Origin of the sequence: Bradyrhizobium sp. CCBAU 45384, from assembly GCF_028128665.1 — a bacterium.
GTDB classification, from domain to species: domain Bacteria; phylum Pseudomonadota; class Alphaproteobacteria; order Rhizobiales; family Xanthobacteraceae; genus Bradyrhizobium; species Bradyrhizobium manausense.
Window position 1 is genome coordinate 507,159 of record NZ_LBIZ01000120.1, and the last position, 57,671, is coordinate 564,829.

45 protein-coding genes and 1 pseudogene (2 of these 46 cut by a window edge) are annotated in these 57,671 nt (G+C 64.0%); 25 read left to right on the top strand and 21 right to left on the bottom strand.

Annotated features, from left to right (window positions below):
- The 5 genes and pseudogenes from XH80_RS42180 to XH80_RS42200 all read left to right on the top strand — a co-directional run.
- Window positions 1-208: the 3' end of a respiratory chain complex I subunit 1 family protein gene (locus tag XH80_RS42180; protein WP_271603721.1), read on the top strand. Its footprint begins 749 nt before the window's first position; 208 of the gene's 957 nt are visible here — the last part of the coding sequence; its start codon lies beyond the left edge, outside the window; the stop codon is at window positions 206-208.
- Window positions 209-211: 3 nt separating this feature from the next.
- Window positions 212-873, top strand: a pseudogene (locus XH80_RS42185) (hydrogenase-4 component E).
- Window positions 870-2,309: a hydrogenase 4 subunit F gene (locus tag XH80_RS42190; RefSeq protein ID WP_057759531.1), complete on the top strand. Its 1,440-nt coding sequence runs from the start codon at window positions 870-872 to the stop codon at window positions 2,307-2,309. The pseudogene XH80_RS42185 and the gene XH80_RS42190 overlap by 4 nt, the downstream one beginning before the upstream one ends.
- Window positions 2,310-2,311: 2 nt before the next feature.
- Window positions 2,312-3,832: a hydrogenase large subunit gene (locus tag XH80_RS42195; protein WP_271603722.1), complete on the top strand. Its 1,521-nt coding sequence runs from the start codon at window positions 2,312-2,314 to the stop codon at window positions 3,830-3,832.
- Between the two features lie 3 nt (window positions 3,833-3,835).
- Window positions 3,836-4,360 carry an NADH-quinone oxidoreductase subunit B family protein gene (locus XH80_RS42200; RefSeq protein ID WP_271603723.1) on the top strand — a complete coding sequence of 175 codons (525 nt, stop codon included), beginning with the start codon at window positions 3,836-3,838 and terminating at the stop codon, window positions 4,358-4,360.
- 24 nt (window positions 4,361-4,384) lie between these two features.
- Here the strand turns inward: XH80_RS42200 and XH80_RS42205 are convergent, their stop codons facing one another.
- The 11 genes from XH80_RS42205 to XH80_RS42255 all read right to left on the bottom strand — a co-directional run bounded on the left by XH80_RS42205 (window position 4,385) and on the right by XH80_RS42255 (window position 18,035).
- The gene (locus tag XH80_RS42205) at window positions 4,385-6,481 is read right to left on the bottom strand and encodes a sensor domain-containing protein (protein WP_271603724.1); all 2,097 of its coding nucleotides are present in this window, start codon (window positions 6,479-6,481) and stop codon (window positions 4,385-4,387) included.
- 206 nt (window positions 6,482-6,687) lie between these two features.
- A complete protein-coding gene (locus XH80_RS42210) occupies window positions 6,688-7,971 on the bottom strand; it encodes a glycerate kinase type-2 family protein (RefSeq protein ID WP_271603725.1) in 1,284 nt (427 codons plus the stop codon).
- A gap of 202 nt (window positions 7,972-8,173) precedes the next feature.
- Window positions 8,174-9,403, bottom strand: coding sequence for an ABC transporter substrate-binding protein (locus tag XH80_RS42215; protein WP_271603726.1), 1,230 nt, complete (start codon window positions 9,401-9,403; stop codon window positions 8,174-8,176).
- A gap of 173 nt (window positions 9,404-9,576) precedes the next feature.
- Complete coding sequence (locus XH80_RS42220) at window positions 9,577-10,806, bottom strand: ABC transporter substrate-binding protein (protein WP_271603727.1); 1,230 nt, start codon at window positions 10,804-10,806, stop codon at window positions 9,577-9,579.
- Window positions 10,807-11,071: 265 nt separating this feature from the next.
- Window positions 11,072-12,298 carry an ABC transporter substrate-binding protein gene (locus XH80_RS42225; RefSeq protein ID WP_271603728.1) on the bottom strand — a complete coding sequence of 409 codons (1,227 nt, stop codon included), beginning with the start codon at window positions 12,296-12,298 and terminating at the stop codon, window positions 11,072-11,074.
- A 119-nt stretch (window positions 12,299-12,417) separates the two neighbouring features.
- The gene (locus XH80_RS42230; RefSeq protein WP_271603729.1) at window positions 12,418-13,644 is read right to left on the bottom strand and encodes an ABC transporter substrate-binding protein; all 1,227 of its coding nucleotides are present in this window, start codon (window positions 13,642-13,644) and stop codon (window positions 12,418-12,420) included.
- Window positions 13,645-13,684: 40 nt separating this feature from the next.
- Entirely contained in the window at window positions 13,685-14,701 is a 1,017-nt protein-coding gene (locus XH80_RS42235) for a branched-chain amino acid ABC transporter permease (RefSeq protein WP_271603730.1), read from the bottom strand.
- A 2-nt stretch (window positions 14,702-14,703) separates the two neighbouring features.
- Window positions 14,704-15,582, bottom strand: a complete 879-nt coding sequence (locus tag XH80_RS42240; RefSeq protein WP_057759511.1) for a branched-chain amino acid ABC transporter permease — start codon at window positions 15,580-15,582, stop codon at window positions 14,704-14,706.
- A gap of 12 nt (window positions 15,583-15,594) precedes the next feature.
- Window positions 15,595-16,308 (bottom strand): ABC transporter ATP-binding protein, encoded by a 714-nt coding sequence (locus XH80_RS42245; RefSeq protein WP_271603731.1) that lies wholly within the window; start codon window positions 16,306-16,308, stop codon window positions 15,595-15,597.
- Complete coding sequence (locus XH80_RS42250; protein ID WP_271603732.1) at window positions 16,305-17,102, bottom strand: ABC transporter ATP-binding protein; 798 nt, start codon at window positions 17,100-17,102, stop codon at window positions 16,305-16,307. The genes XH80_RS42245 and XH80_RS42250 overlap by 4 nt, the downstream gene beginning before the upstream one ends.
- A gap of 66 nt (window positions 17,103-17,168) precedes the next feature.
- Entirely contained in the window at window positions 17,169-18,035 is an 867-nt protein-coding gene (locus tag XH80_RS42255) for an IclR family transcriptional regulator (protein WP_220002171.1), read from the bottom strand.
- 128 nt (window positions 18,036-18,163) lie between these two features.
- On the opposite strand from XH80_RS42255, the gene XH80_RS42260 reads away from it, so the two are divergent.
- From XH80_RS42260 to XH80_RS42285, 6 genes are all read left to right on the top strand, one after another.
- A complete protein-coding gene (locus XH80_RS42260) occupies window positions 18,164-20,260 on the top strand; it encodes a 3-hydroxyacyl-CoA dehydrogenase NAD-binding domain-containing protein (RefSeq protein ID WP_271603733.1) in 2,097 nt (698 codons plus the stop codon).
- Between the two features lie 169 nt (window positions 20,261-20,429).
- Complete coding sequence (gene pimA, locus XH80_RS42265) at window positions 20,430-22,121, top strand: dicarboxylate--CoA ligase PimA (RefSeq protein ID WP_271603734.1); 1,692 nt, start codon at window positions 20,430-20,432, stop codon at window positions 22,119-22,121.
- 29 nt (window positions 22,122-22,150) lie between these two features.
- A complete protein-coding gene (gene pimC, locus XH80_RS42270) occupies window positions 22,151-23,341 on the top strand; it encodes a pimeloyl-CoA dehydrogenase large subunit (RefSeq protein WP_057759499.1) in 1,191 nt (396 codons plus the stop codon).
- Window positions 23,342-23,524: 183 nt separating this feature from the next.
- Window positions 23,525-24,667 (top strand): pimeloyl-CoA dehydrogenase small subunit, encoded by a 1,143-nt coding sequence (gene pimD / locus XH80_RS42275; RefSeq protein ID WP_271603735.1) that lies wholly within the window; start codon window positions 23,525-23,527, stop codon window positions 24,665-24,667.
- 338 nt (window positions 24,668-25,005) lie between these two features.
- On the top strand, window positions 25,006-26,511 hold the full coding sequence (gene glpK / locus XH80_RS42280) for a glycerol kinase GlpK (RefSeq protein WP_271603736.1): 1,506 nt from the start codon (window positions 25,006-25,008) through the stop codon (window positions 26,509-26,511).
- A gap of 199 nt (window positions 26,512-26,710) precedes the next feature.
- Window positions 26,711-27,304, top strand: coding sequence for a GNAT family N-acetyltransferase (locus tag XH80_RS42285; RefSeq protein WP_271603737.1), 594 nt, complete (start codon window positions 26,711-26,713; stop codon window positions 27,302-27,304).
- Between the two features lie 47 nt (window positions 27,305-27,351).
- Here the strand turns inward: XH80_RS42285 and XH80_RS42290 are convergent, their stop codons facing one another.
- Complete coding sequence (locus tag XH80_RS42290) at window positions 27,352-28,503, bottom strand: BBP7 family outer membrane beta-barrel protein (protein ID WP_271603738.1); 1,152 nt, start codon at window positions 28,501-28,503, stop codon at window positions 27,352-27,354.
- Window positions 28,504-28,842: 339 nt separating this feature from the next.
- A complete protein-coding gene (locus XH80_RS42295) occupies window positions 28,843-29,790 on the bottom strand; it encodes a threonine/serine dehydratase (RefSeq protein WP_271603739.1) in 948 nt (315 codons plus the stop codon).
- Window positions 29,791-29,945: 155 nt separating this feature from the next.
- Between XH80_RS42295 and XH80_RS42300 the strand changes: the two genes are divergently transcribed.
- Entirely contained in the window at window positions 29,946-30,575 is a 630-nt protein-coding gene (locus tag XH80_RS42300; RefSeq protein WP_271603740.1) for a glutathione S-transferase family protein, read from the top strand.
- A 263-nt stretch (window positions 30,576-30,838) separates the two neighbouring features.
- Here the strand turns inward: XH80_RS42300 and metH are convergent, their stop codons facing one another.
- Both metH and metF read right to left on the bottom strand, forming a co-directional pair.
- Window positions 30,839-34,690 carry a methionine synthase gene (metH, locus tag XH80_RS42305; RefSeq protein ID WP_271603741.1) on the bottom strand — a complete coding sequence of 1,284 codons (3,852 nt, stop codon included), beginning with the start codon at window positions 34,688-34,690 and terminating at the stop codon, window positions 30,839-30,841.
- Between the two features lie 6 nt (window positions 34,691-34,696).
- The gene (gene metF, locus XH80_RS42310; RefSeq protein WP_271603742.1) at window positions 34,697-35,617 is read right to left on the bottom strand and encodes a methylenetetrahydrofolate reductase [NAD(P)H]; all 921 of its coding nucleotides are present in this window, start codon (window positions 35,615-35,617) and stop codon (window positions 34,697-34,699) included.
- A 393-nt stretch (window positions 35,618-36,010) separates the two neighbouring features.
- On the opposite strand from metF, the gene XH80_RS42315 reads away from it, so the two are divergent.
- Window positions 36,011-37,027 carry an LLM class flavin-dependent oxidoreductase gene (locus tag XH80_RS42315; protein ID WP_271603743.1) on the top strand — a complete coding sequence of 339 codons (1,017 nt, stop codon included), beginning with the start codon at window positions 36,011-36,013 and terminating at the stop codon, window positions 37,025-37,027.
- Between the two features lie 137 nt (window positions 37,028-37,164).
- Here XH80_RS42315 and XH80_RS42320 read toward each other — a convergent pair whose 3' ends face one another.
- The gene (locus XH80_RS42320) at window positions 37,165-38,022 is read right to left on the bottom strand and encodes a prephenate dehydratase (RefSeq protein WP_271603744.1); all 858 of its coding nucleotides are present in this window, start codon (window positions 38,020-38,022) and stop codon (window positions 37,165-37,167) included.
- A gap of 20 nt (window positions 38,023-38,042) precedes the next feature.
- Window positions 38,043-38,783 (bottom strand): 3-deoxy-manno-octulosonate cytidylyltransferase, encoded by a 741-nt coding sequence (locus XH80_RS42325; RefSeq protein WP_271603745.1) that lies wholly within the window; start codon window positions 38,781-38,783, stop codon window positions 38,043-38,045.
- Between the two features lie 219 nt (window positions 38,784-39,002).
- Between XH80_RS42325 and XH80_RS42330 the strand changes: the two genes are divergently transcribed.
- The 10 genes from XH80_RS42330 (at window position 39,003) to XH80_RS42375 (ending at window position 52,511) form a co-directional block, all read left to right on the top strand.
- A complete protein-coding gene (locus XH80_RS42330) occupies window positions 39,003-39,557 on the top strand; it encodes a c-type cytochrome (protein ID WP_271603746.1) in 555 nt (184 codons plus the stop codon).
- 213 nt (window positions 39,558-39,770) lie between these two features.
- A complete protein-coding gene (locus XH80_RS42335) occupies window positions 39,771-41,672 on the top strand; it encodes an ABC transporter substrate-binding protein (RefSeq protein ID WP_271603747.1) in 1,902 nt (633 codons plus the stop codon).
- Between the two features lie 14 nt (window positions 41,673-41,686).
- Window positions 41,687-43,573, top strand: a complete 1,887-nt coding sequence (locus tag XH80_RS42340) for an extracellular solute-binding protein (RefSeq protein ID WP_271603748.1) — start codon at window positions 41,687-41,689, stop codon at window positions 43,571-43,573.
- A gap of 2 nt (window positions 43,574-43,575) precedes the next feature.
- Entirely contained in the window at window positions 43,576-44,685 is a 1,110-nt protein-coding gene (locus XH80_RS42345; protein ID WP_057759478.1) for a microcin C ABC transporter permease YejB, read from the top strand.
- Window positions 44,685-45,863 (top strand): ABC transporter permease, encoded by a 1,179-nt coding sequence (locus tag XH80_RS42350; RefSeq protein ID WP_271603749.1) that lies wholly within the window; start codon window positions 44,685-44,687, stop codon window positions 45,861-45,863. The genes XH80_RS42345 and XH80_RS42350 overlap by 1 nt, the downstream gene beginning before the upstream one ends.
- Before the next feature lie 7 nt (window positions 45,864-45,870).
- Entirely contained in the window at window positions 45,871-47,508 is a 1,638-nt protein-coding gene (locus XH80_RS42355) for an ABC transporter ATP-binding protein (RefSeq protein ID WP_271603750.1), read from the top strand.
- A gap of 122 nt (window positions 47,509-47,630) precedes the next feature.
- Complete coding sequence (locus XH80_RS42360; protein ID WP_271603751.1) at window positions 47,631-49,700, top strand: LuxR C-terminal-related transcriptional regulator; 2,070 nt, start codon at window positions 47,631-47,633, stop codon at window positions 49,698-49,700.
- Between the two features lie 492 nt (window positions 49,701-50,192).
- Window positions 50,193-50,942 carry a hypothetical protein gene (locus XH80_RS42365; protein WP_271603752.1) on the top strand — a complete coding sequence of 250 codons (750 nt, stop codon included), beginning with the start codon at window positions 50,193-50,195 and terminating at the stop codon, window positions 50,940-50,942.
- Between the two features lie 340 nt (window positions 50,943-51,282).
- Window positions 51,283-51,687 carry a globin domain-containing protein gene (locus XH80_RS42370; protein WP_333969019.1) on the top strand — a complete coding sequence of 135 codons (405 nt, stop codon included), beginning with the start codon at window positions 51,283-51,285 and terminating at the stop codon, window positions 51,685-51,687.
- A gap of 50 nt (window positions 51,688-51,737) precedes the next feature.
- Window positions 51,738-52,511 carry a cobalamin B12-binding domain-containing protein gene (locus XH80_RS42375; RefSeq protein ID WP_271603754.1) on the top strand — a complete coding sequence of 258 codons (774 nt, stop codon included), beginning with the start codon at window positions 51,738-51,740 and terminating at the stop codon, window positions 52,509-52,511.
- 140 nt (window positions 52,512-52,651) lie between these two features.
- On the opposite strand, the gene XH80_RS42380 is transcribed toward XH80_RS42375, so the two are convergent.
- Window positions 52,652-53,494, bottom strand: a complete 843-nt coding sequence (locus XH80_RS42380) for a C40 family peptidase (protein WP_271603755.1) — start codon at window positions 53,492-53,494, stop codon at window positions 52,652-52,654.
- Window positions 53,487-54,860 (bottom strand): leucyl aminopeptidase family protein, encoded by a 1,374-nt coding sequence (locus XH80_RS42385; protein WP_271603756.1) that lies wholly within the window; start codon window positions 54,858-54,860, stop codon window positions 53,487-53,489. Before XH80_RS42385 ends, XH80_RS42380 begins: the two co-directional genes overlap by 8 nt.
- Window positions 54,861-55,062: 202 nt before the next feature.
- Here XH80_RS42385 and XH80_RS42390 point away from each other — a divergent pair, with 202 nt between their 5' ends.
- Both XH80_RS42390 and XH80_RS42395 read left to right on the top strand, forming a co-directional pair.
- Window positions 55,063-55,266 (top strand): hypothetical protein, encoded by a 204-nt coding sequence (locus XH80_RS42390; protein ID WP_057759462.1) that lies wholly within the window; start codon window positions 55,063-55,065, stop codon window positions 55,264-55,266.
- A gap of 232 nt (window positions 55,267-55,498) precedes the next feature.
- Complete coding sequence (locus XH80_RS42395; RefSeq protein ID WP_271603757.1) at window positions 55,499-56,314, top strand: tetratricopeptide repeat protein; 816 nt, start codon at window positions 55,499-55,501, stop codon at window positions 56,312-56,314.
- A 130-nt stretch (window positions 56,315-56,444) separates the two neighbouring features.
- Here XH80_RS42395 and XH80_RS42400 read toward each other — a convergent pair whose 3' ends face one another.
- Window positions 56,445-57,419, bottom strand: a complete 975-nt coding sequence (locus XH80_RS42400) for a type II secretion system F family protein (RefSeq protein ID WP_271603758.1) — start codon at window positions 57,417-57,419, stop codon at window positions 56,445-56,447.
- 13 nt (window positions 57,420-57,432) lie between these two features.
- A protein-coding gene (locus XH80_RS42405) for a type II secretion system F family protein (RefSeq protein ID WP_271603759.1) crosses the window boundary here: on the bottom strand, window positions 57,433-57,671 show its final stretch. The gene runs 739 nt beyond the window's last position; only the last 239 of its 978 coding nucleotides appear in the window; its start codon lies off the right edge, out of view; it ends in the stop codon at window positions 57,433-57,435.

Below are 57,671 nucleotides of genomic sequence, written 5' to 3' on the forward strand. Positions count from 1 at the left end.
AATGGCGACTGCGGACGCGAGCGTTGGCAGGTTCGTCTTCGGTGCGCTGCTCTATCTCGGCAAGCTGACGGTCCTTGGTTTCCTGCTCGCATTGTTCGAAACCGCAATCGCCAAGATGCGCGTGTTCCGGATTCCCGAGTTTCTGGGCGCGGCGCTGATGCTGGCATTGCTCGCCACCCTGTTGCGCTTCGTGTCGGGGAGCCTCTGACAGATGAGCAGCCTGCAATTCGACATCGCCCACCTGCTCGCCGGCTCCCTCGTGCTGGCGAGCTTCATGATGCTCTACCAGGACCGGCTCTATGCGTTGCTCAACGTCTACGCGCTGCATGCCGGCGTGCTGGCGCTGTCGGTGGCGTGGCAGGCCTATGTGCAGCAAGCGCCGCATCTTTATCTCACGGCGCTGATCGCGCTGGTGTTCAAGGCCATCATCATTCCGGTGGCGCTGCACCGGATCATCAAGCGGCTCGGCATCCACCGCGAGATCGAGAACGTGATCGGGATCGGGCTCACCATGATGGCCGGCATCGGCCTCGTCGCGCTGTCGATGGTGGTGATGCTGCGGGTGACGCCGGGCGCCGACGCGCTCGCGCGCGAGGACCTTGCCTTCGCGCTGTCGGTGGTGCTGCTGGGGCTCCTGGTCATGGTGACGCGGCGCAACGCCGTCAGCCAGGTCGTCGGCTTCATGTGCTGGAGAACGGGCTGGTGCTGGCGGCGACCGGCGCAAAGGGCATGCCGCTGGTGGTCGAGATCAGCGTCGCCTTCTCGGTGCTGATCGCCTTCATCGTGATCGGTATCTTCCTGTTCCGCATCCGCGAGCGCTTTGACAGCGTGGACGTGCAGGCACTCGATCGATTTCGCGGGGAGCGGCGATGAGCATTGACGTCCTCAGCGCCATCCTCGTGATCCCGGCCGTCTCGGCGGCGCTGCTGGCGATCTTGCCGGGCTATCGGCAAACGGCGAAGCTGAACGTGGTGGCGGCACTCGCGACCTTCCTGACTTCGCTTTCGCTGTTCGTGGTCGAGCCGGTGTCGGGGCAGTATCTGCTGGTGGACGATCTCAACAAGGTCTTCATCGTGTTGACCACCTTCGTCAGCTTCACCACGTCGGTATTCAGCGCGAGCTATATCCAGCACGAGATCGAGACCGGGCGCCTGACGCCGGCGTTCCTGCGCTTCTATCACGCGATGTATCAGACGCTGATGTTCGCGATGAACCTCGCGCTCATCGCCAACAATATCGGCCTGATGTGGGTCGCGGTTGAAGTGGCGACGCTGACGACCGTGCTGATGGTCGGCATCTACCGCACCCACGAGGCGCTGGAAGCGGCCTGGAAATATTTCATCCTCGGCAGCGTCGGCATCGCGCTGGCGCTGTTCGGGACCATCCTGGTCTATATGGCGGCGCGCCCGGTGGTCGGCGAGGGGCTCGACGGCATGGTGTGGTCGGTGCTGGTGAAGCACGCCGCACAGTTCGATCCGGCGCTGCTCAACGTCGCCTTCGTCTTCCTGCTGCTCGGCTACGGCACCAAGGTCGGCCTCGCGCCGCTGCACGCCTGGCTGCCCGACGCCCATGCGGAAGGCCCGACGCCGATCTCGGCGGTGCTCTCCGGCCTCCTGCTCAACGTCGCGCTCTACGCTCTGCTGCGCTTCAAGATGATGCTCGCGGTCAATCTCGCCGCCATCGCGCCGGGGCCGCTGATGGTGACGATGGGCCTGATCTCGGTGATCTTCGCGTCGCTGATGCTCTACCGCCGCCGCGACATCAAGCGCATGTTCGCCTACTCCTCGATCGAGCACATGGGCATCATCGTCTTCGCCTTCGGCATGGGCGGGCCGCTGGCGAATTTTGCCGGCCTGCTCCACATGACCATGCATTCGCTGACCAAGTCGGCGATCTTCTTCGCCGTCGGCCATATCGCGCAGGTCAAGGGCACGCAGAAGATCGCCGACATCGGCGGACTTACGGTGACCAATCCCGTGCTCGGCTGGGGCTTGATGCTCGGCGTCGTCGCCATCGTCGGGTTGCCGCCGCTCGGCATCTTCATGAGCGAGTTCCTGGTGGTGAGCTCGGCCTTCTCGCACGCGCCCTGGCTGACGGTCATCCTGGTGCTCGGCATCATCATCGCGCTCGGCGGCCTGTTGCTGCGCATCGGCGCCGTGATGTTCGGCGAACCCAAGGGACCTACCGCGCCGGCGGAGGCGTCCTATGTACCAATGTTCACGCATCTTGCGCTGGTGCTGATGGCCGGCATCTATCTGCCGCCGGGGCTGGTCGCCGGCTTCCAGAACGTCGCAAAGCTCCTGGGGTAGCGATGGGCATCCTCGACAGCATCCCCCATGTTCATGCGGTGCCGTCGCACCGGCCCTGGCCACGTGCGGTCGTGACGGAGGCGGGCTGGCAGGCGGCGATCGATCGGCTGGTCGAGGGAGGCCTCACACTGCTCGGCTTCTGGGGCGAGCCGACCGCAGTGCATATGGCAATGCTCGATGGCAGCTCGGCCGAGATCGCGGTCGTCACCTACGCGTGTCCGGCCGGCACGTTTCCAAGCGTCGCCAGCCGTCATCCGCCTGCGCTTCGGCTGGAACGGACCATCCATGATCTGTTCGGGCTTGTTCCAGACGCCGCTGACGATCTGCGACCGGATTTGCGGCCATGGCTCGATCACGATGCCTGGGGCCGGTCTTATCCGCTCTCCGGCCGCAACGCATCGCGCGACGCGCAGCCATACCAGTTCCTTCCGGCCGAGGGCGAGGCGTTGCACCAGGTCGCGGTCGGCCCCGTCCATGCCGGGATCATCGAGCCCGGCCATTTCCGCTTCACCGCCAATGGCGAGCACGTGGTGCGGCTGGAGCAGTGGCTCGGCTACACCCACAAGGGCATCGAGTCCTTGATGCAGGGCGCTGACCTCGAGGCCGCGGCAAAGCTCGCCAACCGTACCTCCGGCGACAGCGCGGTAGCCTACGCCTTCGCTTTTGCACGCGCAGCGGAAGCGGCGCTCGATATCCAGGTGCCGCGGCGGGCGAATTATTTGCGGGCGCTGATGGCGGAACTGGAGCGTCTCGCCAATCATTTCGGCGACATTGGCGCGATCTGCAACGATGCGTCGTTCGCGCTGATGCATGCGCAGACCGGTATCCTGCGGGAGCGGACCCTGCGCGCTGCGGATATTGCGTTCGGCCATCGCCTGATGATGGACGTCGTCGTGCCCGGTGGCGTGGCGCGCGATATCGCGCCGGACGGTCTCCCGGCGCTGCGAATGCTGCTTGCGGAAATCAACAAGGTCTTCCCGCGCCTGATCGAGCTTTACGACAACACCGCGTCCTTGCAGGACCGCACCGTCACCACGGGCATCGTGAAGGCGGACTATGTGCGGCAGTTCGGCGCCGGGGGCTATGTCGGCCGGGCCTCGGGCCGCGATTTCGATGCACGCCGCACACTTGCCTACGCGCCCTACGATCATCTGTCGTTCGAGGTGCCGGTGCTGGATATGGGCGACGTCAACGCGCGGGTCTGGATCCGAATCCGCGAGGTCGAGCAGAGCGTCGAATTGATCGCGCAGATCCTGGACTTGATGGAGCCGGGCGAGATCAGGACCGCACCGCCGGCGGGGCGCGGCGGATGCGAAGGTCTGGCGCTGACGGAAGCATTCCGCGGCGACGTCCTGGCGTGGCTGCGGCTCGATGGCGAGTTACGCGTCGAACGCTGCCACCTGCGCGATGCGTCGTGGTTCCAGTGGCCGCTGCTGGAAACCGCGATCGAGGGCAACATCATCGCCGACTTCCCGCTCTGCAACAAGTCGTTCAACTGTTCCTATTCGGGCGCGGACCTCTAAGCCATGCGCAAGACCCTGCTCGAAAGCCTCACCCATGGTTCGCTGACGGAGCCCGCGCCGGCGCCGGACGCTTCGGCGTTGGCCGAGCTCGCCGCGAAAGTCGATCGCGCCGCCCAGGCCAGGCTTGGGCGTTCTCTTGCCATTCGCGAGGTCGATGCCGGGTCCTGCAACGGCTGCGAATTGGAGATCCACGCGCTGTCCAACGCCTTCTACGACGTCGAACGTTTCGGCCTGCGCTTCGTCGCCTCGCCACGCCATGCCGACGTGCTGCTGGTGACGGGTCCCGTGACCAAGAACATGCGACAGGCACTGGAGCGGACCTACAACGCGACGCCCGATCCGAAGTGGGTCGTCGCGGTCGGCGGCTGCGCGATCGACGGCGGCATTTTCAGAGGCAGCTACGCCTGCGTCGGCGGCGTATCCGAGACCGTTCCGGTGGATCTGCACATCAAGGGCTGCCCGCCGTCGCCGACGGACCTGTTGAAGGGCCTGCTCGCGCTGCTCGAGCACGTCAGCGCCAAGCGGTAAGGCCCACGGCGGGGCGAGCGCCCGCTACGCCGCGGCGATCCGGTCTGGCATGGCGGGCCTGTCAGCGGCGAGGAAACGGCGCTCGATCTCCGCGGCGGGCAAAGGCGGGCTGAACAGATAGCCCTGCATCTCGTTGCAGCCCTCCGCCGAAATCCGCTCGCGCTGTTCGTCGGTCTCCACGCCCTCTGCCGTGGTGGTCATGCCCATGCCCTGCGCCAGTGCCGCCACCGCCCGCACGATGCTGAGCGATCCCGCATCGTTGCCGACGCCGCCGACGAAGGACCTGTCGATCTTGATCTTGTCGAACGGGAAGCATTGCAAATAGGTCAGCGACGAATAGCCGGTGCCGAAATCGTCCATGGCGATCCTGACACCCAGCGCGCGGAGCTGGCGCAGCGTCGCGAGCGCGCCATCGCGGTCCTGGATCAGCACGCTTTCCGTGATCTCGATCTCGAGTCGTCCCGGATCAAGCCCGGTGGCCGCCAGCGCGCTGACGATCACCTCGGTCAGGCCCGGCTGGCGGAATTGCACGGCCGAGATGTTGACGGCGACGTGCAGATGGTTCGGCCACCGGCTCGCGGTGGCGCAGGCCTGCCGGATCACCCACTCCCCGATCGGCATGATCAAGCCGATCTCCTCCGCGAGCGGGATGAAGTCGCCGGGTGCGACCAGTCCGCGCCGCGGATGCCGCCAGCGGATCAGGGCTTCGAACCCGCTGATCTCGCGGTCGCTGGCTTTCACGATCGGCTGGTAGTGCAGCTCGAACTCGCCGGCAGCAAGGCCCTTGCGCAGATCGAGCTCCAGCGCGCGACGGTTCTGCGCCTCTTCGTCCATGGCCGGCTCGAAGAAGCGGTGCATGCCGCGACCGTTGCTTTTCGCCCGGTACAGCGCGACGTCGGCATTGTGCAGGAGTTGCTCGGGCGTCGTGCCGTCGCGCGGCGCAACGGCGATGCCGACGCTCGCGCCGGCAATGGCCTGATGTTCGTCGAGCTCGAACGGTGCGCTCAACGCGCCGACCACCTCGCGCGCCAGCACCTCTGCGTCGCCTTGGCCTGAAATCGGCGTCTGCAGGATCACGAATTCATCGCCGCCCATGCGCGCGATCGTGTCGCTCTCCCGTGCCAGCCGCCGCAGGCGGCGGCTGACCGCCTGGAGCAGGATGTCGCCGGCCTGGTGACCGAGCGTGTCGTTGACCGCCTTGAACTTGTCGAGATCGATGTGATGCACCGCGAACAGGCCGCCCTGTTCGATCGTCTGCCTGAGCCGCTGGCCGAGCAGCGCACGGTTGGCGAGGTCCGTCAGCGCGTCATGATGCGCCATATGCGCGATCTGCAGCTCCGCCTTCCTTTGCTCGGTGATGTCTTCGTGGGTTGCGACCCAGCCGAGATCCGGCATCGGACGGTGCCTGATCTTGAAGGTGCGTCCGTTCCGCAGCTCGACGATGCTGTCGGTGGCCTCGGCCGACGTGGCGACACCGGTCCGCCAGCTGGCGTATTCCTCGCGCGTCATCGCCGGCACGCTGCCGGCCTCGAAACGCATCTCGAGGATCTCCGCCAGCGGTGTGCCGGGACCGACGCGATCGGGCGGCAGGCCGTACATGTCGATATAGCGCGCATTGCAGACCCGCAACCGATGGTCGGCGTCGAAGAAGCAGAGCCCGTGCGACATGTTGTTGATGGCGATGTCGAACTGGAAATTGCGTTCCTGCAGCCGCGCGCTGAGCTCCTCGCGCTCGGTGATGTCCTCGTGGGTCGCCATGCCGCCGCCGCCGGGCAGGGGGTGGATGGTGTAGGCGATGATCCGGCCGTCGTCGAATTGCTGGACGGTCCGCTCGCTGGCGATCGAACCTTCGGTGCGGGCGCGGACATAGGCGCCGGCTTCGCCGCGAATGTTGAGGCCCAGCTTGAGCCGATGCTCGATCAGGTCCTTGATCGGCGTGCCCGGACGAACCTGTTCGGGTGACAGGGCGTACATCTCGCGGTAGCGCGGATTGCAGAAAATCACCTTGCGGTCGCTACTGAAGAGGATGATTCCAAGCCACAGATTGCTGGTGGCGCACGCCAGCAGCTCGCCGAGCACGAGCGGATCGATGCCTTCCACCTGCCTGTCACTCTCAGTCATGCGCGTTGCCCCCGAGCGCGCATTAGAGCAGGCGGTGGTGAACGAGCCCAACGATTTGCCCAAATAAGCAGCAGGTTCCTCAAACTGCGGCGAACGCGAGGTTAAGGACAGCGATTCCGGTGACCGGCGTGGCGCAGTACGGCGCGGAGTCAGAGATCCTTAACCATGGCGATCCGCGGGATCAGATGGTTTCGGCCGTCGCGGTGTCAGTCGACCAGGATCACCCTGATGTCGTTCACATTGGTCAACGTCGGTCCCGGCTGCAGCAGGTCGCCCGTCGCTTCGAAGAAGGTCGTGGCGTCGTTGTTGTCCAGATAGGCCTGCGGCTGAAGCCCTTGCGCCTTCATCTTGGCGAACGTCGCCGCATCGATCAGCGCGCCGGCGGGATCGGTGGGATGGCCGGCGCCGCCGTCGGCGCCGTCGGTGTCGCCGGCAAGCGCCGCGATGTCAGGCGTGTCCTTCAACAGCGAGGCCAGCGCCAGCGCGTACTCCTGGTTGGGGCCGCCGCGCCCCTGGCCGCGCACGGTCACCGTGAGCTCGCCGCCGGAGAGGATGGCGACACGCTTGCCTTGCGCGCGGGCCTGGAGCGCAAGCCGGGCGTGATCGGCCGCGACCTCGCGGGCCTCGCCTTCGAGATCGGCGCCGAGATCGATGGTCTCGTAGCCGGCCTCCTTCGCAAGTTTCACCGCGGCGTCCAGCGATTGCCTGGGACGTGCGATCAGCTCGAACGAGGCGCGTGCGAAGGCCGCATCACCGGGCTTGGCGCTTTCGTTGGCGGGATTGTCGAGCGCGCGCGCGACGGCATCGTCGATGGCGAGCTTGTACTTCGCGACGATCGCACGCGCGTCGGCCAGCGTGGTCGTGTCAGGCACGGTCGGACCGGAGGCGATCGCGGAAGGGTCGTCATGCGGCACGTCGGAGATCGCGAGAGTCACGATTGCCGCGGCGTTCTGGCCGGCGCGTGCGAGACGTCCGCCCTTGATGCGCGACAGATGCTTGCGCACGACATTCATCTCGCCGATCGGCGCGCCCGAGCGCAGCAGCGCCTTGTTGACCGCCTGCTTCTGCGCAAAGCTGATCCCGTCCACCGGCGCGATCCAGTTCGCCGATCCGCCGCCGGTGAGCAGCACCAGCAGAAGATCGTCGGGGCCGGCCTCGCTCGCCAGCGCGAGCGTGTCGGCGGCGCCTTTCAGGCCGGCCTCGTCGGGCACGGGATGGCCGGCCTCGACCACGCGGATCCGGCGCGTTGGCACGCCGTAGCCGTGGCGCGTGGTGGCGATGCCGACGAGGCGTTCCGGCGCGAGCCCCAGCGTGTCGAGATAGTGCCGCTCCGCGGCCGCAGCCATCGCGGCGGCGCCTTTGCCGGCGGCGAGGCAGATCACGCGCCCCTTCGGTGCGGGACGCAAGTGAGGCGCCAGGATCGTGTTCGGATGGGCGGCGGCCACCGCGGCATCATAGAGCGCGCGGAGCAGGGGACGTCGGTCGGTCATGACGATGGCTTTCGGCTAACTCTTGAGCAGACTAAAGCTGTGGCGAGGACGTCGCCATGCCCCTGCCTAGCGCATCGGCCGCGAAAGGGTAAGCAGCCTTTACCATCATTCGATTGTGCAATCGCGTAATCACAAACGGCACATAACAAAAGGCCCCTGCGATGGTCTCGCAGGGGCCTTGCTATTGTCGCGCTTGTCGCGTCTAGCCGCCGACGTCGGCGCTGATCACGTCGCCGAACAGGTCCCACTTCTCGCCCTTGAACCGCTCCAGCTGCAGCTGGCTGATCGGGGCAAAGTCGGTCGGGGAGGTGTTGATCTGGATGCCCGGCAGCAGCACCTCGGTGCGGAAGTCCTTCAGGCTCGCGGCCTGCTTCATGACGTTCGCGCGGGTGAGATCGTCTCCGCACTGCTTCAGGACCTGGACCAGGGTCTGCGCCACGCCGTAGCCGACGATGGTGCCGTGGTCGAGCTTGTCGCCTTCAGGGAAGTATTTATCCATGAAAGCGAGGAAGTCCATCATGCCCGGGTCATTCTTCCACTGCGGGTCCGCCACGTCCTTCAGATAGTCCGCGGAGATGATGTCCTGGCCGTTCTCAAAGCCGGCGGGCTTCATCACGCTGCCGACGGAGGCCGAGACGTTGTTGAGAAAGTGCAGCGGCTTCCAGCCGATCTCGGCGTTCTTCTTGATGGCCTGTGCGGCGAATTTCGGCGTCGTGATGTTCATGAACACGTCGGCACCGGTCGACTTCAGCTTCACGATGTGGTTGTCGATGGTCGGCTCTGAGGTCTCATAGCTCTCCTCGGCGACGATCATGTTCGCCGCCTTGGCACCCAGGCCGTCCTTCAGCCCCTTGAGATAGTCCTTGCCGTAGTCGTCGTTCTGGAACAGCACGGCGATCTTGGCGTCCGGCTTGTTCTTGAGCAGCCACTTCGCATAGATCTGCGTTTCGCTCTGATAGTTGGGCTGCCAGCCCATGGTCCATGGGAAGTTCTGCGGATCGTTCCACTTGGTGGCGCCGGTGGCGACGAACAGCTGCGGCACCTTCTTCGAGTTCATGTATTTCTGGATCGCCGAGTTCGACGGCGTGCCGAGCGAGTTGAAGATGAACAGCACCTCGTCGCTCTCGACCAGCTTGCGGGCCTGCTCGACGGCCTTCGGCGGCGAATAGGCGTCGTCGTAGGAGACGAAGTTGATCTTGCGGCCGTTGATGCCGCCTTCCTCGTTGATCTTCTTGAAATAGGCGGCTTCTGTCCGCCCGATGATGCCGTAGGCGGAGGCCGGTCCGCTGTAGGGCATGATGTTGCCGACCTTGATCTCGGTGTCGGTCGCGCCGGTATCGTATTTCTTCTGGGCCGATGCGATGGAGGTCGAGGCCGCAATGAGCGCGAGTGCCAGTGACGCGGCCGCAAGCTTGCCGGTGACAGCGGGCATTCCAATCTCCCTTTTTTCAATTTCTTGGTGTGCGCGCGCTCCTTTTCTTGTCGCCATGGTTGTTGGCGGCGCGGTGCAATTCAACCCGATTTGGCCGGAAGCTTCAAGGAAAAGCCCCTGCGCGGAGGCCGCAGGGGCTGCTTCTTTAGTCGCTGTTGGCGCCTACGATGCCGTCAGCCGCCGACGTCGCCGCTGATGACGTCGCCAAATCGTTCCCAGGTCTCGCCCTTGAAGCGCATCAATTGGAGCTGCGAGAGCGGTGCGAAATCGGTCGGGGACGTGTTGACCTTGATCCCCGGCAGCATCATTCCGAGTTCAAGATCCTTGATGCTCGCCGCCTGTTTCATGACATTCTCTCGGGTCAGGTCGTCCCCACACTGCTTCAGTACGTGGGCCAGTGTCTGCGCGACGGTATAGCCATAGACGACGGAGTTATCTGTCCGGTTTGCATCGGGGTAGTACTTGTCGAGGAACTCGTTCCAGGCCTTCATTCCGGCATCGTCCTTCCATTGCGGGTCCGTCGGATCCTTCAGATACGCCGACGAAATGACGCCCTGTCCGTTCTCGACTCCTGCCGGCTTCATGACGCTGCCGATTGAAATCGAGACGTTATTGAGGAAATGCACCGGCTTCCAGCCGATCTCCGCGTTCTTCTTGATCGCCTGTGCCGCGAATTTCGGCGTCGTGATGTTGACGAAGACGTCGGCGCCCGTCGATTTCAGCTTGACGATGTGCGAGTCGATCGTGGGCTCCGAAACTTCGTAGCTCTCCTCCTGGACGATCATCGAAGCTGCCTTGGCGCCGAGGCCATCCTTCAGCCCCTTCAGATAGTCCTTGCCGTAATCGTCGTTCTGGAACAGCACGGCGATCTTGGCGTTCGGCATCTCCTTCAGGATGTATTTCGCGTAGATCTGCGTCTCGCTCTGGTAGTTCGGCTGCCAGCCCATCGTCCACGGGAAGTTCTGCGGATCGTTCCACTTCGTGGCGCCGGTGGCGACGAACAGCTGCGGCACCTTCTTGCTGTTCATGTATTTCTGGATCGCCGAGTTCGGCGGCGTGCCGAGCGAGTTGAAGATGAACAGCACCTCGTCGCTCTCGACCAGCTTGCGCGCCTGCTCCACCGTCTTCGGCGGCGAGTAGGCGTCGTCATAGGAGATGAAATTGATCTTGCGGCCGTTGATGCCGCCTTCCGCGTTGATCTTGCGGAAATAGGCTTCTTCGGTCTTGCCGATCACGCCGTAGGCGGATGCGGGACCGCTATAAGCCATGATGTTGCCGATCTTGATTTCGGTGTCGGATGCGCCGGTGTCGTATTTCTTCTGTGCTGACGCCCCGGTCGACAGGGACGCAGAGAGCGCGAGGGCAGCCGCAAGGGCCCCCAAACGCACATGCATTGCAGGCATCTTGATCTCCCTTGGTCGTTTCGATGTGTCGTTTGTTCTTGATTGGGAGCGCAGATGTTGCGACGCTCCGAGTCATATTGAATACCCTTCCTGCGGCGCCAGCAAGAAGAACGCCGGGCCGAAACTGCTGCGGGCGCGATTTGATCGATGCGGCGCGGAATATTCCGCTCCGCAGGACTGCAGTGTTCAGGCTCTTGCGCTTAAACCTTCAGTTGCGCCTGATCGTCGTCAATGACTGAAAATTGCGCCGTGCGCGAGCCGCGCGCTAATGGCCCAGCTCGCTCGAGATGACGTCGCCGAACAATTCCCAGGCCTTGCCCTTGAACCGCATCATCCGAAGCTGCTTGATCGGCGCGAAATCGTCGGGTGCGGTGTTGATCTTGATGCCGGGCAGCAGCGTGTCGGGCGCGAAGTCCTTCAGGGAAGCTGCCTGCGTCATGACGTTGTCGCGGGTGAGATTGTCGCCGCACATCTGCAGCACCCTCACCATGGTCTGCGCCGCGGCGTAGCCGAACACGATGCCGGCATCGAGCTTGTTGGCCTTCGGGTCGTATGCCGCGAGGAAGTTGTAGAACTTCTTCATGCCGTCGTCGGCGTTCCATTGCGGGTCGGAGCCGTCCTTGATGTAGGTCGCCGACAGGATGCCTTGCGAGATCTCGAAGCCCGCGGGCTCGATCACGCCGCCGACGGAGGCCGAGACGTTGGAGATGATGTGGATCGGGTGCCAGTTGATCTCGGCCGCCTTCTTGATCGCCTGCGCTGCGAATTTCGGCGTGGTGATGCTGACGAGGGCATCGGCGCCTGCGGTCTTCAGCCTCACGACGTGCTCGTCGACCGCGGGCTCGGAGGTGTCGTAGGGCTCCTCCAGCACGATCATCGAGCCTTTGGCGCCGAGCCCTTCCTTCAGTCCGTTCAGATAATCCTTGCCGAAATCGTCGTTCTGATAGAGCACGCCGATCTTCACGTCCGGCTTTTCCTTCATGATGTATTTGGCGTAGATCTTCGCCTCGCCCGCGTAGCTCGGCTGCCAGCCCATGGTCCAGGGATATTGCTTCGGATCGTTCCACTTGGACGCGCCGCTCGCCACGAACAATTGCGGCACCTTCTTCTCGTTCATGTATTTGCGGATGGCGCCGTTGGTGGAGGTGCCGAGCGAGCCGAAGATCAGCAGCACGTTGTCGCTTTCGACCAGCTTGCGCGCCTGCTCCACCGTCTTCGGCGGCGAATAGGCGTCGTCATACGAGATGAACTTGATCTTGCGGCCGTTGATGCCGCCCTCGGCATTGACCTTGCTGAAATAGGCCTCTTCGGTCTTGCCGATCACGGCATAGGCCGAGGCCGGGCCGCTATAGGGCATGATGTTGCCGATCTTGATCTCGGTATCGGAGGCGCCGCTGTCGTAGGATTTCTGCGCCTGCACGGGATTGCTTGCCGCAGTGCACAACGCGAATGCGGCGAAAAGCACCGCAACCTGAAATCGAACGACGATCATCGCACTCCTACCTCACCTGGATCGGCGCCGCATTGAACAAGATTGATATCTGACGTCAACAAAAAGCCCCCGCGATCGTTCGCGGGGGCTTTTCAGCCTTGGCCTAAAGCGTCAGCGCGTCACTCCGGAGCGACGTCGCCGTTCAGGATCTCGCCGAACTGTTCCCATTTCTCGCCCTTGAACCGCTGCATCTGCAACTGGCTGATCGGTGCGAAGTCGTTGGGGCCGGTGTTGATCTTGACGCCGGGCAGCAGCGTGTCCGGCGCAAAGTCCTTGAGGCTGGCCGCCTGCTTCATCAAATTGGCCCGGGTGAGATCGTCACCGCACTGTTCCAGCGCCTTGGCCAGCGTCTGAGCGGCGCCGTAGCCGTAGACGATGCTGGCATCGGTCTTGTCGGCGCCGGGCATGTACTTGTCGAGGAACTCGGACCACTTCTTCATGCCGGGATCGTCGTTCCAGCGCGGATCGGCGCCGTCCTTGGCATAGGCCGCCGACAGCACGCCTTGCGAGGCTTCGAAACCCGCCGGCTTCATCACGCTGCCGACCGAGGCCGACACGTTGGTGATGATCTGCAGCGGCTTCCAGCCGAGCTCGGCGGTCTTCTTGATGGTCTGGGCGCCGAACTTCGGCGTCGTGTAGATCATGAGGACGTCGGGATTGGCGGCCTTGATCTTGACGATGTGGCCGTCGATCGACGGCTCGGAGACCTCATAGCTCTCTTCCAGGATGATGTTCGAAGCCTTGGGGCCGAAACCGTCCTTGGTGCCCTTGAGGTAGTCTTTGCCGAAATCGTCGTTCTGATAGAGGATCGCGACCTTGGCGTCGGGCTTCTCCTTCAGCAGCCATTGGGCATAAATATGGGCTTCGCTCTGGTAGGAGGGCTGCCAGCCCATGGTCCAGGGGAAGTTCTTCGGGTCGTTCCACTTGGTGGCGCCGGTGGCGACGAACAGCTGCGGGATCTTCTTGGCGTTGAGATATTTCTGGATCGCGCTGTTCGAGGGCGTGCCTAGCGGGTTGAACACGGCGAGCACCTCGTCGCTCTCGACCAGCTTGCGAACCTGCTCCACGGCCTTCGGCGGCGAATAGCCGTCGTCATAAGTGACGAAGTTGATCTTGCGGCCGTTGATGCCGCCCTTGTCGTTGATCATCTTGAAATAGGCTTCTTCGGTCTTGCCGATGATGCCGTAGGCCGATGCCGGGCCGCTATACGGCATGATGTTGCCGATCTTGATCTCGGTATCGGTCGCGCCGGTGTCATATTTCTTCTGCGCGAAGGCGGCGGTGGAGGCGAGCGTGGCGACCGCCGTTACGAGTGCGGCGGTTCGAAGTGTTCTTGCGAAAGGCAATTCGGTCTCCTTGGTTGAAACGACGGTCTTGATTGCGGGGTCAGTTCTTTCTGAGCCTGCTTGCGAATTGCTGGCCCAGGATCGCGACCTGCCTTGCGCCATGCGGCACGAGATAGATGACGAGGAACAGCAGCACGCCGAACACGGCGCCGGAGAGGCCCTTGGAGATGCCTTCCGCGATGTTCGGCACGAAGATGATGAAGGCGGCACCGATGATCGAGCCCGGCAGCCAGCCGACGCCGCCGACCACCATGCCGAGGAACAGCTGGATCGCGAGCGTGATGGTGAAGCTGTCGGGCGCTACGAACTGCACCGCGATGGCGCTGAGGCCGCCGGCAACGCCGGTGATGCCGGCGGAGACGCCGAAGGCGAGCGTCTTGTAGAGCGCGACATTGACGCCCATGGCGGAGGCCGCGATCTCGTTGTCGCGGATCGCCATGAAGGCGCGGCCCGAGCGCGAGCGGAGCAGGTTGACCGAGAAGATGTAGATCGCGAGCACGACGACCAGCGTGAAGTAATACAGCCACATGTCCTGCGACATCTTCAGCCCGAACGGCGCATCCGGCTTGGTGACGACGAGGCCCTGCACGCCGCCGGTCCACTTCTCGAGGAAGTTCAGCTTGAGCAGCTGCGGCATCGCGGTGGCCAGCGCGAAGGTCGCGAGCGCGAGATAGACGCCGGAAAGCCGCAGCGCCGGCTGGCCGAACAGGAAGCCGACGCCGAAGCAAAGCACGCCCGCGACCGGCAGGCAGAGGAAGTAGGGGATGTCGAACTGCTCCATCATCACGGCGGTGATGTAGGCGCCGATGCCGTAGAACGCGCTCTGGCCGAGCGAGAACTGGCCGCTGCCGCCGGTCAGGATGTTGAGCGCCAGCACGGCGAGGCCCAGATAGAGCAGCTGGGTCAGCTGGAAGATCACGAAATTCTTCGCGAACACCGGCACGACGAGGAGCAGCAGCAGCACCACCACCGAGGTGCCGGTGCCCAGCGTCATGGCCCGCTTCGGCACGGCCTCGACAGCAGCGGCTTCCGTGACGACGTCTTCGACAGCGCTCATGATCAAACTCGCTTGACGATGTGCCGGCCGAACAGACCAGCGGGTTTGACGACCAGGACGGAGATGATCAGCGCGAGCGCGATCGGGAGTTTCAGCTCGTTGCCGACGCCGGGGATGTAGGTGCCGGCGAGGTTCTCGAAGATGCCGACCAGGAAGCCGCCGACCACGGCGCCGAACGGTGAGGTCAGGCCGCCGAGCACGGCCGCGGCGAAGCCGTAGATCAGCACGCCGCCCATCATGTTGGGCTCGAGGAACACGACCGGCGCGATCAGCATGCCGGCGATCGAGCCGATCGCGGTCGCCATGCCCCAGCCGAGCGCGATCATCCAGCTGGTGTTGATGCCGACGAGGCGCGCCGATTCAGGCACCGAGGCGGCCGCGCGCATGGCAAGGCCGATCCGGGTGTACTGGAAGAAGAAATACAGGCCGAGCAGCAGCAGCACGGTGACGCCGATCATGCCGGCCTGGTGGGTCGAGATCAGCTGGCTGCCGAGGAACGGCGCGGAGCCGAACGGGGTCGGATATTGCTTGATGGTGAAGTCCCAGATCAGGCCGGCCGACGAGTTGATGATCGCGAACAGCGCGATGAAGCCGGCGACGTTGGTCAGAACCGGCGCCTTCGCCAGCGGCTTGAACAGGATGCGCTCGATCGCGATGCCGGCGACGAAGGAGAGCACCAGCGTGATCAGGAAGGCGACCCAGTACGACAATCCCCACTGCATCAGCTGCCAGGAGATGAAGGTCGAGAACATCGCCATCTCGCCCTGCGCGAAGTTGAGATGGTCGATGGCCTGGTAGATCATGACCACCGCGAGCGCCATACAGGCGTAGATGGCGCCCGTGGCAATCCCGGCCAGGACCTGGTTGGTAAACAGTTCCATGGTGCCGGCTCCTCAGTAGCCCAGATAGGATTTGCGGATTTCTTCGTTGTTGGCGATGTCCTTGGCGTTGCCGGACATCACGATGCGGCCGGTCTCGATCACATAGGCCTGGTCGGCGAGCTCGAGCGCGAGCTGGGCGTTCTGCTCGACCACCAGGATCGACACCTTGTCCTCGCGGTTGATCTTGCCGAGGATGCCGAACAGGTCGCGCACGACGAGCGGCGCAAGTCCGAAGGACGGCTCGTCCAGCAGCATCAGCCGCGGCCGCAGCATCAGCGCGCGCGCGACCGCGAGCATCTGCTGCTCGCCGCCGGAGAGCGTGCCGGCCTGCTGGGTATGGCGCTGCTTCAAGACCGGGAAATGCGCGTACATGCGCTCGATGTCGGAGACGATGCCGGCATTGTCCTTGCGGGTGATGGCCCCTAACTGGAGATTCTCCTCCACCGTCATGGTGGTGAAGGTGCCGCGGCCCTGCGGCACGTGGGCGATGCCGTGGCGCACGATGCTTTCGGTCGAGCGGTTGTTCAGCGGCTTGCCGTCGAACTCGATGCCGCCGGTGGAGCGCACCATGTTGCAGATCGCGCGCAGCGTCGTGGTCTTGCCGGCGCCGTTGGCCCCGAGCAGCGTCGTCAGCGAGCCCTCGTTGAGCGAAAAGGTGAGGCCATGGAGCGCCTGGACCTGGCCGTAATAGGCGCGCAGGTCCTTGACGTTGAGCAGAACAGTCATTGGTCCTTGCTCCCGAGATAGGCCTTGATGACGTCGGGGTCCGCCTGCACCTGCGCAGGCGTGCCTTCCGCGAGCTTCTTGCCGAAATTCAGCGCGACGACGTGGTCGGCGATCGACATCACGAGGCCCATGTGATGCTCGACCAGCAGCACCGTCATGTGGCGCTCGTCGCGGATTTTGCGGATGAGGTCGCCGAGGATGTAGACCTCTTCGTGGTTGAGGCCGCCGGCGGGCTCGTCGAGCAGCAGGATCTTCGGGTCTGCCGCCAGCGCCCGCGCCAGTTCGACGCGCTTCTGCGTGCCGAAGGGCAGGCCGGAGACGGTGGTGTGAGCGACCTCCTCGAGGTCGAGATAGCTGAGGATCTCGTGCACCTTCCTGTTCACGCTGCTCTCGCCGCGGCGGATCCAGGCGAGGCGCAGCGAGTCGCTGATGATGTCGGAGGAGGTGCGGGCATGGGTGCCGACGCGGACATTGTCCATCACCGACAGGTTCGGAAACAGCGCCACGTTCTGGAAAGTGCGGCCGATGCCGATCTCGGCGATCCGGTGCGGCGGGCGTTTCAAAATGCTCGCGCCTTCCATCAGGATGTCGCCTGACGACGGCTGGTAGAGGCGGGACAGGCAGTTGAACAGCGTGGTCTTGCCGGCTCCGTTGGGGCCGATCAGTCCGAGGATCTGGCCCTTGTGCATGTCAAAGGACACACCGTTGAGCGCGACGATGCCGCCGAACACGACGCTGACGTCGCGAACGGCGAGCAGAGGCGATGTCCCCTGCGCGAGCTGTGCCTGCGTCATCTCGTCTCGCCCACGCTGAGCAGTGGGCGAAGGGGCGATGCAAACCGCTCCCTGACATGACAAAGGCTATCTGATCCCCTCGGCCACACGCGCAACTTTTCCTCCTGATTTCAGCTTTTTGCTGTCGTCTTTTTTGGATAGCGACATCAGACCGCCAAGTGCCGCTTCGATGTTCCTTACCATCGCAAGCAGACGCGGTCCAATGTCGTTGATCAATCGTTCTTCCGTGAAGCGGAATGCCGGTGCGCCGCAATTGAATGCGTAGGGCCCGGTTCCGTCGTTGAGCTTGAGCGCAACACCGGCGGCGCCGATGTCGTCGTGCCAATCGCCGACCGAGATCGCGAAGCCATGCTTGGCGACCATTTCGCCGGAACGCTCCAGCCCGTCGCGCATCTTCGGCCAGCGGCTGCCGTAATGCTCGCGCAGCACGCGCGACAGCTCAGCGCGCTCGTCCTCGCCCAGCGCCCAGAAATAGGCGCGGCCCATCGCAGTGGTTGCAATCGGGACGCGCGAGCCGACGTCAAGTTGAACGCCGACAGTCTCGCTGCCGCGGCTCTGTCCGAAATAGATCATGCTGTGACGGTCGCGGCCGCCGATCGCGACCGCGCCACCCGTCGCGCGCATCACTTCCTCGCGGAACGGCTCGGACAAATGCCGAACACCGAGATTGGCGAGCGCCGCGTAACCCAGCGCCATTGCGGCGGGTGCGAGCTGATATTTCTCGAAGCGGGGAACCGGCGTCAGATAGCCGAGCTTCGTCAACGTGTAGGTCAGCCGCGAAACGGTCGGCTTCGGCAGATTGGTGCGGGCGGCAATCTCCTGATTGCCGAGAAGTCCGTCGCTGGGTTGGAATGCGCGCAAGACATCAAGCCCGCGGGAAAGCGCGACGACGAAATTCCGATCGGTCGCGGTCTTCTTTCCTGTACGCTTCATCCCTGATCTGCTCTTGCGCGGAGTCGTTGACAACGTCCGTGCTTCAAAATAACCCTGCCGTCAAGATGCGGAATTAAATTCCGCACCGCGAAATCGAACAAATGTAAATCCCACCAAGGAGGGAAACCGTGAGCGAAGTGGTCAAGCTTGAGCGTCATGACGAGGTCGGGATCGTCACGGTCAACAGCCCTCCGGTCAATGCGCTGAGTGCCGCAGTCCGCGGCGGTATCCTGGACTGCATCAAGGCCGCGGTCGCCGATCCCGCGATCAAGGGCATTGTGCTGACCTGCGCCGGGCGCACCTTCATCGCCGGCGCCGACATCACCGAATTCGGCAAGCCGCCGAAGCCGCCGGCCCTCAATGACGTGCTGTCCACGATCGAGAATTCGCCAAAGCCCGTCGTTGCCGCGATCCACGGCACCGCGCTCGGCGGCGGCCTCGAAGTCGCGCTCGCCTGTCATTTCCGCGTCGCGGTCAAGGAAGCCAAGCTCGGCCTGCCCGAGGTCAAGCTCGGCCTGCTGCCCGGCGCAGGCGGCACCCAGCGGCTGCCGCGCGCGGTCGGGCCGGAACTCGCGGTCAAGATGATCGTCGGCGGCGACCCCATTGGTGCGGCCGAAGCGCTCAAGGCCGGCCTGATCGAGGAGATCATCGAGGGCCCGGCCTCCGGCGGCGAAGCCTTCGTGCGCAAACTGCTGGCCGAGAAGCGCCCGCTGCGCCGCCTGCGCGACGACGATTCCAAGATCGCGGCCGCGAAGGCCGACCGCTCGATCTTCACCAACGCCGTCGCGGCGATGACCAAGAAGTCGCGTGGCCTGGAAGCGCCGTTCGCGGCAGCCGACGCCGTCGGCTATGCCATCGACCTGCCGTTCGACGAAGGCCTGAAGAAGGAGCGCGAGGGCTTCCTCAAGCTCGTCGCCAGCGACCAGTCCAAGGCGCAGCGTTACGCCTTCTTCGCCGAGCGCGAGGCCAACAAGATTGCAGGCGTTCCCGAAGGCACCAAGTCGCGTCCCGTTAACCGTGTTGCGATTTTGGGCGCCGGCACCATGGGCGGCGGCATCGCGATGTCCTTTGCCAATGCCGGCGTTCCCGTCACGCTGATCGAGACCGGCGAGGAGCAGCTCAAGCGCGGCATGGGCATCATGCAGAAGAACTGGGAAGCGACCGCCGCGCGCGGCGGCATTCCGGCGGATGCACCGGCCAAGCGCATGGCGCTGATCAACGGCGTTGTCGGGATCGAGAATGTCGGCGATGCCGACCTCGTCATCGAAGCCGTGTTCGAGACCATGGCGGTGAAGAAGGAGGTATTCGGCAAGCTCGACCAGTACGCCAAGCCCGGCGCCGTGCTCGCCTCCAACACCTCGTACCTGAACATCGACGAGATCGCGAAGGCGACCAAGCGTCCGCAGGACGTGCTCGGCATGCACTTCTTCTCGCCCGCGAACGTCATGAAGCTGTGCGAGATCGTGCGTGCCGACAAGACTGCGCCGGATGCGCTGGTGACGGCCGTCTCGATCGCGCGCAAGATCGCAAAAGTGCCGGTCGTGGTCGGCGTCTGCGACGGCTTCGTCGGCAACCGCATGCTGGCCCAGCGCGGCAAGCAGTCCGAGAAGCTGTTGTTCGAAGGCGCCTTGCCGCAGCAGGTCGACGCCGTCGTGACCAAGTTCGGCATGCCGATGGGCCCGTTCGCGATGGGCGACCTCGCCGGCCTCGACATCGGCTGGCGCTCGCGGAAGGATCGCGGCATCAAGTCGGAGATCGCGGACGCGCTCTGCGAAGCCGGCCGCTTCGGCCAGAAGACCGGCAAAGGCTACTACAAATATGAAGCCGGCTCGCGCGCGCCGCTGCCCGATCCTGAGGTCGAGAAGCTGATCGACGAGACGCTGCTGCGTCTCGGCCGCAAGAAGCGCGTGGTCAGCGACGACGAGATCCTCGAGCGCATGATGTACCCGATGATCAACGAGGGCGCGAAGATCCTCGAAGAGGGCATCGCGGCGCGTCCCTCCGACATCGACGTGGTCTGGCTCTATGGCTATGGCTGGCCGATCTACCGCGGCGGCCCGATGTACTGGGCCGACAGCGTCGGCCTCAAGCACATCGCCGATCGTCTCTCCTACTACGCCAAGGAGACCAACGACCCGAGCCTCGAACCCGCCCCGCTGCTGAAGAAGCTCGCCGCGGAGGGCAAGACCTTCGCGTCGCTGGCGGCCGAGTCGAAGGCGGCTTGATGGACGCAGTCTTTCCTCACGTCATTCTCCGTTGCGCAATTGCGCAACGTAGATGGCCCGCAGGGCCAGGCCCGGAATCCATTTCTCCTCCGAACGTGCGGCCTGATGGATTCCGGGTTCGATGCTTCGCATCGCCCCGGAATGACGGCTAGTGTGGTTTAAGGAATCCATGACCCATCCCGGCGAACAGTTTTACCCCGAGGGAGTGCATTGGGACGACACCATCGTCCAGGGCACGCTGCCTGATCTGCTCGCGACGGCTGCTGCAAATTACGGCCCGCGCACCGCGCTGGAGTTTCGCGACCGTCCGATCACCTATACCGAGCTCGCGGCTCAAGCCGATCGCGCGGCGGCTGCGTTCCTCCGCGCCGGTTGCGGCAAGGGCACGTCGGTCGCGCTGTTCCTCGGCAACACGCCGGATCATCCCGTCAATTTCTTCGGCGCGCTGAAGGCGGGCGCCCGCGTTGCACATCTGTCGCCGCTGGACGGCGAGATCGCGCTCACGCACAAGATTTCCGATTCCGGCTCGCGCCTGCTCGTCACCTCGAACCTCCAGGCCCTGCTGCCGACGGCGCTGAAATTTCTGCAGAAGGGACTGATCGACCGCCTCGTCGTCTGCGAGGACGATCATTGGGGCAAGATCGGCACGCCGCAGGCGGCGATTCCCGATGATCCCCGCATCGTCACCTTCAAGACCTTCGTCGAAGGCGCCACCGCGCCGGCAGAGTGGCCGGCGGTTGCGGCCGATGACGTCGCGCTGTTGCAATATACCGGCGGTACCACCGGCCTGCCGAAAGGCGCCATGCTCACCCACGGCAATCTCACCTCGGCGGTGTCGATCTACGACGTCTGGGGCAGGCCGGCCCGTGCGGCCCGCGGCGAGACGATCGAGCGCGTGATCTGCGTGCTGCCGCTGTTCCACATCTTTGCGCTGACCGTCGTGCTGCTGTCCTCGATCAGGCGCGGCAATCTGATCTCGCTGCACCAGCGCTTCGACGTCGAAGCCGTGATGCGCGACATCGAGGTCAAGCGCGCCACCTATTTCCCTGGCGTGCCGACCATGTGGATCGCGATCGCCGCGCTCCCGGATCTCGACAAGCGCGACTTTTCGTCGCTCGCCGCCATCGGCTCCGGCGGCGCGCCGCTGCCGGTCGAGGTCGCAAGCTTCTTCGAGCGCAAGGTCGGCAAGAAGCTGAGGAGCGGCTGGGGCATGACGGAGACCTGCTCGCCCGGCACCGGCCATCCGCCTGCAGGTCCCGACAAGCCCGGCTCGATCGGCCTGATGCTGCCCGGCATCGAGCTCGACGTGGTCTCGCTGGACGATCCGACAAAAGTGCTGCCGCCGGGCGAAGTCGGCGAGATCCGCATCAAGGGCCCGAACGTCACCAAGGGTTATTGGAACAAGCCGGCGGGGTCCGCGGAGGCGTTCATCGACGGCCGCTTCCTCACCGGCGACATCGGTTATGTCGACACCGACGGCTATTTCTTCCTGGTCGACCGCAAGAAGGACATGATCATCTCGGGCGGCTTCAACGTCTATCCGCAGATGATCGAGCAGGCGATCTACACCGTCCCGGGCGTGCACGAGGTGATCGTGCTCGGCATTCCCGATGAATACAGGGGCGAAGCCGCCAAGGCCTTCATCAAGCTCAGGCCGGACGCAAAGCCGTTCTCGCTCGACGAGCTGCGCGCGCAGCTCGCCGGCAAGGTCGGCAAGCACGAGATGCCCGCTGCGGTCGAGTTCGTCGACGATCTGCCGCGCACGCCGGTCGGAAAACTGTCGCGCCACGAATTGCGCCAGCAGCAGAAATCAGCACAATCCACCCCGACACCCGGCTTTCGCCAGGATGACGAAGAATAAAAGCTTGGTTGCGCTCACAGGAGGATCCGATGGATCTCGCATTCACGAAGGAAGAGCAGGCATTTCGCGAGGAAGTGCGGGCATTCTTCCGCGACAACGTGCCGCCGGATACGCGGCGCAAGCTGGTGGAAGGCCGCCATCTCACCAAGGACGAGATGGTGACGTGGTGGCGCATCCTCAACAAGAAGGGCTGGGGCGTCAGCCACTGGCCGAAGCAATATGGCGGCACGGGGTGGACCTCCGTGCAGCACTACATCTTCAATGAGGAGCTGCAGTCCTATCCGGCGCCGCAGCCGCTCGCGTTCGGCGTCAGCATGGTCGGCCCCGTCATCTACACCTTCGGCAATGAAGAGCAGAAGAAGAAGTACCTGCCGCGCATCGCCAATGTCGACGATTGGTGGTGCCAGGGCTTCTCGGAGCCGGGCTCCGGCTCCGATCTCGCTTCGCTCAAGACAAAAGCCGAGCGCCGTGGCGACAAATGGATCATCAACGGCCAGAAGACCTGGACCACGCTGGCCCAGCATGCCGACATGATCTTCTGCCTCTGCCGCACGGATGCGTCCGCCAAGAAGCAGATGGGCATCTCCTTCATCGTGTTCTCGATGAAGTCGAAGGGCGTCACCGTGCGCCCGATCCAGACCATCGATGGCGGCCATGAGGTCAACGAGGTGTTCTTCGACGACGTCGAGGTGCCCTACGAGAACCTGATCGGCGAGGAGAACAAGGGCTGGGATTACGCAAAATTCCTGCTCGGCAACGAGCGCACCGGCATCGCGCGCGTCGGCGTTTCCAAGGAGCGGCTGCGCCGCATCCGCGATCTCGCCGGCAAGGTCGAATCGGGCGGCAAGCCGATCATCCAGGATTCGGCTTTCCGCGAGAAGCTCGCCGCCTGCGAGATCGAGCTGAAGGCGCTCGAGCTGACGCAGCTGCGCGTCGTCGCCGATGAAGGCAAGCACGGCAAGGGCAAGCCCAATCCGGCCTCCTCGGTGCTGAAGATCAAGGGCTCCGAGATCCAGCAGACCACCACCGAACTGTTGATGGAAGTGATCGGCCCGTTCGCGGCTCCCTACGACGTGCACGGCGACGACGGCTCCAACGAGGCCATGGACTGGACCGCCCAGATCGCGCCGAGCTACTTCAACAACCGCAAGGTCTCGATCTACGGCGGCTCCAACGAGATCCAGCGCAACATCATCGCCAAGGCGGTGCTGGGGCTTTGATCTGCTTCCTCTCCGCCGCGGCGGGGAGCACAATGTTTCCACCGTCATTCCGGGGCGCGACGAAGTCGCGAACCCGGAATCCATCGGGCCGCATATGCTGAGGCGAAATGGATTCCGGGTCTGGCCCTTCGGGCCATCCCGGAATGACGAAGTCTGATGATCCGGGTACGAGGAACCAAAGAAATGGATTTTGACCTGACCGAGGAGCAGCGGCTCCTGAAGGACAGCATCGACGGCCTGCTGACCGATTCCTACGATTTCGAGAGCCGCAAGAAATACATGAAGGAGAAGGGTGGCTGGAGCAAAGCCGTCTGGCTCAAGCTCGCCGAGCAGGGCCTGCTGGGCCTGCCTTTCAGCGAGGCCGATGGCGGCTTTGGCGGTGGCGGCGTCGAGACCATGATCGTGATGGAAGCGCTCGGCAAGGCGCTGGTGCTGGAGCCGTATCTGGCGACTGTCGTGATCGGCGGCGGCTTCCTGCGTCATGCCGGCACCGAGGCGCAGAAGGCGGCGCATGTGCCCGGGATCGTCGACGGCAGCAAGACGCTGGCCTTTGCCCAGCTCGAGAAGAATTCGCGCTACGATCTGTTCGACGTCGCCACGTCAGCGAAGAAGAAGGGCGACGGCTGGGTGATCGACGGCGAGAAGTTCGTCGTGCTCAACGGCGAGAACGCCGATACGCTTGTCGTCACCGCGCGCACCAGGGGCGATCGTCGTGACACGACCGGCATTGGCGTGTTCCTGGTGCCTGCCAGCGCCAAGGGCATCACCAAGAAGTCCTACCCGACCCAGGACGGTCTGCACGCCGCCGACATCACCTTCACCGGTGTCGAGGTCGGCGCGGATGCGGCGATCGGCAACCCCGATGACTCGCTCGCCCTGATCGAGCGCGTGGTGGACGAAGCCCGTGTCGCGCTCTGCGCCGAAGCGGTCGGGCTGATGGATGAGTCGCTCAAGACCACCGTCGAGTACATCAAGACGCGCAAGCAATTCGGCGTCGCGATCGGCTCGTTCCAGTCGCTGCAGCACCGCGCCTCCGACATGTTCGTCGCTACTGAACAGGCGCGCTCGATGTCGATGTTCGCGACCATGGCGAACGATTTCGAGAACGCCAGGGAGCGCAGCAATGCCATTGCCGCCGCCAAGGCGCAGATCGGCAAGTCGCTGAAATTCGTCGGCCAGCAGTCGATCCAGCTCCACGGCGGCATCGGCATGACCATGGAGGCGAAGATCGGCCACTACTTCAAGCGCCTCACCATGATCGAGAACACCTTCGGCGACACCGACTACCACCAGCGCCGCGTCGCGGATGCGGGCGGGTTGATCTGAGTCGCACGACCACTGTCATCCCCCGCGAAGGCGGGGGATCCAGTACGCCGCGGCCCCTCGGTTCCAGCCGCGCCGTCTCTGGAATACTGGATCGCCCGATCAAGTCGGGCGATGACACCGAGCAAGTGGACGCGGGGAGCCAATAACAATGAAAAAGATCCCCGTTTGACCGGCCAGACCATCGTTATCGACGGCGGTGTTGCCGCGGCGGCGGTGTAGCTTTTGTCCAGCTGCAGCTGCTCATCCCAGCTTGACCTCTTGGCGGCAATCCCGTTTCTTTGGCGCGACACAATATCCCCTCAGGGAAAACGCCAAATAAAACGCCAAGGTAAGCTTCCATGTCTTTCGTCCTCGCCATCGACCAGGGCACCACCTCCTCGCGCGCGATCGTGTTTCGCGGCGATATTTCCATTGCGGCGAAGGCGCAAGCCGAGTTTCCGCAGCATTTTCCGGCCTCCGGCTGGGTCGAGCACGAGCCCGAGGACATCTGGACCTCGACCGTGATGGTCTGCCGTGAGGCGATCGAGCAGGCCGGCATCACGGCAAAGGACATCGCCGCGATCGGCATCACCAACCAGCGCGAGACCACCGTGGTGTGGGACCGCGCCACGGGCCAGGCCGTGCACCGCGCCATCGTCTGGCAGGACCGCCGCACCGCCGATATCTGCGCCAGGCTCAAGCACGAAGGCCGCGAGCCGCTGATCTCGCAGAAAACAGGCCTGATCATCGACCCTTATTTCTCCGGCACCAAGGTCGCCTGGATCCTCGACCATGTCCCCGGCGCCCGCGCGCGTGCCGCGCGCGGCGAGCTGATGTTCGGCACCGTCGATTGCTACCTGCTCTGGCGCCTCACCGGCGGCAAGGTGCACGCCACCGACGCCACCAACGCCTCGCGCACGCTGCTGTTCAACATCCACACCGGCCAGTGGGATGACGAGCTCTTGGAGATCATCGGCGTGCCGCGCTCGATGCTGCCGGAGGTGAAGGATTCCTCCGCGCACTTCGGCGAGAGCACGCCGGACCTATTCGGCGGCGCGATTGCGATCTCCGGCATCGCCGGCGACCAGCAGGCCGCCACCATCGGCCAGGCCTGCTTCCGTCCGGGCATGATGAAGTCGACCTACGGCACCGGCTGCTTTGCGCTGCTCAACACCGGCGCGACGCCCGTCGCCTCCAAGAACAAGCTGCTCACCACCATCGCCTATCAGCTCGAGGGAAAACGCACTTACGCGCTGGAAGGCTCGATCTTCGTCGCCGGCAGCGCAGTGCAATGGCTGCGCGACGGCCTCGGCATCATCAAGCACGCGGCCGAGACCGGACCGCTCGCCGATCAGTCCGACTCCATGCAGAGCGTCTATCTGGTGCCGGCCTTCGTCGGCATGGGCGCGCCCTACTGGAATCCGCGCGTCCGCGGCGCCCTGTTCGGCCTCACCCGCAACACCGGACCTGCCGAGCTGGCGCACGCCGCGCTGGAGAGCGTCTGCTACCAGACCTTCGACCTCTGGGCCGCGATGCGCGCGGACTGGCCGAGCTCGGAAGTGGCGAGCGTGGTGCTCCGCGTCGACGGCGGCATGACCGCGTCCGACTGGACCATGCAGCGCCTTGCCGATCTGCTCGATGCGCCGGTCGATCGCCCTGTCATCCAGGAAACCACCGCGCTCGGCGCCGCCTATCTCGCCGGTCTCAATGCCGGCGTCTATCCCGAGCCGACAAAATTCGCCGACAATTGGCGCCTCGAGCACCGCTTCAAGCCGAACATGAGCGATGCTACGCGCGAACGAAAGCTCGCCGGCTGGGCGCGCGCGGTGAAGGGCGTACTGGCAAGCGACGAGGGGGAAGGGTAGGCGGATTCTTGGTGGGCGCGCATCCACAAACTCCGCCGTCGTCCTGGCGAAAGCCAGGACCCATAGCCACGAATACAGATTGTTTTGCGCGGTTGGAACGACGAGTTGCGCTTACAACATCTGCTGCGGCGTATGGGTCCCGGCCTTCGCCGGGACGACATAGAATGCTTGGCTAGCGCTCGGCCCACAGGAATCCCCTATGATCCTCCCCGACGGCTATTCCGACATCCCCGCCGGCAAGATCGCCGCGGTCGTGACCCATCTCCAGATGACCACGCCGGCCTCCTGCCGTGATGATCCACCCGGCGCATGGACCCTGCGCAAGGTCGATGCGCCCGTGCTTGCCTGGTACCGCGATCTCTACCGCCGCGTCGGCGAGGCCTGGCTGTGGTGCTCGCGAGCGTTGATGAGCGACACCGAGCTCGCCGCGGTCATCCACGCCACAGGCACCGAGGTCTATGCTCTCGTCGCCGACGGTCGCGACGAAGGCCTGCTGGAGCTGGATTTCCGTCAGCCCGGACAATGCGAGCTGGTCTATTTTGGTGTCACGGCAAATTTGATCGGCACCGGCGCCGCCCGCTTCCTGATGAACCGCGCGCTGGAGCGGGCCTGGTCCGGCGACGTGCAGCGCGTCTGGGTGCACACTTGCACCTTCGATCATCCCTCGGCCGTCGCGTTCTATCAGCGCTCCGGATTCATCCCGTTTCGGCGCCAGATCGAGGTGGCGGACGATCCGCGGATCGATGGCACGGTGCCGCGCGATGCGGCGAAGCACGTGCCTGTTATCGAATAGATCGCAACTGTATCCACACCGTCATTGCGAGCGCAGCTACCGCGCCCTCAATAATTATACCGCACGCCGAAGCTAAATCCCTGCGCGAGCAGGTTCGTCGTGTTCATCACCGGCAGTGGCCGGGTCGGGCCCGCGGGCGGGCCTGGCGGTATCAGGCTTGGATTGACGGTGGTGTCGATCAGCCCGCCGGCGCGCTGCACGCCGGCCCAGTACAGCACGTCGTAGCCGACGGTCAGGCGCCAGGCGGGCGCGATCTCATAGCCCGCCTTGAGCGAGAGCTCCGGCACCGCGGCGAATCTGGTCTGTGAAAAATGGCCGCTGTTGCTGGCGAGTGCGAGGAAGCCGCCCGGCGCCGTCGTGGTGACGCCGGCGATGGTCGAAACCGCCGAGCCCGACACGTCGGCGGTGTCGATGACCGCGCCGAGCGCGACCTTGCCGCGCCACTCCAGCGACCACGGACCGTTGCGCCAGTCACCGGCAAGGCCGAGATCGAGGCCGTGGAAATTGCTCGCCGCCTTGAAATAGTCCGTCGGCGTGAATGTGCCGAAGACAAGGCTGCTCGCGGTGTCGGTGATCCACAGCGTGTCGGAGGCGCGCAAGTACCGATAGCCGACCAGCGCGCTGACGCGCTGTCCGCTCCACAGGGCGAACTCCTGGCGATAAAGCGCGCCGGCGCCGAGCAGGCGCGATGTCTCGTTGGCGTTGACGCTGCCGGTGGCGACGCCCGGAAAGCTTGCGATCAGCGTGTCGGGAAGTCCCGTCAGCGCGTTGCTGAAAGGCCGCGTCAGGATCGGATTGGCGCCGGTGTCGGCGGCAAAGCCAGTCCCGATATTTTCCAGCCCGAAGAACGATGCCTCGACGCCGCTTCTCCTCTGCGGTTCGAACCAATAGCCGGCGGTGACGCGTCCGCCCGAACGCCAGTCGGTGTTGACGCTGGAATTGCCGAACAGCACGGTCGTGGTCGGCTGCCCGAGCGCGCCGGCGATGCCCAGCGGCGTGCCGATCGGCGCCGTCGTCACCAGCGCCGGCAGCTTGTCGCCGGTCACGCTCCAGGCGAGATAGTCGACCTCCGCCCAGAACGGGTTGAAAGCGACGGGCTTCGCCGGCGCCTTGAGCGGCAGGTCGGCGGCGAATGCGCCGCCGGTCAGCGATATCGCCGCGAGCGCAACGCCAAAAGCTGTCGCCAACTGCCGATTCATCGACCTCCCCCCGAGGTTCCCCGGACTGAACCATGCGACATCTTGTTCGGCAAGGCAGAGTTCAGGCGAGGGGACTGCCAAAACGCCCGGCTGTTGCCGTTGGGTATCGCTCACAGTCGATGTCACACAGCGTGGCTTCGTAGCCCGGATGGAGCGAAGCGAAATCCGGGACTCTCGATCGGGTTGTGAGATCCCGGATTGCACTTCGTTGCATCCGGGCTACGCGCTGCCTCCACCGTCATTGCGAGCGCGGCGAAGCAATCCAGAGCCTTTCCGTGGAGACAGTCTGGATTGCTTCGCTGCGCTCGCAATGACGAAGGTCAGCGTCGTCGCCCATCGCTAGCCCTCGAAATTCACCGCCGTCGTATTCGCCCCGCAAACCAGCACCGCGATGCGCTCGCCCGGTGACGGACGATAGCGGCCGGAGAGCAGCGCGGCGAACGCGGCCGCGCCGCCGGGTTCGGTGACGAGACGCAAGGTCGACCACAGCGCGGCCTGCGCCTGCCGGATTGCATCGTCACTGACGAGGACGACGCCCTCGACATGAGCGCGCGCGATCGGGAACATCAATTCGCCGACGCGCCGCGGCGCCAGGCTGTCGGCGGCGAGGCCGCTGGCCGGCGCGTCGACCGGGGCGCCTGCTGCGAACGCGTCATGCAAGGTCGGCGACAGCTCGGGCTCAACGGCAATGATGCGCGTCCTGCCCGCGCTCCACGCCGCGATGCCGCCGATCAGGCCGCCACCGCCGACGGCCACCAGCAGCGTGTCGATCTCGGGGGCGTCCTGCTCCAGCTCGAGGCCAACGCTGCCCTGGCCGAGCAACGTTTCAGCCTGGTCGTAGGCGTGAACGGCAAGCGCGCCGGTCCGCGCGACATGCGCCTCGCTGGCCGCGAGCGCATCGGCATAGCGGTTGCCTGCGATCACGAGCTCGGCGCCATAACCCCTGATCCGTTCGGCCTTGGCGGGCGAGGTGATGTCAGGAACGAAAATCGTCGCGGGAATCCCGAGCTGCCGCGCCGCATAGGCGACGGCCGCGCCGTGATTGCCGCCGGAGGCGGCGACGACACCGGCTTGCGGCACCTGCCGTAGCAGCAGATTGGCAAAGGCGCCGCGCGCCTTGAACGATCCGGAATGCTGCAGCATTTCGAGCTTGAAGGTGACGGGCGCGGCCGGAAGGCCGAATTCGGCGAGATCGGCCTGGACCAGCGGCGTGCGGCGGATATGCGGACGGATGACGGCCTCGGTCGCAGCGATCCGCTCGCGATTGATGTCTGATGGTGCTGTCATGATGCCGTCCTTGATAGCGCATTCGGGAGAAATTGTCCCGGCGCCGTTGCGTCAGATGCAATGCTGCATGTCGAGGATTTTCCTTGCGCTGCTGCGATCTTGTCGTGGAGACTGATCGGCCCTGCCTTGTCCAACGACAGAGAAGAGCGAGAACCATGTTCCTGATCGGCCAATATGATTCCCCCTTCGTCCGCCGCGTCGCGATTGCGCTGCGGCTCTACGGGCTTGGCTTCGAGCACAAGCCGTGGTCGACCTTCGGCGATGCCGACAAAATCGCGCCGTACAATCCCTTGCGCCGGGTGCCGACGCTGGTGCTCGACGATGGCGAGGCGCTGATCGAAAGCACGATCATCCTGGATTATCTCGACGAGCTCGTCGGGCCTGACAAGGCGATGCTGCCGCGGAGCGGCGTCGAGCGGCGCAAGCATTTGCGCATCTGCGCGCTGGCGACCGGCCTCGGCGACAAGGCGGTCAGCCTGCTCTATGAGCGCGTGCTGCGGAAGGAGCAGCTGGCGCTATGGGTCGAGCGTTGCCGGGCGCAGATCGGCGACGTGCTTGGGGTGTTGGAAGCCGAGCGCGCCAAGGTGACGACGCCGTACTGGCTGGAGGCGCGCATCGGTCATGCCGATATTGCGGTCGCCTGCGTCGTCCGCTTCACCCGCGAGGCGCATCCCGACCTGTTCGACGCAGCGCGCTATCCGGCCCTCTCAGCCCATGCCGATCGCTGCGAAGCGCTGGCCCCGTTCAAGGAGATCGTGCAGCCGCTGGCGCCGCCGAAGGGGTAAGGGTCACGCTGTCATTCCGGGGCGCGCGTAGAGCGAACCCGGAATCCATTGTGCGGCGGGAGGACAAATGGATTCCGGGCTCGCGCCAAGGGGCGCGCCCCGGAATGACGGCGGTGGGCATCACGCGCCATACCCGATCCTGCCCTCATACAGCTGTTTTGCTCGACGGAGCAAGCGATTTTCCGTAAAAACGAAATCGTATAACCCGATCAACCCCATCCCTACTGTGCATGGGGTTGTTTCGCGTTTTGCGATCCTGGCGCCTACCCCGCCCCCGCCCGCTTCTTCTGCCAGACCAGATGCACCGCGCAGGTGCAGCCCGGCGGATGCGAGGCGAGATCCTTCGACATCTCGTCGTTGGCCGCCGTTGCGGCAAAGGCCTTATCGCTCGCCGGCTGCGACGGGATGTAGTTCAGCACCGGCGCGAGCCAGCGCTCGGCCTCCGCGACGCTCATGCCCTTGCGCGCGGCGTAGTCCTCGACCTGGTCGCGCTCGATCTTGCCGACGCCGAAATAATAGCTCTCGGGGCTGGCGAAATAGAGCCCCGATACGCTGCTGCCCGGCCACATCGCAAAGCTCTCGGTCAGCTTCACCCCGGCGGTCGCTTCGGCATCGAGCAGCTCGAACAGCGTCGCCTTCTCGGTGTGATCGGGCTGGGCGGGATAGCCGGGCGCGGGGCGGATGCCCTGATATTTTTCCAGGATCAGATCCTCGTTGGAGAGCGCCTCGTCAGGCGCATAGGCCCAGAACTCGCGGCGCACCCGGGCATGCATGGCTTCCGCGAACGCTTCGGCGAGCCGATCGGCCAGCGCCTTGCACAGGATCGAGGAGTAGTCGTCATTGGCCATTTTGAAGCGGTCGGCGACCGCGTCCTCGCCGATCCCGGCGGTGACGACGAAGCCGCCGACATAGTCGGGCACGCCCGCGGGCGCGACGAAGTCGGACAGCGCCGCGTTGAACCGGCCCTCGCGCTTCTCGAGCTGCTGGCGCAGCGTGTGCAGCGTCGCGATGCTCTTGGTCCTGTTATCATCGGCATAGAGCACGATGTCGTCGCCTTGCGCATTTGCCGGCCAGAAGCCGATCGTGGCGCGCGCGCGGAACCATTTTTCCTTGACGATGGTGTCGAGCATCTTGCGCGCATCGTCATAGAGCGAGCGCGCGACCTCGCCGACCTTGTCGTCCTTGAGGATGGCCGGGAAGCGGCCGGCGAGCTCCCAGGTCTGGAAGAACGGCGTCCAGTCGATATAGGGCACCAGCTCGGCGAGGTCGTAGTCGTCGAAGCTCTTGGTGCCGAGGAAGGTCGGCCTCACTGGCTTGCTCTTGGCAAAATCGACCGGCACGCGGTTGGCGCGTGCGTCGGCGAGCTTCAGCCGCTTCTTGTCCGCCTGCGCCCGCAGATGCGCCTCGGAGATCTTGGCGTATTCGGCGCGCACTTCGGCCGCATAAGCCTCGCGCTTCTCCGGCGAGAGCAGCGAGGAGGCGACGCCGACGGCGCGGCTGGCGTCATTGACATGCACCACGGGCCCGGCGCGATAGCTCGGGTCGATCTTCACAGCCGTATGCACGCGGCTCGTCGTGGCGCCGCCGATCAGCAGCGGCAGCTTGAGGCCTTCGCGCTGCAGTTCGCCGGCGAAGAACGCCATCTCGTCGAGCGAGGGCGTGATCAGGCCGGAGAGACCGACGATGTCGGCCTTCTCCGCCTTCACGGTCTCGACGATCTTCGCCGCCGGCACCATCACGCCGAGGTCGATGACTTCATAGTTGTTGCACTGGAGCACGATGCCGACGATGTTCTTGCCGATGTCGTGGACGTCGCCCTTCACGGTCGCCAGCACGATCTTGCCGGCCGACGAACTCGCCGCGCCACCGATGCCGCTGGCGAGGTTGCGCGCCTTCTCTTCCTCCATGAACGGCATCAGATACGCAACGGCCTGCTTCATGACGCGCGCGGACTTCACCACCTGCGGCAGGAACATCTTGCCGTCGCCGAAGAGGTCGCCGACCACGTTCATGCCGGCCATCAGCGGCCCTTCGATCACGTCGAGCGGACGCGAGGAATTCTTGCGGGCTTCCTCGGTGTCCTGCTCGATGAACTCGGTGATGCCATGCACCAGCGAATGCGACAGCCGCTTCTCCACCGGCCATTCGCGCCAGGCGAGATCAGCTTCCTTGGCTTCCGTCTTCTTGCCGCGGAATTTTTCCGCGAGCGCCAGCAGGCGCTCGGAGGCGCCGGGATCGCGGTTGAGGACGACGTCCTCGCAGGTCTGGCGCAGCTCGGGATCGATATCGTCATAGACGATCATCTGTCCGGCATTGACGATGCCCATGTCCATGCCGGCCTTGATGGCGTGATACAGGAACACCGAATGCATGGCCTCCCGCACCGGCTCGTTGCCGCGGAACGAGAACGACAGGTTCGACACGCCGCCCGAGATATGCGCGCCCGGCAGGTTCTGCCGGATCCATCGCGTCGCCTCGATGAAGTCGACGCCGTAATTGTTGTGCTCCTCGATCCCGGTCGCGATCGCAAAGATATTCGGATCGAAGATGATGTCCTCGGGCGGAAAGCCGACGCGATTGACGAGGATGTCGTAGGCGCGCTTGCAGATCTCGGTCTTGCGCGCGAAGGTGTCGGCCTGACCGACTTCGTCGAATGCCATCACCACGACGGCCGCGCCATGGCGCCGCGCGATCTTGGCCTCGTGAATGAATTTCTCCTCGCCTTCCTTCATCGAGATCGAATTCACGACCGGCTTGCCCTGCACGCATTTCAGGCCGGCCTCGATCACCGAGAATTTCGACGAGTCGACCATGACAGGCACGCGGGCGATGTCGGGCTCGGCGGCGACGAGGTTGAGGAAGGTGACCATCGCGGCTTCCGAATCCAGAAGCCCTTCGTCCATGTTGACGTCGATGATCTGCGCACCGTTTTCGACCTGGTCGCGCGCGACCTGCAGCGCCGCGGTGTAGTCGCCTGATGTGATGAGCTTGCGGAAGCGGGCGGAGCCGGTGACGTTGGTGCGCTCGCCGACGTTCACGAACGGAATCGCATCGGTCAGCACGAACGGCTCGAGGCCGGAGAGGCGCAGCCTTGGCGCGATCTCCGGCACGATGCGCGGCTTGTGCGGGGCGACGGCGGCAGCAATCGCCGCAATATGCTCCGGCGTGGTGCCGCAGCAGCCGCCGACGATGTTGACAAGACCATCGCGCGCGAATTCGCCGACCAGGCGCGCCATGTATTCCGGCGTCTCGTCATACTGGCCGAATTCGTTGGGCAGGCCGGCATTCGGATAGGCGCAAACGAGCGTGTCAGCGACCCGGCCGATATCGGCGATATGCGCGCGCAAATCTTCGGCGCCGAGTGCGCAGTTGAAGCCGATGGTGACGGGCCTGGCGTGCCGCACCGAATTCCAGAATGCTTCCGGCATCTGGCCGGAGAGCAGGCGGCCGGACTTGTCGGTGATGGTGCCCGACACCATCACCGGCATGTCGATGCCGAGCTCCTCGGTGATCTCGGCGATGGCGTAGAGCGCCGCCTTGGCGTTCAGCGTATCGAAGATGGTCTCGACCAGCAGCAGATCGACCCCGCCGTCGATCAGGCCGCGGATCTGCTCGCCATAGGATTTGCGCAAGTCATCGAAGGTGACGGCGCGATAGCCTGGATTGGCCACGTCAGGCGAGATCGAGGCGGTGCGGTTGGTCGGGCCGATGGCACCGGCGACGAAGCGCGGCTTGCCGTCCTCGGCGGCAACCCGGCGGGCGGCATTGCCAGCGAGGCGGGCACCTTCGCGCGCCATCTCGTAGACGATGTCGGTGAGATCGTAATCGTCCTGCGCGATCGAGGTGGTCGAGAACGTGTTGGTCGCGACGATGTCGGCGCCGGCGCGCAAATAGGCCGCGTGGATGTCTTCGATCGCCTGCGGCTGGGTCAGGATCAGCAGGTCATTGTTGCCGCGCAAGTCGCGATGGAAGTTCTTGAAGCGCTCGCCGCGGAAGGCGGCCTCGTCGAACTGCAGGTTCTGGATCATCGTGCCCATGGCGCCATCGAGCACGAGGATGCGCTCGCGCGCGGCATTGATCAGAGCGGTTCGCTTGGGTGAGGGGGATACGGTCATGGTGTCTTAAGCCGCCTTCTGCGCGCTCTTGGCGCGAATGCCGAGCAAATGGCTGATCGCGAACACGAGATCGGCGCGGTTCATGGTGTAGAAATGGAAGGTCTCGACGCCGTGTTTTGCCAGTTTCTGCACCTGGCCGGCGGCGACGGTTGCGGCCACCAGCTTGCGGGTCTCGGCATCGTTGTCGAGCCCCTCGAACTTCGCGGCAAGCCACTCGGGAACGGTGGTGCCGTTCCGAGTGACGAAATTGCGCGCCTGCTTGAAATTGTGCATGGGCATGATGCCCGGCACGACCGGAATGTTGATCCCGCGCGCACGGACGCGATCGAGGTAGCGGAAGTAAAAGTCGTTATCGAAGAAGACTTGCGTGATTGCCCGCGTCGCACCGGCGTCGACTTTTGCCTTCAGCGTATCGATGTCCGCGTCGAAATCGCGCGACTCAGGATGCTTCTCGGGATAGGCCGAGACCGACACCTCGATATCGGCGTGCCGCTTCTTGATGCCCGCAACGAGGTCGGCCGAGCTCTGATAGCCGTCGGGATGGCTCGCATAGGGCGTGCCGATGCCGCCGGCGGGATCGCCGCGCAAGGCTACGATGTGGCGGACGCCGACCTCATGGTAGCGGTCGACGATCTCGTCGATCTCGCCGCGCGAGGCGCCGACGCAGGTCAGATGCGCGGCCGGCAGCAGCGCGGTCTCCTTGAGGATGCGGGAAATGGTCGAATGGGTGCGCTCGCGGGTCGAGCCGCCGGCGCCATACGTCACTGACACGAATTTCGGGTCCAGCGGCGCCAGCCGGTTGATGGTCTCCCAGAGATTCCGCTCCATATCTTCCGTCTTGGGCGGAAAGAACTCGAAGGAGATCGCCGGCCGCTTCAGGTGCCCGTCTTGCCCTTCGGTATGGGCAGGCGTCGTCGTCTCGGTCATGGCACCACTCACTTCAGGGGCTCGCCAAGGTCTGGCGGCCGGGGTCTATCTTGGGAGGGTCTAAGATAGGACAAAGGCGGATTACTCGACAGCCCATCGGTGATGGGAAGTCGCCCACTTCGTGCAGTATTGCTATCAATACTGCAGTTTATAGGCTTCGAGTGGGAAGCATGCTAAAATGGAATATTTTACAAATATAACAATTAGATAATCCATTCTCTAGGCCTGACGGACCTCTCGTTTTGAGGGTGGGCAGGGTGAATTCTATGTTGCAGGCGGTTGAGCTGTCCCAACTCCTGGCTTCGCCATACGCCCGGGCTCGCGGACGACACACGCCAGATCTGCGCCCGCTGCCCATTGTCGCCGCGCGGTCCTCTATTACGTTACGGCGCCATGATCCCGCTTTCAGTCCTCGACCTCTCCGTCGTCACCACGGGCACAAAGCCGGCCGTCGCGCTGCGCAACAGCATCGACCTGGCGCGCCATGTCGATCGGCTTGGCTATGTCCGCTACTGGCTCGCCGAGCATCACAACCTCGCTTCGGTCGCCAGCCCCGCGCCCGACGTGATGATCGGGCAGATCGCGGCGGTGACCAAGCACATCCGTGTCGGCTCTGGCGGCGTGATGCTGCCCAACCACGCCCCGCTGGTCGTAGCCGAGCGCTTCAAGATGCTGGAGGCGCTGTTTCCCGGCCGCATCGACCTCGGCCTCGGCCGCGCCCCCGGCACCGATGGCGCCACGGCCTATGCGCTGCGCAGCCGGCTCGACCGCCGTGAGGGCGACGATTTCCTGGAGCGGCTGCACGAGTTGATCCTGTGGGAGACCCGCGAATTTCCGGCAGGCCATCCCTATCACAACGTCGTCGCGATGCCCGACGACACCAAGCTGCCGCCGATCTGGCTGCTCGGCTCCAGCGATTATTCCTCGGAGCTGGCAGCACAAGTCGGCATGGGCTTCGCTTTTGCGCATCACTTTGCGTCCCACGATGCGATCGACGCGATGGTGCATTATCGCAATCGCTTCCAGCCCTCGGCCTGGCGCGCGACCCCGCATGCGATCCTCGCGGTTGCCGTCATCACGGCGGACACCGATGAGGAGGCCGAAAGGCTCGCCACGTCCTTCGATCTCAATCGCCTGCGCCGCGATCGCGGTCAATATCTGCCGCTGCCGAGTGTCGAGGAAGCGCTGGCCTATCCCTATACGGATTCCGAGCGCATCTCGATCGCGCGCAACCGCTCGCGCCTGTTCGTTGGCAATCCGGCGACTGTGCAGAGGAAGCTGCAGCCGCTGCTGGATGCGAGCAAACCCGACGAGCTGATGGTGATCACCGCCGTGTACGATCACGAAGCGCGCAAGAAGTCATATTCGCTGCTGGCGGAGGCGTTGGGGTTGAAGAGGCCAGTGGCCTAGATCGTCGTCCCGGACAAGCGCGCGCAGATCCGGGACCCATACGCCGCAGCAATTGTTTTGCGAAGACTCGGAGTTACCAGCTCGCGCGGTAACCGCTCCCTGGGGGTTATGGGCCCCGGCCTCCGCCGGGGCGACGACTAATCCTGCTTCTCGCTGAACGTCGCGCGGAAGGGGTGGCCCGGATACACGCCGACGATGCGGAATTCGCGCGAGAAGAATTTCAGCTCCTCGATTGCAAACGCCAGGCCCTTGTCTTCGGGGTGGCCGTCGACGTCAGCGTAAAACTGCGTGGCGAAGAAATTGCCGTCGACCATGTAGCTCTCAAGCTTGGTCATGTTGACGCCGTTGGTGGCAAAGCCGCCGAGCGCCTTGTAGAGCGCGGCGGGCAAGTTGCGCACCCGAAAAACAAAAGTGGTGACCAGCGGGCCCGACCCAGGCGCGGCCCATTTCGGCTCCCGCGCCAGCACCACGAAGCGCGTGGTGTTGTGGGCTTCGTCCTCGATGTCCTCGGCGAGGATGTCGAGGCCGTAGATTTTTGCTGCGAGGCGCGAGGCGATCGCGGCGACAGTCTTGTCCTTGCGCTCGGAGATGTCGCGGGCGCTGCCGGCGGTATCGGCGTGCACGATTGGCTTGATCCCGAGCTTGCGGATGATGCGGCGGCATTGGCCGAGCGCGTGCACATGGCTCTCGACGCTCTTGATGTCCTCGAGCTTGGTGCCCTTGGTCGCCATCAGCTGATGGCGGACCGGCAGGAACCATTCGCCGATGATGAAGAGGCCGGAGGCCGGCAGCAGATGATGGATGTCGGCGACGCGGCCGGCGACCGAATTCTCGATCGGGATCATGCCGAGATCGGCCTCGCCCGAGGAGATCGCCGACAGCGCGTCCTCGAAGGTGGCGCAGGGCATCGGTTCCGCGTCGGGATAGGCCTCGACGATGGCGATATGGGAATTGGCGCCAGGTTCGCCCTGGAATGCGATCTTCATCTTGCTCATGACGGCCTTGTAGCAGCGGCTCAGGATTTGGAAAGGATGCCGCGGGCGGTTTCGAGATCCGGCGGCGTGTCGACGCCGCGCGGCACGCTGTCGACGATGATGATGTCGATGCGCATGCCGGCTTCCACCGCCCGGAGTTGCTCCAGGTTTTCCTGAACCTCCAGGGGAGAGCGCGGCAGCGTGACGTAGCGCTCCAGCGCCGCGCGGCGGTATGCATAGAGACCGATATGGTGGTAACGCGGTCCGTCGCCGTAGGGAGCGGTCGCGCGGGTAAAATAGAGCGCCCGCATCCGCCGCGGCCCGATCGGCGAGCCGATCGCCTTCACGACGCTCGGGGCTCGGTCTTCCTCCTCGGTGTGAATCTGTGAGGCCAGCGTCACGATGTCGACCCCGGGATCGTCGAAGGGCGGCAGCACCTCGCGGATGGTCTGCGGTGTGATGGTCGGGAAGTCGCCCTGGAGATTGATCACGATCTCGGCCTTCGCGTCCGGGTCGAGCTTCTGCATGGCCTCATGGATGCGGTCGGAGCCGGAGGGGTGCGCGGGGCTGGTCATCACGGCCTCGCCGCCATGGGCTCTCACGACGGACGCGATCTCGTCCGTGTCGGTTGCCACCGCCACCCGGCCGATACCGGCGGCTTCGGCGCGCCGCATCACATGCACGATCATCGGCAGGCCCGCGATATCGGCGAGCGGCTTGCCGGGCAGGCGGGTGGCGGCCATGCGGGCCGGGATCAGCACCAGGATGCGAGGATCGATCATCGGTTTAAGGGCCTGGGAACGAGGCGTTTTCCGCCTCAAGAAATCGGATGGGGATGGGCGATGAGCCGGCTCGCTTATACGGGTTGCCAGAGCACGGGCAAACCGATATCTGAATGGCAAAACTCGGGGAAACAATAAGGAACGTCTGATTCTCCCGAGGCTCGTCCTGGCGGCCGCCCGGCCGCTTATTCCTTATTGCGGTGTGGGGCCTGGCCGGAAATGGACTCTTTCGAACTCAACAAAATTCTCGGTGCGGTACTCGGCACCTGTCTCATTCTGCTGGTGACGAGCTTCACCGCCCAGGCGCTGTTCTCGCCCAAGATGCCGGAAAAGCCGGGCTTCGAGATCGCCGTGAAGGAAGAGGCCGGTGACAAGGGCGGAGCAGGCGCTGCCCCGACCGCGTCCGAACCGATCGAAAAGCTGCTCCAGACCGCATCCGTCGAAAAGGGCGCCTCCGCCGCCAAGAAGTGCGGCGCTTGCCACACCTTCGAAAAGGGCGGCCCGAACCGCGTCGGACCGAACCTCTATGGCATTGTGGGCGATCACGTCGGCGAAGGCCGCGGCGGCTTCAACTTCTCGGCCGCGATGAAGAGCAAGGGCGGCACCTGGGACTTTGACGCGCTCAACAAGTTCATTGCCAATCCCAAGGCCGCCGTTCCCGGCACCGCGATGGGTTTTGCCGGTATCCCGAAGGACTCGGAGCGCGCCGACGTCATCGCCTACCTCAACAGCCTCTCCGACAGCCCGAAGCCGCTCCCGACCGCGGCGAAATAAGGCCTATCGGCACGTCATCTTGGACAAGCGGCCAGGCTTCAAAAGCCTGGCCGTTTCCGTATCCGGGCCTCGCGGCGTTGTTATCGGGGCGTTTGGCCGCATCCGACATGCCGTCCGGCCTTCCAAGATGAGGAAAAAGCAACGTGTTCCGTCGAAACCTCGCCTATATTGGGAACTTAAAGGAGTAGCCTCCTTCAAGACAGGGATGTTGATTTGGCCATTACCCGACGCGATCTCTTGCTCACCGGCGCGGCCGTCGCTGCGCTTCCCGCCCTCGGCTCTGCAGCGGGTGTTCCCGTCGTCGGCACGGCAGAGGCACAATCCGCGGGCGAGCTTCCCTGGCGCCATGCGCTCTCGCTTTTTGGCAAGGTCAAGTATCCGGCCGACTTCAAGCGCTTCGACTACGTCAATCCGGACGCACCCAAGGGCGGCGTCGCCCGCCAGATCGCCATCGGCACCTTCGATAATTTCAATATCGTCGTGTCCGGCGTGAAGGGGCAGGTCTCCGGTGCCGTCGCATTCATCTACGAATCCCTCATGACGCCCGCTCTCGACGAGGTCTCGACTGAATACGGGGCGCTGGCCGAAGCCGCCAGCCACCCAGACGATTTCTCCTTTGTCACCTATCGTCTCCGGCCCGAGGCCAAATGGCATGATGGCAAGCCTGTTACTGTCGAGGACGTGATCTTCTCGCTCGATGCCTTCAAGAAGCATCACCCAATGTACTCGGCCTATTACAGCCATGTGGTCCGGGCCGAGAAGGTCGGCGAGCGCGAGGTGAAATTCGTGTTCGATGCACCAGGCAACCGCGAGCTGCCGCAGATCGTCGGGCAGCTCACGGTCCTGCCGAAGCATTGGTGGGAAGGAACGGACGCGCAGGGCAAGAAGCGCGATGTCTCGGCGACCACGCTCGAAGTGCCGCTGGGCTCCGGCCCCTACAAGGTCAAGGAGTTCGTTGCAGGACGGTCGATCGCGCTGGAGCGCGTCAAGGACTATTGGGGAGGCGATTTCGCCGCCAATGTGGGGCGCAACAATTTCGACGAGCTACGCTACGAATATTTCCGCGACGCCACCGTCGCGATCGAGGCCTTCAAGGCCGATCAGGTCGATTGGCGCACCGAGAACAGCGCCAAGAACTGGGCGACCGCCTACGATTTCCCGGCTGTGACCGAAAAACGGGTGATCCTCGAGGAGTTTCCCAATCGCAGCTCGGGCGTGATGCAGGCCTTCGTGCCGAACCTGCGCCGCGCCAAGTTCAGCGATCCGCGCGTGCGCCGTGCGCTCAACTATGCGTTCGACTTCGAGGAGATGAACAAGCAGATCTTCTACGGTCAGTACAAGCGCATCAGCAGCTATTTCGACGGCATCGACGAGTTGATGGCGACCGGACTGCCGCAGGGAAAAGAGCTCGAAATCCTCGAGACGGTGCGCGCCCAAGTCCCGCCCGAGGTTTTCACGACTCCCTACACCAATCCGGTCGGCGGCAGCCCGGAAGCCGTCCGCGATAATCTGCGCGAGGCGCTGCGCCTGTTCAAGGAGGCCGGCTACGAGGTGCGCGACCGCAAGCTGATCGACGTCAAGACCGGCACCCAGTTTTCCCTTGAGCTGCTGAACTCGGATCCGAGCTTCGAGCGAGTCACGCTGTTCTACAAGCCGTCGCTGGAACGGCTCGGCATCGCCGTCAGCGTGCGGACGGTCGATCCGACCCAATACGAGAACAGGACGCGCGAGTGGGATTTCGACGTCGTCACCAACTCCTGGGGCGAGTCGCAATCGCCGGGCAACGAGCAGCGCGAGTTCTGGTCGTCCAAGACCGCGGATATCGCCGGTTCGCGCAATCTTGCCGGCATCAAGAATCCGGCCATCGACAAGTTGATCGAGCGCTTGATCTATGCGACCGACCGCGATGATCTCGTTGCGGCGACCAAGGCGCTCGACCGTGTGCTGCTGTGGAATCACTACGTCGTGCCTCAATGGAACTATCCGAAGGTGCGCACTGCGCGCTGGGATCGCTTCGGTCGGCCGGCGGAATTGCCCAAATATGGGCAGTCCGGCTTCCCGTTTATCTGGTGGTACGACGCAGACAAGGCGGCACGGATCGCAAAGAAGTCGTGAAGGACATGTCCCGCATGGTGCAGCTTTCACGCCGGCATGTGCTGGTCCTCGGTGTCGGCGGCGCGCTCAGCGCCGCCGCACTCCGTAACGCAGCGGCGTCCGAGGGGCCCACCGAGGCCCACGGCATCTCGGCCTTCGGCGATCTCAAATATCCCGCCGATTTCCACCATTTCGATTACGTCAACGTCGACGCACCGAAGGGCGGCGTGTTCTCGCTGATTCCGTCGACAAAGGGCTACAACCAGTCCTTCTTCACCTTCAACTCGCTCAACGCCTTTGTGCTGAAGGGCGAGGGCGCACAAGGCATGGATCTGACCTTCGCCACGCTGATGGCGCATGCCGGTGACGAGCCCGATGCCATGTACGGCTATGCCGCGAAGTCGGTGCAGATCTCTCCCGACAAGCTCGCCTATCGCTACACGATGCGGCCTGGGGCGAAGTTTCACGACGGTACGAAGCTGACCGCACACGACGTTGCCTTCTCGATCAATGTCCTGAAGGACAAGGGTCATCCGCTGATCCAGATCCAGATGCGCGACGTCAAGGGCGCCGAGGCCATCGACGATGCCACCGTCATCGTGACCTTCGCCGAGAAGCGCGCGCGCGACGTGCCGCTTTACGTGGCGAGCCTTCCGATCTTCTCCAAGGCCTATTACGCGAGCCGGACGTTCGACGAGACCACGACCGACACGCCGCTTGGCTCGGGCCCTTACAAGGTCGGCAAGTTCGAGATCAATCGCTTCATCGAATTCGAGCGCGTGAGGGATTGGTGGGCCGCCGAGTTGCCGGTCTGCCGCGGCAGCAACAATTTCGATGTGATCCGCTACGAGTTCTACCGCGACCGCGACGTCGCCTTCGAGGGCTTCACCGGCAAGAACTATCTCTACCGCGAGGAGTTCACCTCGCGCATCTGGGCGACGCGCTACGACTTCCCGGCGATCAAGGACGGCCGCGTCAAGCGCGAGGAGGTGCCCGATCAGACACCTTCGGGCGGTCAGGGCTGGTTCCTCAACACGCGGCGGGACAAGTTCAAGAATCCCAAAGTGCGCGAAGCGCTGAACTATGCGTTCGATTTCGAGTGGACCAACAAGACCATCATGTACGGCGCCTATGCGCGCGCCCGCTCGCCGTTCCAGAATTCCGATCTCGTCGCCGAAGGGATGCCGTCGCCGGAGGAGCTGAAGCTGCTCGAGCCCTTCCGCGGCCAGGTGCCCGATGAAGTGTTCGGCGAGCCGTTCGTGCCGCCAATGTCTGACGGTTCGGGCCAGGATCGCGCGCTGCTGCGCAAGGCGCAGCAATTGCTCCAGGAGGCGCAGCTTCCCGTCAAGGACGGCAGGCGGCTGTTGCCGAACGGCGAGGTCTTCAGCATCGAGTTCCTGACCGACGAGGCCTCGTTCCAGCCGCATCACGCCTCGTTCCTGAAGAACCTGAATATGCTTGGCATCGATGCGAATTTGCGTCTCATCGATGCCGTCCAGTATCGCGCCCGCGTCGAATCCTTCGATTTCGACGTGGCCATCAACCGCATCACTATGTCGGCCACGCCCGGCGACAGCCTGCGCACCTACTTCACCTCGCAAGCAGCAGCGACGAAGGGGTCCTACAATCTGGCCGGCGCATCCAGCCCCGCGCTCGACGCGCTGGTCGAGAAGGCGATGGCCGCCGAGACGCGCCAAGATCTGACGGTTGCCTGCCGCGCGATCGATCGTGTCTTCCGTGCTGGCCGCTACTGGGTGCCGCAATGGTACAATACCAGCCACCGGCTGGCGTATTGGGACGAGTTCAGCCATCCCGCGAACCTGCCGCGTTACGCGCTCAACGACTATACGAGTGGCGTAGGGGAGCGGACCCTGTGGTGGTACGACCCCGCCAAGGCTGCCAAGCTCGAGCAGGCGAAATAATCATGAGCGCCTATATCGCCCGCCGCGTTCTCCTGATGATTCCGACCTTGCTCGGAATCCTCTTCGTGTCCTTTGTCGTCGTGCAGTTCGCGCCGGGCGGGCCGGTCGAGCGCGTGATCGCGCAGCTGTCGGGCGCCGACACCGGCGGCACCTCGCGTATCTCGGGCGGCGGCGATTTTGCCCAGCGCGCGCCGGGGCAGCTCGGTGCCGGTGCCGATGCCATCAACTCCAAATATCGCGGCGCGCAGGGGCTCGATCCTGACTTCATCAAGAAGCTCGAAGTGCAGTTCGGCTTCGACAAGCCGGCGCCGGAGCGTTTCGCGCTGATGGTCTGGAACTTCGCCCGCTTCGATTTCGGCAAGAGCTATTTCCGCGATGTCAGCGTGATCCAGCTGATCAAGGAGAAGCTGCCGGTCTCGATCTCGCTCGGCATCTGGCTGACGCTGATCACCTATCTGATCTCGATCCCGCTCGGCATCCGCAAGGCGGTCAAGGACGGCTCCCGCTTCGACACCTGGACGTCCGCGGTGATCATCATCGGCTTCGCGATCCCGGGCTTCCTGTTCGCGATCCTCCTGATCATCCTGTTCGCCGGCGGCTCCTTCTTCAACCTGTTCCCGCTGCGGGGGCTCACCTCGGATGGCTGGTCGCAATTTCCCTGGTACTGGAAGATCATCGACTATTTCTGGCACCTCACCTTGCCGCTGATCTCGATGGGGCTCAGCGCATTCGCGACCATGACGCTGCTCACCAAGAACTCGTTCCTGGACGAGATCCGCAAGCAATATGTCATGACCGCGCGGGCCAAGGGCTGCAGCGAGAACCAGGTGCTCTACGGCCACATTTTCCGCAACGCGATGCTGATCGTGATCGCGGGCTTCCCGGGCGCCTTCATCCACGCCTTCTTCTCCGGCTCGCTGCTGATCGAGACGATCTTCTCGCTGGACGGGCTCGGACTGCTCAGTTTCGAGAGCGTGCTCAACCGCGATTATCCCGTCGTGTTCGGCACCCTCTACATCTTTTCGCTGGTCGGCCTCGTGGTCAATCTGATCTCCGATCTGACCTATATGTGGATCGATCCGCGGATCGACTTTGAGGCGAGGGAGGTCTGATGGCCCTGACCGCCCCGACCCCGATCGAGACGTCGGCCAAGACGCCGCTCGGCGCAGCCGTGCCGATCACGCGCAAGCCGTTCGTGCCGTCGCCGCTCAACAGGCGGCGCTGGGAGAACTTCAAGGCGAACCGGCGCGGCTACTGGTCGTTCTGGATCTTCATGGTCCTGTTCGTGGTGTCGCTGTTCGCCGAGCTGATCGCCAACGACCGGCCGTTCCTGATCAAATATGACGGCCACCTCTACTGGCCGGCTTTCGTCACCTATTCGGAGACGACGTTCGGCGGCGACTTCGAGACCGCGGCTGACTACCGCGATCCGTACTTGCAGAAGCTGATCAAGGACAAGGGCGGCAGCATCGTCTGGCCCTTGATCCGTTATTCCTACGACACCCACAATCTCGATCTGCCGACCCCGGCGCCGTCGCCGCCGACCTGGATGCTGACGGAAGCCCAATGCAAGTCGGTGGTCGAGAAGAAGGGCCTGAAGAGCTGCCGTGATCTCGAATACAACTGGCTTGGCACCGACGATCAGGGCCGCGACGTGGTGGCGCGGCTGATCTATGGCTTCCGCATCTCGGTCCTGTTCGGCCTCTGCCTCACCATCGTCTCCTCGATCGTCGGCGTCGCCGCCGGCGGTATCCAGGGCTATTTCGGCGGCTGGATCGACCTGACCTTCCAGCGTTTCATCGAGATCTGGACCGCGATTCCCTCGCTCTATCTGCTCTTGATCCTGTCGTCGGTGCTGGTGCCCGGCTTCTTCGTGCTGCTCGGCATTCTCTTGCTGTTCTCATGGGTGTCGCTGGTCGGCCTCGTGCGCGCCGAGTTCCTGCGCGGACGCAATTTCGAATACATCCAGGCGGCGCGTGCGCTCGGCGTGTCGAACGCCGTGATCATGTTCCGGCATCTCTTGCCGAACGCGATGGTCGCGACCATGACCTTCCTGCCCTTCATCGTTTCCTCTTCGGTGATGACGCTGACGGCGCTGGACTTCCTCGGCTTCGGCCTGCCGCCCGGCTCGCCCTCGCTCGGCGAGTTGCTGTCGCAAGGCAAATCCAACGTGCAGGCGCCGTGGCTCGGTTTTACCGGCTTCTTCTCGGTCGCGATCATGCTGTCGCTCCTGATCTTCATCGGCGAAGCCGTGCGCGACGCCTTCGATCCGCGCAAGACGTTCAAGTGAGGACGTGATGGACGCGATCAACCAGCCCCTGCTTGCCGTCCGCGACCTCTCGGTGGCTTTCCACCAGGGCGGCAACACGACGCTCGCGGTCGACAAGGTCTCGTTCCAGATCAAGCGCGGCGAATGCGTCGCGCTGGTCGGCGAGTCCGGCTCCGGCAAGTCGGTCAGCGCGCTGTCGATCCTGAAGCTGCTGCCCTATCCCAGTGCCTCGCATCCCTCGGGCAGCATCCGTTTCAAGGGCCAGGAGCTGATCGACCGGAGCGAGCAGCAGATGCGCCAGATTCGCGGCAGCGACATCTCCATCATCTTCCAGGAGCCGATGACCTCGCTCAACCCGCTGCACACCATCGAGGCGCAGATCGGCGAGATCATCCAGCTGCACAATCCGACCAGTAATGCAGAGGCGCGGAGGCGGACGCTGGAATTGCTGACGCAGGTCGGCATTCCCGAGCCGGAGACGCGGCTGAAGAGCTATCCGCACCAGCTCTCCGGTGGCCAGCGCCAGCGCGTGATGATCGCGATGGCGCTCGCCAACGAGCCGGACCTCTTGATCGCGGACGAGCCGACCACGGCGCTTGACGTCACCGTGCAGGCGCAGATCCTGGCGCTGCTCGCCGAAATTCGCTCGCGGCTCGGCATGAGCCTGCTCTTCATCACCCACGACCTCGGCATCGTCCGTCGCATCGCCGAAACCGTCTGCGTCATGAAGGGCGGCGTGATCGTGGAGCAGGGGCCGGTCGAGCAGGTCTTCAAGGCCCCGAAGCATCCCTATACGCGCGATCTGCTCGCGGCCGAGCCGAAGCCGGATCCGGCGCCGCCGCAGCCGAACGCGCCGGTGGTGATGTCGACCGACGATCTCAAGGTGTGGTTTCCGATCAAGCGCGGCCTGATGCGCCAGACCGTGGGGCACATCAAGGCGGTCGACGGCGTCAGCGTCGCCGTGCGCAAGGGCGAGACGCTCGGCGTCGTCGGCGAGTCCGGTTCGGGCAAGACCACGCTGGGCTTAGCGCTGCTGCGGCTGATCTCCTCGAACGGGCGCATCGTCTTCCTGGGCAAAGACATCCAGGGCCTGCGCTTCAAGGAGATGCGTCCCTTCAGGCGCGACATGCAGATCGTGTTCCAGGATCCGTTCGGCTCGCTCTCACCGCGCATGTCGGTCGCCGACATCATCGCCGAAGGCCTCTTGGTGCATCAGCCAAAACTGTCGCGTGAGGAGCGCGAGGCGCGCGTCGTCAAGGCGCTCGAGGATGTCGGGCTGAAGCCCGATACCCGCTATCGCTACCCGCACGAATTCTCCGGTGGCCAGCGCCAGCGCATCTCGATCGCGCGCGCGGTGGTGCTGGAGCCTGACTTCGTCGTGCTGGACGAGCCGACCAGCGCGCTCGACATGTTGTTCCAGGCCCAGATGGTCGATCTCTTGCGTGAGCTTCAGCGCAAGCGCGATCTCACCTACATGTTCATCTCGCACGATCTACGCGTCGTCGCCTCGCTCGCCAGCCACCTCATCGTGATGCGCGGCGGCAAGGTGGTCGAGGAAGGCCAGGCCGCCGAGCTGTTCAAGAACCCGAAGACGGACTACACGCGCGCCCTGTTCGCGGCGGCATTCCGGCTGGAGACGGCGGGGAACGGCTCGGTCGCGACCTAGTCTCCTCACCTCTCGCTGTCGGAACCAACGGGAGCGTCGTGCGTTGCCGCGCTGCTCTTTGAAGTGCCGTCGTTGCACCTAGGTCGCGTTGCCGGGCGAGTTAGGAGGAAACGCCGGGCGAGATGCCGCAGATGCTCCCTATCCGACTCGTCATAGCTGATCGCCGTCCGATCGTTCTGCAGGGGTTTGCCTCGCTATTCGCGGCGGAGCGTGACTTCGAAATCGTCGCCTCGTGCATCAATGGAGCCGATTGCCTGGACGCACTTCGGAGGCTGACGCCGGATGTCGTGCTTGTCGAGGACGGATTTTCTGACGTGACGGCTGCTGAAATGCTCGCCGTCGCCGATGCCGAAAACCTTGCCACGCGCCTGGTCTTCTACACCGCATCCGTTGCGCGCGGCGATCTCGCTGCCGCAATCGAGGCGGGGACCTGCAGTGCGATTCCGATGCGCGAGGAGCCCGAAACCTTGATTCAATCCCTGAGGCTGGTGGCGCCGACCCCGGGGCGGGCGGCTGCCAGCAAGCCACGCAAGGGCGCGTTGGGTGAGAATGGGCTCGCCGCGCTGACGGACCAGGACCGCAAGATCATGCGCCTGGTCGCCTCCGGCATGCCGAACAAGGAGATTGCGCGCCGCCTCAAGGTCGCCCCAGGCGCCATCAAGGCGCGCCTCGATCGCATATCGGCCCAACTCGACATCAAAAGCCGGAGCGAGCTTGCGACCTTCGCCCTGTCGCGCCTCTTCGGCGGAATCGGCGCGCTCGCAGCGCTGATCTGGGCGGCGCTCGACGATGTCAGGGACGCGAGCGCGGCCGCAATTGATCATGCGGATACCGACAGCGTCACGGTCACGGCCGCAGACGGCACAAGCGCCGTCGTGACCATTAAAATTGCCACGCAAAAAACGGCTACTACGCCGGGCAAAGCGGTCAAAGCCGTGGGCAAGGTCGGCCGCATTGATCATTCCGTAGCTGGCACGCCGACGACGGCCGGCAGGCCGATCGAATCCCGTTCCGATAGTGTCGCCGGCGCGATCACGTTGCCGACACTCACATCTTCAAGGCCGGGCTTGAGCAGCGCTGGCGCATTCTTGATGACGGCGGTCGGAGTCTTGATCTACGAGTTCCTTCATAGTCCCGCGCAGGCGTTCAAGGTTGGCGATGGCCCGAACGATCTCCATGCGTCGGCTGCCGCAGGCGGCAGCAGCGAAATGGCCGCCCTCAATAGTCCCGGGACCGTCGATCCGGCGCTCAGCGGCTTCGACACCCTGGCCCGGCTCGATCCTGAAACACATCGTGACACATTCGTCTTCGCTGCTGCCCAGAGCGATGGCAGCAGCAGACATGACGAAATTCAGACCGTCGACGCAACCTGGCGCGAGGATGGCGCTGACGGCAACGCGACCCCTCACATCGGAGCCGGTGCCGTCGATGCTCTGATCGAACAGAGCGGCCTCGCGCAGGCGGCTGCCGCGAACCCATCGATGCGTGCCGAACACGACACCATGCGGGCGACCGCAGGAGAGGGGCCCGATCGTGAACCAGCGCAGCGCGATTTGCATGTTTCGGACCAAGGCGCCGCAGCCGGCAAGCCGCATGCCGAGCAGGAGTCGCGAGGGCACAATGTAAATCATGGAAAATCGCAAGCCGATGTGCAGGCGTCGGAGGACGGCGCCGCAGCCGAAAAGCAGCATGGCAAACACGACCAGGCCGGGCACACATCCAGTCCCGGGCAATCGCATCGCGATTTGCACGCTTCGGAGCATGGTTCGGCAGCTGCCGGGAAGCACGTCGCGGACGATGGACCCGGAAGTCATCTCAAGTCCGCCCAGTCGCAGCACGATGTCCACGAGACGCACGCGAATGCTTGCAAAAATCCGCACGCGGCGCCGGGCCAGGACGCTGGCAGCAACGGCGATGCGACCGATGCCTCCGGTCCGGCGCAAGCGACAGCTGCGCCCCAGCGAGGGGATTCCTTTCACTTCAAGAACGATATGGCAGAGGCCAAAGCATCCGACCATCTTAAGTCTGGCCACGGACCCGATACGATTGGACATGCTCCGCACGATGCGGAAATTGACGCTCTGGCGCAGATGCATCATGCAGACCCGATTGGCGCTTCACACGCCGAGCCAGGCGCCCTTGATCACGCAAGAGGCATTGAGCACCATTTCACGCATGATTTGGTTGTCTAAAGCGCGATGAGATCAGGATGAATCGTTATCGCGCTTTAGGTCATTGTTTGAGCATGATCTCCGCGCCAACGCGTTCCGTTGATGTCGCGAGGGAAAACCGCTTCGCACTTTTCCGGATCATGCAGCACATGGCAGGTAGGATGGGTTGAGCTGTTGCGAAACCCATCGCCTGACGGCCGGAGCCAAGCAGTCGTCGGTGCGCCGATTTCGTCAGCTTATGGCTCACAGCCGAATTTGGCGTTGAGCCGGTTTGCTCCGGGTGCTATCCTCGAGCGCCATCATTCCCGTCAGACTGATGGGGCGGACGGGTTATCAGGCTTACGGACTGCCGCCCGCCATTTGCAAATTGGAATACTTTGGCCACAGGCCCCGCCTCCGGACTTATTCCCAAGTCGGCTGCGGAAATGTTCATTGGACGTCATTTCCCTCCGTTCTTCCCATTGACTCGGAGGCGGGCTTTTTCTGTCCAACCTTTTAGAAAAGCCATCTCCCATGTTCACGTTCGGAAGCCGAGCCCGGCGCGCGGCACGTATTGACCATTCAAGGCGAGTTTGTTCCTACGTTTTGGCTTCCATATTCTCGGCGGTCTGCGTCATTGCCTTTGCGAGCGCCGCGTCCGCTCAATGCGCGGCCCGCGATGTATTGCAGAACCAGCTGAAGCTCAAGACGCGCTCGGCCCCAGCGTCCCAACAGCCTATCAAGGCCGGGCGCGACGTTGCGACATGGAAGACGATCACAATAGGTACCTTCGCTGACTCTCTTGCGTTGCGCAACGAGCTCGATAGCAAGGGCTGCCATGTCGGTGGTCAGGCCGCTGAAATCCTTGCCCGGCCGACGTTCATCGTTAGCTCCCGGAAGACACATGTAGAGCTTGTCGATCTGTCGCCCGCGCAGCTCGGGTTTACGTCCGACACCGTGACCTTGGCCAGCGTCTACGCACGCGCCCAGCAACTCGGTCTTGAACTCGCTGTGGCCGAAGTCGGCCCGCAACTGCGTCTCCAATATTTCGACCAGCCTATCGGCGAATTTCTCATCATCGGAATGGAGCCGATCAAGACATGGAGCGGCGAGCCGATTGTTCTGAATGTGGCAAATGGCGGCGCCGGATTGATACTCATCGGCCAGGATGGTCGGGCCGAAGCAGACATATCCGTGACCTCTCGTTTCATTTTCGCTCGATCCTCTCGGCCGGCAGCCGGTGCCGAGCCGACCGGATCAATCGCAGCGTTTCTACCGCAGTGAGCGAGCCATCGCATGAGCCTCGATGGTGGCCAGGGAGCTGGCGGCTTCGTTGGGGTATCTTCCGGTCTGGCACATTCGTTGCAGTTCTTATCCCGAAATGAAGTTGTTCGGTGCCGAAATCAAGACGGTGCTGAATGCGATCTGCTAGCATTTGCCGACACTAATGGTGGCAAGTATGCTGGCCGGTGTCGGGCGACCCGAGTCCTAGGATTCCGAGTCCAGGGATTTATGAGTCCGCACTCCGTCGAATTTCGGCATATGCGCAGTCCGTAGATTAGTTATAGTTGGAATCACGATGTTGACCGCAGAGGAGATCGTCAGCGTCAAGTCCTCGTTCGACATGGTGTTCGCGAACGCCACCGACATGACGACCGCGTTCTACGATCGCATATTTGAGCTTGCCCCGGAATTCAGGCCAATGTTTCCGGAGGACATCAGCATCCTGAAGCAAGATTTTATCTCGAAGCTGGCGGTGCTGGTTGGCAGTCTCGATCAGGCGACCGGGCTGTTGTCAGGCGCCGACTTGCTTGGCCGCAATCATCTGCGCTATGGCGTAAAACCTGAGCACTATCCGGTCGTCGGCGAAGCACTGCTCTGGAGCCTTGCGCGTGGTCTTGGGCCACATTGGACCGATGAGCTGGAACAAGCCTGGCGCAAGGTTTACGCCATCATTGCTCAACGCATGATAGGGGCCGGCGCGAGTCCGCCGCAATCGTCGATCCCTGACGCGTCGCGGCGCATGTGAGTTTCACCAGCACGTGTCGGTTCGCATGTTCAGATGAGGTGCTCACGCCAATGCTGAAGTGGTGCTCATACTGTCAGCAATTTCAAGGCGAAACCTCCCCATATGAGGATTGTTCCGTCACTTACGGCCTCTGCCGAAGGTGCGAGTCCGACCACCCCGATATATTCGCAAGCGAAGTCGTCAGGCACTCCGAGTTTCTCCGCCGTGTTTACGATTCACTCTACGATGCAGGGCGACGGAATGATATTCCTTCGGCTCGGCAGCTTGTTAAAGAAGCGATGGCCGCCAACTTTAGGCCCGTTGATATCCTCCTCGGAATTCTGACCCCGCTGCTCTACAAGATCGGCGAACAGTGGCGTTCCGGCACCGTCACCGTTGCGGACGAACACGAGTTCACGGTCTTTAGCGAGCGCGTGATCGAGTTGATCGAAGCCAGCATGCAGCGGGGTAGGACACGACGTCGAGCAGGCGTGCCACGGTATTTTCTCATGAACGCGCCGGGCAATACTCATACGCTGGCGATCCGCATTCTTGCCCTTTGGTTGGAAAGTCGCGGCATCTGCACACCAGCCGTCGTCAACCATCTCGATTTGCAAGACCTGCCGCAGCACATTCTCAAAGCTGCGCCCAAAGCATTGCTGATTTCGATGGCTTTGCCCCAACAACTCGACGGTGTGGCGGCCATCTCCGCCCTTGTCGGAGATTTACCGGCCGGCGCTCGTCCGAAAGTCATGGTGGGCGGATATGCGATCAAATCCGGCCTGGTCAGGTTTGTGCCTGGCGCCGATGTGGTTACCGACATCAACTCGCTGGGCACTTCCTGATCAGTGAATTTAGTGTGTAGGGTGGGTTAGGCGAAGCCGTAACCCGCCACTCCTTTATCTGCCGAAGCTGAAGAGGTGGGTTACGCCAACCAGATGCGCTTCCGCGCATCTGCTTGCCTAACCCACCCTACGAGGTGACGTTACAGCCGCTTGATCGCCACGACCTCGCTGCCGGCCGCCTTGATCCGCTCAATCGCCGGTGCGATTGGCTCGATCACCGTCGCCATGTGATGCGCGTTGGCGTGAAGCATGGTGCTGCCGTCGCGCACGATGGCGACGTGGCCTTTCCAGAAGATCAGATCGCCGCGCAGCAAGCTGCTCTGCTCATGCGGCTCCAGCGCGCGGCCGAGGCCCGTCTGCTGCATGTCGCTGTCGCGCGGGCAGCCGATGCCTGCGGCCGTCAGTGACACTTGCACCAGCCCCGAGCAATCGATACCAAAACTGCTTTTGCCGCCCCAGAGATAGGGCGTGCCGACGAAGCGTTCGGCGACCGCGACGAAATCGCCCTCGCGATGGTCGAGCGGCGAAAGATGGGTCTTCGGCACGAACGTGCCCTCGCGTGTAACGGCGAAAGGGCCGTCCTCGCGCGTGACCGTGAGCTGCGACCCCTGCACCAGCGAATCTGCCGGCGGCAATTTGATCGAGGGGCCGGGGAAGGCGAGCGTGCGCAGCGCGGTCACCTTGTGCGTCGGCGCCGCCGCCGGCTTCGCCAGTGCCGCATCCGGCAGCCAGCCGACATAGCCATCGCTGCCGAGCTGGCCCCAGGCCCAGCCCTCGCCGTTGCGATCGTAGACCGTGACGCGCTCGCCGCGCAGCGCTTCCGTCATCAGCATCGCGTTCGAGGACGGTTGCTCGCGAACCGGCGCGATCGGCGCGATGACCTCGAACTCCTCGCCCGTGACGAAGCGATCGGCCTGCACCTTGCCCTCGAGATATTTCGCGGCGAGGTCGCCGCGCGCCGGTGTCAGCCTGATATCATGCATAGCGCTCGCTCAGCATCTTGTAGATGGCGCGGGCGGCCTGGCATTCACCGCCTTCGGGCCGCGCCGGCTTGGCCGACGGCGTCCAGCCGAAAATATCCACATGCAACCAGCTTCCGGCATGCTCGACGAAGCGCTGCAAAAACAGCGCGCAGGTGATCGAGCCGGCAAAGCCGCCTGACGGCGCGTTGGTGATGGTAGCGGTCTTGGAGTCCAGCCAGGCATCGTAAGGTGGCCACAGCGGCATGCGCCACAAGGGATCGTTCTCCTGCGCCGCGCAGCGCGCGACGTCGGCGGCCAGCGTCTCATCATTGGTGTAAAAGGGCGGTAAATCCGGCCCCAGCGCAACGCGCGCAGCGCCCGTCAGCGTGCCCAGATCAATCAGCAGCTCGGGCTTTTCCTCGTCGGCCAGCGCCAGCGCGTCGGCCAGCACCAGCCGTCCTTCCGCGTCGGTGTTGCCGATCTCGACCGTGATGCCCTTGCGCGAGGTGAAGATGTCGAGCGGGCGGAAGGCATTGCCGGAAACCGCATTCTCCACGGCCGGGATCAGCACGCGCAGGCGCACCTTCAGTTTGGCGTCCATCACCATGCGCGCCAGCGCCAGCACGTTGGCGGCGCCGCCCATGTCCTTCTTCATGATCAACATGCCGCTCGACGGCTTCAAATCGAGCCCGCCGGTGTCGAAGCAGACGCCCTTGCCGACCAGCGTCACCTTGGGATGATCAGGGTCGCCCCAGCCGATATCGATCAGCCGTGGTGCGCGGCTGGAGGCCATGCCGACCGCATGGATCAGCGGAAAGTTGCTCTCCAGTTCCTCGCCGATGGTGCAGGCGTAGCTCGCGCCGTATTCGGTCGCGAGGGCTTGCGCGGCGGCGGCCAGTTGCTCCGGCCCCATGTCGTTGGACGGTGTGTTGATGAGGTCGCGCGCCAGCATCGCGGCATCAGCCATACGATCGATCTCGGCGGCGTCGACGCCATCGGGCGGCACCAGGCGGACGTCGGGTCTCTCGTCGCTGCGGTAGCGAGCGAAGCGATAACACCCCAGCGCGAAGGCCAGCGCCGCCAATCGTGCATCGTGCGGTGCATTGGCAAAGCGATAGGTGCCGGCCGGCAGCAGGCCGGGCAGGGCGCCGGGCCGGAACAGATCGCGCGACTTGGCGCCGTCGTCCTCAAGGCCGAACAGCACCTGCGCGATCGCGCCGTCAGGCGCGGGCAGCGCGAGATAGCTGCCCGGCTTGGCGGCGAAGGCGCTCGCAGCGGCGAACTGGCGCTGCGCCGGCGGCAGCGTCTCGCGCACGGCGTCCCAGCTCGACTTGGTGACGAACATGATCGGGGTGGCGGTCGAGGACGTCGCGAAGATGGAAGGCATTGGCGGGCTCGGAGGTCGTTCGGGTGGGAAGCAGATTTCGCAGAGTTTTGCGGTGGCCGCAATCGGCATTGCGCTCACCGTCGGCGAGGCGCTACTCGCAGAGCAAGACCCATGCTAGGTTCCGGCAGTGGTCGCCAAGCAGGTCATCAGGGGTGCAGAGAACGCCCGTGACCGGCGACAATGCGTGCCGGGAGGAATTGCAATGGAATTCGTGTGGAGCGGGATCACGTTCATTGGCCAGGCCATCGAGGCCATCTTTGGCTATGTCGAGCATCACCATTGGGTCTTCGCATTCCTCGCCGGCGGTTATGTCTTCTATCTCCATGATCGTTCGATCCACGCGCGGTTCGACGCGCTCGACAGACGCATTGATGAAATCCGCAAGCGTCTCGCCATCGAATATTGATCGAGCCCCTCGAAACGATCCGCGGGCGGCGCGCGTGTCTTCGTCGAGAACTGTCGTTGATGCGTGCGCTGCCGCAGGGCACCTCGCGACGTCCCACGCCCTGGCCGAGCTCGTTCCTCGACAGATCTGCGCCGCTGCAGGGCAGCATGGGCCCGCGTTAACCGGCCATTAGGGTTAACCGTCTATTGCTGGCGCGTTCGGCTCGATCAATCCGCTCGAGAGTCAAAGCGTCATGAGTCAACGGTTCCGTCCTGGCCGGCTTCTTGCGTCCGCCTCGCTGATCGCGCTGGTGGCCGCGAGCCTCGGCGGCTGCACGGCAATGTCCAAGCTCTCGGACGTCACCGGCTCGATCGGGCCGAAGGCGGAGGCGGCTGCGCCGGCCGATCCGGCGCGCGCCGTCGAGGTCTATGGCGAGCGCTATCGGGCCAATCCCAAGGATGCCGATACGGCGCTGGCCTATGGCCAGGCCCTGCGCGCCAACGGCCAGCGCGCCCAGGCCGCGGCCGTGCTCGAACAGGCGACCATCGCCAATCCCGGCAACAAGGCGCTGCTGGCCCAATACGGTCGCGCGCTCTCCGACACCGGTAATTTCCAGCAGGCCTTCGACGTGCTGTCGAAGGCGCATTCGCCCGACAATCCGGACTGGCGCCTGCTGTCGGTGCAGGGCACCTGCCTCGACCAGATGGGCCGCCACAACGAGGCGCGCGGCTATTATGCCAGCGCGCTGAAGATCGCGCCTGATGATCCCGGCGTGCTCTCCAATCTCGGCCTGTCCTACATGCTGACGAGGGACCTGCCCAAGGCGGAAGAGGCGCTGCGGCAGGCCTATGCGTCGCCGCGCGCGGGCCCGCGGGTGCGGCAGAATCTCGGCCTGGTGGTCGGCCTCCAGGGCCGCTTCGCGGAAGCCGAGACCATCGTGAAGGCGGACCTGGCGCCCGACCAAGCGGCGGCCAATGTCGCCTATCTGAAGGAGATGCTGAGCCGCAACGACGGTCCGCGCGGCGCGCCGAAGCGCACCCCGGTCGCTTCCCTCAGCCAGCCCGACTGATCCGCCGCCTTTGGCGCGATGGCGTGAATTTCATCCGATCATTCGGACGTTTGCCGCGATCCACATCACGCCGAGCCGGCGCCGGCCGGCTACTGTGCATGGGGTTGTTTTCGCGGCTTTGGATCGCGCGTCAGTGCAGCTCGGAGATCTTGATGCCGGTCGGTCCGAGAATGACGACGAACAGCACCGGCAGGAAGAACAGGATCATCGGCACCGTCAGCTTCGGCGGCAGCGCGGCGGCCTTCTTCTCGGCCTCGTTCATGCGCATGTCGCGGTTTTCCTGCGCCATGACGCGCAGGGATTGCCCGAGCGGGGTGCCGTAGCGTTCCGCCTGCTGAAGCGCCAGACAGACCGACTTGACGCCTTCGAGCCCGGTGCGCTTCGCCAGGTTTTCGTAAGCGACCTTGCGGTCCTGCAAATAGGACAGCTCGGCGGTGGTCAGGGTGAATTCCTCCGACAGCGCGATCGACTGGCCGACGATCTCCGTTGCGACCTTGCGGAACGCCATTTCCACCGACATGCCGGATTCGATGCAGATCAGCAGCAGGTCGAGCGCATCGGGAAAGGCGCGCTTGATCGAGAGCTGGCGCTTGGAGATCGCGTTCTTCAGGAACAGCATCGGCGCCTGCAGACCGAGATAGGCCGCGCCGACGCAGATGCCGATCTTGATCGGCATCGGACGGTCCATATGGGCGATCAGGAAGACGTAGACGACCGAGCCGATGAACAGCACGATCGGGGCGACCAGGCGGGCGAACAGGAACGTGATGTAAGGCGCATGGCCGCGATAGCCGGCCATGATCAGCTTGTCCCGCGCAGCCTCCTGCGCCAGCCATTTGGTGAGATTGAAGTCCTCGACCACCTTCGAGACGAGCTGCTTGGGGGTCTGGCGGAGCGAGACCTTTTCGCTCTTGTTGAGGCGCTCGCGCTCGCGCTGCCGGATGCGCTCGCGTTCGCTCGCCACCGCCTTCATGCGCTTGGAGAGGCCCTCGCCGGCGAACATCGGCATCACTAGCGTGTACACGGTGGCGCTGGCAGCGATGGCTGCCAGCAGCATGGTCATGAAGTGGGCGTCATGCAGTTTCGTAACGAGGAACTCGACCATGCGGCACCATCAATCAGAAATCGAAGTTGATCATCTTCTTCATCACCATGATGCCGATCGACATCCAGACGACGCAGCCGACCAGCATCAGCTGGCCGGTGGGATGGGTCCACAGCAGGGAGATGTAGCCGGGGGTCGTGAGATAGACGAGGAACATCACGATCGGCGGCAGCGAGCCGATGATGCCGGCCGAGGCCTTGGCTTCCATCGACATCGCCTGGATCTTCTCCTTCATCTTCTTGCGGTCGCGCA

Bases quoted from the DNA above. Each gene is read 5' to 3' on its own strand.
- XH80_RS42190 (WP_057759531.1), top strand. From the start codon at position 870: ATGAGCATTGACGTCCTCAGCGCCATCCTCGTGATCCCGGCCGTCTCG.
- XH80_RS42195 (WP_271603722.1), top strand. From the start codon at position 2,312: ATGGGCATCCTCGACAGCATCCCCCATGTTCATGCGGTGCCGTCGCAC.
- XH80_RS42200 (WP_271603723.1), top strand. From the start codon at position 3,836: ATGCGCAAGACCCTGCTCGAAAGCCTCACCCATGGTTCGCTGACGGAG.
- XH80_RS42205 (WP_271603724.1), bottom strand. From the start codon at position 6,481: ATGACTGAGAGTGACAGGCAGGTGGAAGGCATCGATCCGCTCGTGCTC.
- XH80_RS42210 (WP_271603725.1), bottom strand. From the start codon at position 7,971: ATGACCGACCGACGTCCCCTGCTCCGCGCGCTCTATGATGCCGCGGTG.
- XH80_RS42215 (WP_271603726.1), bottom strand. From the start codon at position 9,403: ATGCCCGCTGTCACCGGCAAGCTTGCGGCCGCGTCACTGGCACTCGCG.
- XH80_RS42220 (WP_271603727.1), bottom strand. From the start codon at position 10,806: ATGCCTGCAATGCATGTGCGTTTGGGGGCCCTTGCGGCTGCCCTCGCG.
- XH80_RS42225 (WP_271603728.1), bottom strand. From the start codon at position 12,298: ATGATCGTCGTTCGATTTCAGGTTGCGGTGCTTTTCGCCGCATTCGCG.
- XH80_RS42235 (WP_271603730.1), bottom strand. From the start codon at position 14,701: ATGAGCGCTGTCGAAGACGTCGTCACGGAAGCCGCTGCTGTCGAGGCC.
- XH80_RS42240 (WP_057759511.1), bottom strand. From the start codon at position 15,582: ATGGAACTGTTTACCAACCAGGTCCTGGCCGGGATTGCCACGGGCGCC.
- XH80_RS42245 (WP_271603731.1), bottom strand. From the start codon at position 16,308: ATGACTGTTCTGCTCAACGTCAAGGACCTGCGCGCCTATTACGGCCAG.
- XH80_RS42250 (WP_271603732.1), bottom strand. From the start codon at position 17,102: ATGACGCAGGCACAGCTCGCGCAGGGGACATCGCCTCTGCTCGCCGTT.
- XH80_RS42255 (WP_220002171.1), bottom strand. From the start codon at position 18,035: ATGAAGCGTACAGGAAAGAAGACCGCGACCGATCGGAATTTCGTCGTC.
- pimA (WP_271603734.1), top strand. From the start codon at position 20,430: ATGACCCATCCCGGCGAACAGTTTTACCCCGAGGGAGTGCATTGGGAC.
- pimC (WP_057759499.1), top strand. From the start codon at position 22,151: ATGGATCTCGCATTCACGAAGGAAGAGCAGGCATTTCGCGAGGAAGTG.
- pimD (WP_271603735.1), top strand. From the start codon at position 23,525: ATGGATTTTGACCTGACCGAGGAGCAGCGGCTCCTGAAGGACAGCATC.
- glpK (WP_271603736.1), top strand. From the start codon at position 25,006: ATGTCTTTCGTCCTCGCCATCGACCAGGGCACCACCTCCTCGCGCGCG.
- XH80_RS42285 (WP_271603737.1), top strand. From the start codon at position 26,711: ATGATCCTCCCCGACGGCTATTCCGACATCCCCGCCGGCAAGATCGCC.
- XH80_RS42290 (WP_271603738.1), bottom strand. From the start codon at position 28,503: ATGAATCGGCAGTTGGCGACAGCTTTTGGCGTTGCGCTCGCGGCGATA.
- XH80_RS42295 (WP_271603739.1), bottom strand. From the start codon at position 29,790: ATGACAGCACCATCAGACATCAATCGCGAGCGGATCGCTGCGACCGAG.
- XH80_RS42300 (WP_271603740.1), top strand. From the start codon at position 29,946: ATGTTCCTGATCGGCCAATATGATTCCCCCTTCGTCCGCCGCGTCGCG.
- metH (WP_271603741.1), bottom strand. From the start codon at position 34,690: ATGACCGTATCCCCCTCACCCAAGCGAACCGCTCTGATCAATGCCGCG.
- metF (WP_271603742.1), bottom strand. From the start codon at position 35,617: ATGACCGAGACGACGACGCCTGCCCATACCGAAGGGCAAGACGGGCAC.
- XH80_RS42315 (WP_271603743.1), top strand. From the start codon at position 36,011: ATGATCCCGCTTTCAGTCCTCGACCTCTCCGTCGTCACCACGGGCACA.
- XH80_RS42320 (WP_271603744.1), bottom strand. From the start codon at position 38,022: ATGAGCAAGATGAAGATCGCATTCCAGGGCGAACCTGGCGCCAATTCC.
- XH80_RS42325 (WP_271603745.1), bottom strand. From the start codon at position 38,783: ATGATCGATCCTCGCATCCTGGTGCTGATCCCGGCCCGCATGGCCGCC.
- XH80_RS42330 (WP_271603746.1), top strand. From the start codon at position 39,003: ATGGACTCTTTCGAACTCAACAAAATTCTCGGTGCGGTACTCGGCACC.
- XH80_RS42340 (WP_271603748.1), top strand. From the start codon at position 41,687: ATGGTGCAGCTTTCACGCCGGCATGTGCTGGTCCTCGGTGTCGGCGGC.
- XH80_RS42345 (WP_057759478.1), top strand. From the start codon at position 43,576: ATGAGCGCCTATATCGCCCGCCGCGTTCTCCTGATGATTCCGACCTTG.
- XH80_RS42350 (WP_271603749.1), top strand. From the start codon at position 44,685: ATGGCCCTGACCGCCCCGACCCCGATCGAGACGTCGGCCAAGACGCCG.
- XH80_RS42355 (WP_271603750.1), top strand. From the start codon at position 45,871: ATGGACGCGATCAACCAGCCCCTGCTTGCCGTCCGCGACCTCTCGGTG.
- XH80_RS42360 (WP_271603751.1), top strand. From the start codon at position 47,631: ATGCCGCAGATGCTCCCTATCCGACTCGTCATAGCTGATCGCCGTCCG.
- XH80_RS42365 (WP_271603752.1), top strand. From the start codon at position 50,193: ATGTTCACGTTCGGAAGCCGAGCCCGGCGCGCGGCACGTATTGACCAT.
- XH80_RS42370 (WP_333969019.1), top strand. From the start codon at position 51,283: ATGGTGTTCGCGAACGCCACCGACATGACGACCGCGTTCTACGATCGC.
- XH80_RS42375 (WP_271603754.1), top strand. From the start codon at position 51,738: ATGCTGAAGTGGTGCTCATACTGTCAGCAATTTCAAGGCGAAACCTCC.
- XH80_RS42380 (WP_271603755.1), bottom strand. From the start codon at position 53,494: ATGCATGATATCAGGCTGACACCGGCGCGCGGCGACCTCGCCGCGAAA.
- XH80_RS42385 (WP_271603756.1), bottom strand. From the start codon at position 54,860: ATGCCTTCCATCTTCGCGACGTCCTCGACCGCCACCCCGATCATGTTC.
- XH80_RS42390 (WP_057759462.1), top strand. From the start codon at position 55,063: ATGGAATTCGTGTGGAGCGGGATCACGTTCATTGGCCAGGCCATCGAG.
- XH80_RS42395 (WP_271603757.1), top strand. From the start codon at position 55,499: ATGAGTCAACGGTTCCGTCCTGGCCGGCTTCTTGCGTCCGCCTCGCTG.
- XH80_RS42400 (WP_271603758.1), bottom strand. From the start codon at position 57,419: ATGGTCGAGTTCCTCGTTACGAAACTGCATGACGCCCACTTCATGACC.